The 57,671-nt window shown below is 37.5% G+C and carries 50 protein-coding genes (2 of these 50 cut by a window edge); 32 read left to right on the top strand and 18 right to left on the bottom strand.

Annotation, left to right across the window (positions count from 1 at the left end; translation table 11 throughout):
- The 6 genes from AC0L6O_RS09130 to AC0L6O_RS09105 all read left to right on the top strand — a co-directional run.
- A protein-coding gene (locus AC0L6O_RS09130; protein WP_473308008.1) for a hypothetical protein crosses the window boundary here: on the top strand, window positions 1-208 show its 3' portion. 119 nt of this gene lie to the left of the window's left edge; 208 of the gene's 327 nt are visible here — the last part of the coding sequence; its start codon lies off the left edge, out of view; its stop codon occupies window positions 206-208.
- Window positions 192-941 (top strand): phosphoglycerol geranylgeranyltransferase, encoded by a 750-nt coding sequence (locus AC0L6O_RS09125; protein WP_473308006.1) that lies wholly within the window; start codon window positions 192-194, stop codon window positions 939-941. The genes AC0L6O_RS09130 and AC0L6O_RS09125 overlap by 17 nt, the downstream gene beginning before the upstream one ends.
- A complete protein-coding gene (gene folK, locus AC0L6O_RS09120) occupies window positions 941-1,405 on the top strand; it encodes a 2-amino-4-hydroxy-6-hydroxymethyldihydropteridine diphosphokinase (RefSeq protein WP_473308005.1) in 465 nt (154 codons plus the stop codon). The genes AC0L6O_RS09125 and folK overlap by 1 nt, the downstream gene beginning before the upstream one ends.
- A complete protein-coding gene (locus AC0L6O_RS09115) occupies window positions 1,395-1,847 on the top strand; it encodes a GNAT family N-acetyltransferase (RefSeq protein ID WP_473308004.1) in 453 nt (150 codons plus the stop codon). The genes folK and AC0L6O_RS09115 overlap by 11 nt, the downstream gene beginning before the upstream one ends.
- A 9-nt stretch (window positions 1,848-1,856) precedes the next feature.
- A complete protein-coding gene (gene rlmF / locus AC0L6O_RS09110) occupies window positions 1,857-2,741 on the top strand; it encodes a 23S rRNA (adenine(1618)-N(6))-methyltransferase RlmF (protein WP_473308002.1) in 885 nt (294 codons plus the stop codon).
- A gap of 88 nt (window positions 2,742-2,829) precedes the next feature.
- Window positions 2,830-4,227: a short-chain fatty acid transporter gene (locus AC0L6O_RS09105; protein WP_473308000.1), complete on the top strand. Its 1,398-nt coding sequence runs from the start codon at window positions 2,830-2,832 to the stop codon at window positions 4,225-4,227.
- A 35-nt stretch (window positions 4,228-4,262) separates the two neighbouring features.
- Here AC0L6O_RS09105 and AC0L6O_RS09100 read toward each other — a convergent pair whose 3' ends face one another.
- The 9 genes from AC0L6O_RS09100 to AC0L6O_RS09060 form a co-directional block, all read right to left on the bottom strand.
- A complete protein-coding gene (locus AC0L6O_RS09100; protein WP_473307999.1) occupies window positions 4,263-5,906 on the bottom strand; it encodes an ABC-F family ATP-binding cassette domain-containing protein in 1,644 nt (547 codons plus the stop codon).
- A gap of 451 nt (window positions 5,907-6,357) precedes the next feature.
- Window positions 6,358-7,152, bottom strand: a complete 795-nt coding sequence (locus AC0L6O_RS09095; protein ID WP_473307997.1) for a thymidylate synthase — start codon at window positions 7,150-7,152, stop codon at window positions 6,358-6,360.
- Between the two features lie 124 nt (window positions 7,153-7,276).
- Window positions 7,277-7,702, bottom strand: a complete 426-nt coding sequence (locus AC0L6O_RS09090; RefSeq protein ID WP_473307996.1) for an OsmC family protein — start codon at window positions 7,700-7,702, stop codon at window positions 7,277-7,279.
- Window positions 7,703-7,802: 100 nt separating this feature from the next.
- The gene (locus AC0L6O_RS09085) at window positions 7,803-8,972 is read right to left on the bottom strand and encodes a trans-sulfuration enzyme family protein (RefSeq protein ID WP_473307994.1); all 1,170 of its coding nucleotides are present in this window, start codon (window positions 8,970-8,972) and stop codon (window positions 7,803-7,805) included.
- Between the two features lie 68 nt (window positions 8,973-9,040).
- Window positions 9,041-9,601 (bottom strand): 1-acyl-sn-glycerol-3-phosphate acyltransferase, encoded by a 561-nt coding sequence (locus tag AC0L6O_RS09080; RefSeq protein ID WP_473307992.1) that lies wholly within the window; start codon window positions 9,599-9,601, stop codon window positions 9,041-9,043.
- A 4-nt stretch (window positions 9,602-9,605) separates the two neighbouring features.
- A complete protein-coding gene (locus AC0L6O_RS09075; RefSeq protein ID WP_473307990.1) occupies window positions 9,606-10,778 on the bottom strand; it encodes a site-2 protease family protein in 1,173 nt (390 codons plus the stop codon).
- Window positions 10,778-11,398, bottom strand: coding sequence for an HAD family hydrolase (locus AC0L6O_RS09070; RefSeq protein WP_473307989.1), 621 nt, complete (start codon window positions 11,396-11,398; stop codon window positions 10,778-10,780). The genes AC0L6O_RS09075 and AC0L6O_RS09070 overlap by 1 nt, the downstream gene beginning before the upstream one ends.
- Before the next feature lie 2 nt (window positions 11,399-11,400).
- A complete protein-coding gene (locus tag AC0L6O_RS09065) occupies window positions 11,401-12,354 on the bottom strand; it encodes an acetyl-CoA carboxylase carboxyltransferase subunit alpha (RefSeq protein ID WP_473307988.1) in 954 nt (317 codons plus the stop codon).
- A gap of 95 nt (window positions 12,355-12,449) precedes the next feature.
- Window positions 12,450-13,874 carry an MBL fold metallo-hydrolase RNA specificity domain-containing protein gene (locus AC0L6O_RS09060; protein WP_473307986.1) on the bottom strand — a complete coding sequence of 475 codons (1,425 nt, stop codon included), beginning with the start codon at window positions 13,872-13,874 and terminating at the stop codon, window positions 12,450-12,452.
- A gap of 191 nt (window positions 13,875-14,065) precedes the next feature.
- Here AC0L6O_RS09060 and dacB point away from each other — a divergent pair, with 191 nt between their 5' ends.
- From dacB to ppgK, 3 genes are all read left to right on the top strand, one after another.
- On the top strand, window positions 14,066-15,502 hold the full coding sequence (gene dacB / locus AC0L6O_RS09055; protein WP_473307985.1) for a D-alanyl-D-alanine carboxypeptidase/D-alanyl-D-alanine endopeptidase: 1,437 nt from the start codon (window positions 14,066-14,068) through the stop codon (window positions 15,500-15,502).
- Between the two features lie 131 nt (window positions 15,503-15,633).
- On the top strand, window positions 15,634-18,930 hold the full coding sequence (locus AC0L6O_RS09050) for a proline dehydrogenase family protein (RefSeq protein ID WP_473307983.1): 3,297 nt from the start codon (window positions 15,634-15,636) through the stop codon (window positions 18,928-18,930).
- 50 nt (window positions 18,931-18,980) lie between these two features.
- A complete protein-coding gene (gene ppgK / locus AC0L6O_RS09045; protein ID WP_473307982.1) occupies window positions 18,981-19,730 on the top strand; it encodes a polyphosphate--glucose phosphotransferase in 750 nt (249 codons plus the stop codon).
- Here ppgK and AC0L6O_RS09040 read toward each other — a convergent pair.
- From AC0L6O_RS09040 to eno, 5 genes are all read right to left on the bottom strand, one after another.
- A complete protein-coding gene (locus AC0L6O_RS09040; protein ID WP_473307980.1) occupies window positions 19,717-20,232 on the bottom strand; it encodes a hypothetical protein in 516 nt (171 codons plus the stop codon). The two genes, ppgK and AC0L6O_RS09040, sit on opposite strands and share 14 nt — an antisense overlap.
- The gene (locus tag AC0L6O_RS09035; RefSeq protein ID WP_473307978.1) at window positions 20,233-20,748 is read right to left on the bottom strand and encodes a low molecular weight protein-tyrosine-phosphatase; all 516 of its coding nucleotides are present in this window, start codon (window positions 20,746-20,748) and stop codon (window positions 20,233-20,235) included.
- A gap of 64 nt (window positions 20,749-20,812) precedes the next feature.
- On the bottom strand, window positions 20,813-21,451 hold the full coding sequence (locus AC0L6O_RS09030; RefSeq protein ID WP_473307976.1) for a DoxX family protein: 639 nt from the start codon (window positions 21,449-21,451) through the stop codon (window positions 20,813-20,815).
- Between the two features lie 12 nt (window positions 21,452-21,463).
- On the bottom strand, window positions 21,464-21,787 hold the full coding sequence (locus AC0L6O_RS09025; RefSeq protein ID WP_473307975.1) for an FtsB family cell division protein: 324 nt from the start codon (window positions 21,785-21,787) through the stop codon (window positions 21,464-21,466).
- 273 nt (window positions 21,788-22,060) lie between these two features.
- The gene (eno, locus tag AC0L6O_RS09020; protein WP_473307973.1) at window positions 22,061-23,344 is read right to left on the bottom strand and encodes a phosphopyruvate hydratase; all 1,284 of its coding nucleotides are present in this window, start codon (window positions 23,342-23,344) and stop codon (window positions 22,061-22,063) included.
- A 158-nt stretch (window positions 23,345-23,502) separates the two neighbouring features.
- Between eno and AC0L6O_RS09015 the strand changes: the two genes are divergently transcribed.
- The 13 genes from AC0L6O_RS09015 (at window position 23,503) to AC0L6O_RS08955 (ending at window position 41,924) form a co-directional block, all read left to right on the top strand.
- Window positions 23,503-24,207 carry a rhodanese-like domain-containing protein gene (locus AC0L6O_RS09015; RefSeq protein ID WP_473307971.1) on the top strand — a complete coding sequence of 235 codons (705 nt, stop codon included), beginning with the start codon at window positions 23,503-23,505 and terminating at the stop codon, window positions 24,205-24,207.
- A gap of 50 nt (window positions 24,208-24,257) precedes the next feature.
- The gene (gene ruvA / locus AC0L6O_RS09010; protein ID WP_473307970.1) at window positions 24,258-24,851 is read left to right on the top strand and encodes a Holliday junction branch migration protein RuvA; all 594 of its coding nucleotides are present in this window, start codon (window positions 24,258-24,260) and stop codon (window positions 24,849-24,851) included.
- Window positions 24,852-24,939: 88 nt separating this feature from the next.
- Window positions 24,940-32,346, top strand: a complete 7,407-nt coding sequence (gene sov, locus AC0L6O_RS09005; RefSeq protein WP_473307968.1) for a T9SS outer membrane translocon Sov/SprA — start codon at window positions 24,940-24,942, stop codon at window positions 32,344-32,346.
- Window positions 32,347-32,708: 362 nt separating this feature from the next.
- Window positions 32,709-33,092, top strand: coding sequence for a glycine cleavage system protein GcvH (gene gcvH, locus AC0L6O_RS09000; protein WP_473307967.1), 384 nt, complete (start codon window positions 32,709-32,711; stop codon window positions 33,090-33,092).
- A 36-nt stretch (window positions 33,093-33,128) separates the two neighbouring features.
- Window positions 33,129-34,400 (top strand): dihydroorotase, encoded by a 1,272-nt coding sequence (locus AC0L6O_RS08995; RefSeq protein WP_473307965.1) that lies wholly within the window; start codon window positions 33,129-33,131, stop codon window positions 34,398-34,400.
- An 11-nt stretch (window positions 34,401-34,411) separates the two neighbouring features.
- Window positions 34,412-34,930 carry a DUF4199 domain-containing protein gene (locus tag AC0L6O_RS08990; RefSeq protein ID WP_473307964.1) on the top strand — a complete coding sequence of 173 codons (519 nt, stop codon included), beginning with the start codon at window positions 34,412-34,414 and terminating at the stop codon, window positions 34,928-34,930.
- Window positions 34,931-34,952: 22 nt separating this feature from the next.
- Window positions 34,953-35,465 carry a DUF4199 domain-containing protein gene (locus AC0L6O_RS08985; RefSeq protein WP_473307962.1) on the top strand — a complete coding sequence of 171 codons (513 nt, stop codon included), beginning with the start codon at window positions 34,953-34,955 and terminating at the stop codon, window positions 35,463-35,465.
- Window positions 35,466-35,468: 3 nt separating this feature from the next.
- Window positions 35,469-36,188 (top strand): gliding motility-associated ABC transporter permease subunit GldF, encoded by a 720-nt coding sequence (gene gldF, locus AC0L6O_RS08980; RefSeq protein ID WP_473307960.1) that lies wholly within the window; start codon window positions 35,469-35,471, stop codon window positions 36,186-36,188.
- The gene (locus AC0L6O_RS08975; RefSeq protein ID WP_473307958.1) at window positions 36,185-36,967 is read left to right on the top strand and encodes a PhzF family phenazine biosynthesis protein; all 783 of its coding nucleotides are present in this window, start codon (window positions 36,185-36,187) and stop codon (window positions 36,965-36,967) included. The genes gldF and AC0L6O_RS08975 overlap by 4 nt, the downstream gene beginning before the upstream one ends.
- Before the next feature lie 168 nt (window positions 36,968-37,135).
- Window positions 37,136-38,188, top strand: coding sequence for a tRNA preQ1(34) S-adenosylmethionine ribosyltransferase-isomerase QueA (gene queA / locus AC0L6O_RS08970; RefSeq protein ID WP_473308510.1), 1,053 nt, complete (start codon window positions 37,136-37,138; stop codon window positions 38,186-38,188).
- 62 nt (window positions 38,189-38,250) lie between these two features.
- Window positions 38,251-38,943, top strand: coding sequence for a 2-C-methyl-D-erythritol 4-phosphate cytidylyltransferase (locus tag AC0L6O_RS08965; RefSeq protein WP_473307956.1), 693 nt, complete (start codon window positions 38,251-38,253; stop codon window positions 38,941-38,943).
- Window positions 38,940-39,464 carry an inosine/xanthosine triphosphatase gene (yjjX, locus tag AC0L6O_RS08960; RefSeq protein ID WP_473307954.1) on the top strand — a complete coding sequence of 175 codons (525 nt, stop codon included), beginning with the start codon at window positions 38,940-38,942 and terminating at the stop codon, window positions 39,462-39,464. The genes AC0L6O_RS08965 and yjjX overlap by 4 nt, the downstream gene beginning before the upstream one ends.
- Before the next feature lie 81 nt (window positions 39,465-39,545).
- Window positions 39,546-41,924, top strand: coding sequence for an efflux RND transporter permease subunit (locus AC0L6O_RS08955; RefSeq protein WP_473307953.1), 2,379 nt, complete (start codon window positions 39,546-39,548; stop codon window positions 41,922-41,924).
- A 43-nt stretch (window positions 41,925-41,967) separates the two neighbouring features.
- On the opposite strand, the gene AC0L6O_RS08950 is transcribed toward AC0L6O_RS08955, so the two are convergent.
- Window positions 41,968-43,233 carry a type IX secretion system plug protein gene (locus AC0L6O_RS08950; RefSeq protein ID WP_473307951.1) on the bottom strand — a complete coding sequence of 422 codons (1,266 nt, stop codon included), beginning with the start codon at window positions 43,231-43,233 and terminating at the stop codon, window positions 41,968-41,970.
- Window positions 43,234-43,257: 24 nt separating this feature from the next.
- Between AC0L6O_RS08950 and AC0L6O_RS08945 the strand changes: the two genes are divergently transcribed.
- Window positions 43,258-44,409: a T9SS type A sorting domain-containing protein gene (locus AC0L6O_RS08945; protein ID WP_473307949.1), complete on the top strand. Its 1,152-nt coding sequence runs from the start codon at window positions 43,258-43,260 to the stop codon at window positions 44,407-44,409.
- Here the strand turns inward: AC0L6O_RS08945 and AC0L6O_RS08940 are convergent.
- From AC0L6O_RS08940 to AC0L6O_RS08930, 3 genes are all read right to left on the bottom strand, one after another.
- Window positions 44,406-46,310 (bottom strand): ABC-F family ATP-binding cassette domain-containing protein, encoded by a 1,905-nt coding sequence (locus AC0L6O_RS08940; RefSeq protein ID WP_473307948.1) that lies wholly within the window; start codon window positions 46,308-46,310, stop codon window positions 44,406-44,408. The two genes, AC0L6O_RS08945 and AC0L6O_RS08940, sit on opposite strands and share 4 nt — an antisense overlap.
- A gap of 92 nt (window positions 46,311-46,402) precedes the next feature.
- The gene (locus AC0L6O_RS08935; protein WP_473307946.1) at window positions 46,403-47,716 is read right to left on the bottom strand and encodes a SusD/RagB family nutrient-binding outer membrane lipoprotein; all 1,314 of its coding nucleotides are present in this window, start codon (window positions 47,714-47,716) and stop codon (window positions 46,403-46,405) included.
- Window positions 47,717-47,719: 3 nt separating this feature from the next.
- Window positions 47,720-50,977: a SusC/RagA family TonB-linked outer membrane protein gene (locus AC0L6O_RS08930; protein WP_473307945.1), complete on the bottom strand. Its 3,258-nt coding sequence runs from the start codon at window positions 50,975-50,977 to the stop codon at window positions 47,720-47,722.
- Window positions 50,978-51,179: 202 nt separating this feature from the next.
- Between AC0L6O_RS08930 and miaB the strand changes: the two genes are divergently transcribed.
- From miaB to AC0L6O_RS08885, 9 genes are all read left to right on the top strand, one after another.
- Entirely contained in the window at window positions 51,180-52,619 is a 1,440-nt protein-coding gene (miaB, locus tag AC0L6O_RS08925) for a tRNA (N6-isopentenyl adenosine(37)-C2)-methylthiotransferase MiaB (protein ID WP_473307944.1), read from the top strand.
- A 1-nt stretch (window position 52,620) separates the two neighbouring features.
- Window positions 52,621-53,937 (top strand): sigma 54-interacting transcriptional regulator, encoded by a 1,317-nt coding sequence (locus tag AC0L6O_RS08920; RefSeq protein WP_473307942.1) that lies wholly within the window; start codon window positions 52,621-52,623, stop codon window positions 53,935-53,937.
- Entirely contained in the window at window positions 53,927-54,460 is a 534-nt protein-coding gene (locus AC0L6O_RS08915) for an LptE family protein (protein ID WP_473307941.1), read from the top strand. Before AC0L6O_RS08920 ends, AC0L6O_RS08915 begins: the two co-directional genes overlap by 11 nt.
- Window positions 54,454-54,789 carry a hypothetical protein gene (locus tag AC0L6O_RS08910; protein ID WP_473307940.1) on the top strand — a complete coding sequence of 112 codons (336 nt, stop codon included), beginning with the start codon at window positions 54,454-54,456 and terminating at the stop codon, window positions 54,787-54,789. Before AC0L6O_RS08915 ends, AC0L6O_RS08910 begins: the two co-directional genes overlap by 7 nt.
- A gap of 103 nt (window positions 54,790-54,892) precedes the next feature.
- Window positions 54,893-55,249 carry a preprotein translocase subunit SecG gene (gene secG, locus AC0L6O_RS08905; protein WP_473307938.1) on the top strand — a complete coding sequence of 119 codons (357 nt, stop codon included), beginning with the start codon at window positions 54,893-54,895 and terminating at the stop codon, window positions 55,247-55,249.
- Window positions 55,250-55,334: 85 nt separating this feature from the next.
- Entirely contained in the window at window positions 55,335-55,487 is a 153-nt protein-coding gene (locus AC0L6O_RS08900) for a hypothetical protein (RefSeq protein WP_473307937.1), read from the top strand.
- A 15-nt stretch (window positions 55,488-55,502) separates the two neighbouring features.
- Entirely contained in the window at window positions 55,503-55,778 is a 276-nt protein-coding gene (locus AC0L6O_RS08895; RefSeq protein ID WP_341227475.1) for a co-chaperone GroES, read from the top strand.
- 106 nt (window positions 55,779-55,884) lie between these two features.
- Complete coding sequence (groL, locus tag AC0L6O_RS08890; RefSeq protein ID WP_473307935.1) at window positions 55,885-57,519, top strand: chaperonin GroEL; 1,635 nt, start codon at window positions 55,885-55,887, stop codon at window positions 57,517-57,519.
- Window positions 57,520-57,648: 129 nt separating this feature from the next.
- On the top strand, window positions 57,649-57,671 hold the 5' portion of the coding sequence (locus AC0L6O_RS08885; RefSeq protein WP_473307933.1) for a hypothetical protein. 793 nt of this gene lie beyond the right edge of the window; the window shows 23 of its 816 coding nt (coding positions 1-23); its start codon is at window positions 57,649-57,651; its stop codon lies beyond the right edge, outside the window.

Below are 57,671 nucleotides of genomic sequence, written 5' to 3'. Positions count from 1 at the left end.
AATTATAGTGGCTGGTTATTCGCTAATGAAACTTTTCACTGCTGATGAAGATGAAAGTGAGGACGTATCTTCTAACCTAGAAACACCTTCAATATTCACATCGGCTATAAAAGGTGCTGCTTCTTCCATATTATTGGCGGTAGCTAAAAGCAAACTAACAGATTATCTAGAAGGTTTAAACGAAGAAGAGAGTGAGCAAGATTCTTAATAACATAAAGGGTTTAAAGCACAAAGGTTTGGCTATTCTTATTGACCCAGATAAGGTCAATGAGGCTTCTCTAAACGAACTTATCATAAACGCCATTCGGGCTAACGTTGACCTCTTTCTAGTGGGTGGAAGTCTTATTAGTTCTGATAACATGGACATGGTACTTTCTAAATTAAACGACGTAGAAAATATCCCAAACGTACTTTTCCCAGGAAACAGCTTACATATAAATAATAAAGCGGACGGTATTTTATTGCTCTCTCTTTTGTCTGGAAGAAACCCTGATTTTTTAATTGGTCAGCATGTTTTGGCAGCTCCCGCTCTTAAAAGGTCTAATCTTGAAATTTTGCCAACGGCCTATTTATTGGTAGATGGCGGTAAACAGACAACAGCTTCTTATATTTCTAATACCACCCCTATTCCTAATGACAAAGCGGATATAGCAGTAGCCACGGCAATGGCAGGTGAAATGTTGGGTTTAAAATTGACCTATTTAGATGCTGGCAGCGGTGCTCAAAACCCTGTAAGTTTAGCAATGATAGAGGCCGTAAAGGCCAATATAGAAACTCCACTTATAGTGGGAGGTGGTATCAATTCTATTGAAAAGGCTAAAAATGCTTATCAAGCTGGTGCAGATATAATAGTGGTGGGAAATGCCACTGAAAAAGACCCAAATTTCATCATGGAATTAGGTGCCTTAAAAAAAGAACTTTCTAACCAAAAGACTGTTTGATGTATCAAGTATTCTTGGGCATCGGTTCTAATTTGGGAGATAGAGAAACTTCTATTTCAAACGCTATAGACAACATTGGAAAAAGTTTAGGCAAGGTTATTAAAGTAGCTCCTACCATTTCTACCAAAGCATGGGGTAAAACAGATTCGCCCGATTACCTTAATACGGTTGTTGAGATTCAAACCGACCTTCTTCCTCTTGAGTTAATTGAGAAAGTTTTAGCTTTAGAAGCAAGACTAGGACGTACTAGAACTGAAAAATGGGCAAGCCGCCTTATTGATATTGACATCCTATATTTCAATGACTGGCATTTCAATACGCCAAATTTGATAGTTCCCCACCCATATATTGCTGAAAGAACTTTTGTTTTAGAGCCTTTGGCCAATATCGCTCCAGACTTTGTGCATCCAATTCATCGTAAGACCAATTTAGAACTTCTTAATACATTGACTAATGGAAATTAGAAGAGCAAATAAGGAAGATATTAAGCCTATCATAGCTATGTGGGCTACTGACAAAAACTCTATTGGTTTAGAAAAACACGAGCCGGGATTATCACCAAACTATTTGGAAGCATTTAATGCTATTTCCGTAGATTCAAATCAATATTTGATGGTGATGGAAGATAATGGAGAACTGGTAGGAAGCTTACATCTCAGCATTATTCAATACCTCTTTAGACATGCTAGAAAAGTGGCTTTGCTAGAAGCCGTAATAGTTAAAGAAGAAAGAAGAGGTCAAGGAATAGGCGAGCAACTTATTCAATGGGCTGTGGCTAAATCAAAGGAAAGAGGAGCTTATTTAATAGAACTAACCTCTAATAAAAACAGAGACAAAGCCCATTCATTTTATAAAAAACTGGGTTTTGCCCAATCACACGAAGGCTTTAAGCTAAAATTGACGTAGATTAGAAACATGCCAAACAAAAAACCTGCTGTAAAATCTGAGTTACACCCCAGAAATAAGCACAACGAAGGATATAATTTCACCGTTTTAACAGAAGTTCTCCCTGAGTTAAAGGAGCATGTTTTTGTCAATAAATACGATACAGAAACCATAGACTTCTCAAACCCCAAAGCTGTAAAACTACTCAACAAGGCTTTGCTGAAAAGCCATTATTATGTTGACGACTGGGACATACCCGATGGCTACTTATGCCCTCCAGTACCCGGAAGAGCAGATTATATACATTACATAGCAGATTTAATTGGAGCTGATGATGAGAAGCAAATCAAATGTCTTGATATAGGAACAGGGGCAAATTGCATCTACCCTATTATTGGCGTAGCAGAATATAACTGGCGTTTTGTAGCAACAGATATTGACGAAGACGCTCTAGAAGTTGCCTTTAAGATTGTTAATAATAACGATGCACTAAGAGGGAGAATAGAACTTAGACGTCAGATAAATCCAAGGTTTATATTTAGAGAAGTTCTTGGTGTTGATGAGTACTTTGATGTAAGTATCTGCAACCCTCCATTTCATGCTTCTGAAAAAGAAGCTAGGCTAGGCAGTTTAAGAAAGACCAAAAACCTTGGCAACAAAAAGCCTTTACTCAACTTTGGCGGACAAAGCAACGAACTTTGGTGCGAAGGCGGAGAAAAAGCTTTCTTAACTAACATGATTTACGAAAGCAGACATTTCACCAGACAATGTGGTTGGTTCACGTCTTTGGTTTCTAAAAAAGACAATATCAGACCATTAAAAAAGCTTCTTACCAAGTTAGAAGCCAAAGAAATCAAGGTCATAGAAATGGCAACCGGCAATAAAATAAGTAGAATTTTAGCTTGGCGATATTGACAACATTGGTTCTTTTTCCATTTTAAGAATCATAAATTTGTACTTTAGTAGGTAATAGCCTTAAGAACAGAAAATTACCTACTGAAATATGATTTCAAAACTCGGAGAAAAGTTCACGGATATTTTCCGTAAGAACATGCCAGATGCTTTCGTTTTTGCACTGGTCTTAACCCTAATAACGTCAATCACCGCCTTTTTCTGGGTGGGAGCCACACCACTAAAAATCATTCAATCTTGGTATGATGGTTTCTGGTCCATGCTTGCCTTTGGTATGCAAATGGTCTTATTAATCATAACGGGCTACAGTATTGCTCTATCGCCTTTTTCATCTAGAGCTATAGATAAAGTGGCCAAGTACATCTCAACACCTAAGCAAGTTTACTTTATCACAGTTGTATTTGGTATGCTGGCTGGTCTAGTAAGTTGGGGCTGGGTGGTTATTGCAGCTTTACTGGGCAGAGAATTGGCTTTAAGGGTAAGAGGAGTAAATTATGCTTACCTAATTGCATGTGTTTACTTTTCTTCTATTTCTTGGGTATCAGGATTGTCTAGCTCCATCCCTTTACTTTTAAACACTGAAAAAAACTTTCTAATAGAAGCTGGAATACTGGATAATATACTACCAACATCCTTAACGCTAGGCTCTACTATTAACATGTGTATGATAGCACTGTTTGTACTTTTAGGGCCTTTTCTAATGCTTTGGCTCGCTCCAAAAAAAGAAAAAGGCATAGAGATAATTGACGAATTAGGGAAAGAAGAACAAACACTCAACAAAAGCATTTCGCAAGAAGCAGAAGACCTAAAATTGCCAGAAAAGTCATTTTCTGACTTCATGAACAATACCTCTATCTTTCAATATATCATTGTCTTCATGGGCTTCTCCTATGTTATTTATCATTTTTACACAAAAGGATTAGACCTTAACCTGAACATTATGATATTCTTCTTCATAATGCTCGGAATGCTATTGCATAAAACTCCAATGAGATATAGCATCTCCATGAAAAGGTCTTCCACCAATATCTCAAGTATTTTATATCAATACCCTTTTTATGCCGGCATAATGGGAATCATGACATATTCTGGACTAGGAGATGCTTTAGGACAGGCCATTGCAAATATTGCAACAGTAGATAACTACCCATTTTACGCTTATGTATTGGGCGGTATTGTCAATTTCGCTATTCCATCTGGTGGCGGTGAATTTGCCGTTATAGGGCCATCCATCATTGAGGCTGTCAATCAAATTGGGGCTGGCTTAGCTGAGGCTCAATTGACAGAAATGACTGCAAGGGCTTCTCTGTCTTTGGCCTATGGCGAAGCTTTAACTAATCTGCTTCAACCATTTTTCTTATTGATAGTGGTGCCTATTATGGGTGCAGGATTAAAGATTCAGGCCAGAGATGTCATGGGTTATTTAGCCATCCCTTTTCTAATTTACTTTGTTCTACAAATTCTAATGGTTCTTTACCTTCCTATTTAATTAGCGATTAAGTTTAAACAGTTTAGCTGACAATATTAAGATTGACTCTTACGCTCTATATCGCTCAGGTTTTCCATTTTCTTATTTCTTAAAAAGCCATTGATGTCTTCAAAATGTTCTTTGATGCGTTTGTTACCAAACTCAAACACCTTTGACGCAAGCCCGTCTAAGAAATCTCTATCGTGAGATATAAGAATTACCGTACCCTCAAAAGCTAAAAGTGCATCTTTTAAAATGTCTTTCGTTCTTAAATCAAGGTGGTTAGTAGGCTCATCGAGAATTAGAAGATTGACAGGTTCTAAAAGTAATTTTATCATCGCAAGTCTTGTTCGCTCTCCACCAGATAAAGCTTTTACTTTCTTATTCAAATCATCACCACTAAACAAAAACGCTCCTAAAAGGTCTTTGATTTTTGAACGAATCTCCCCTACCGCTACATTATCTACCGTATCAAAAACTGACAATTCTCCATCGAGCATAGAAGCTTGATTTTGAGCAAAATATCCAATTTGACAGTTATGCCCTACTTTAAGCTCACCTTCAAAATCAATTTCTCCCATAATGGCTTTCACCATGGTTGATTTCCCTTCCCCATTTTTACCAACAAAAGCCAATTTCTGACCTCTTTCGATTGTGATATTGGCATCCTTAAAAATCAGATTATCACCGTAAGACTTACTCACTTGGTCTGCTATAACAGGATAATTACCAGAACGTGGTGCCGTAGGAAATTTGATACTAATGCCAGAAGTGTCAATCTCATCAACCTCCACTATCTCCATTTTCTCCAGCATCTTGACCCTAGACTGCACCTGAAGCGTTTTTGAGTATGTTCCTTTAAACCGGTCTATAAAGCCTTGAATATCTGCAATCTCCTTTTGCTGGTCGCTAAACTGCTTTTGTTGCTGCTCTAGTCTTTCTTTTCTTAGCTGTAAGTAATGACTGTAGTTTACTTTATAATCGTAAATCTTGCCTTGCGTTACTTCAATAGTCCTGTTTGTGATATTATCTACAAAAGCCCTATCGTGAGAAATCACAATGACACCCTTTGCACTATTAATCAAAAAATCTTCTAGCCACTGAATAGACTCAATGTCCATGTGGTTAGTAGGCTCATCTAAAAGAATCAAATCTGGTTTTTGAAGGAGTATTTTAGCCAATTCAATTCGCATTCTCCATCCACCACTAAATTCACTAGTTGGTCTTGTAAAATCGCTTCTCAAGAAACCTAAGCCTTGAAGTGTCTTCTCCATTTCAGCGTCATAGTTAACCTCTTCTATAGAATAATACTTCTCGCTTACATCAGAAACCTTTTCAATGATGGCCATGTATTCGTCCGACTCATAATCTGTTCTGGTTTCTAGCTGCAAGTTCAGCTCGTCCATTTCCGTTTTGAGCTTCAGTACATCCGCAAATGCTTTTGATGTTTCCTCAAAAACAGTAGCAGTATCATCGGTAAGTAAATGCTGTGGTAAATAAGCAATAACAGCGTCGTTTGGGGTTGATATTTTACCTCTGGTAGGTTTATCTACGCCTGCTATTATTTTAAGAAGTGTTGATTTCCCTGCTCCATTCTTGCCCATTAGGGCTATTCGGTCAGTGTCATTGACATTAAAAGTCACATCACTAAATAGCGTTCTTCCGCTAAACTCCACTGCTACATTATCTACCGATATCATATTTTTTGCTTTTGAAGCCGCAAAGGTAGAGAGAGCTTTTGCATTATGATAGGGTCTGCTGATAAATATCGGGGATTGTTGTTTTTGGATTAGAAAACTTATTGCAATTAAAGTACTGCTATCGGGTGCTCACAAAAACTAAATTCTAATTCGTTGCTGTCCTGCCGGACGGGCAATCATTTTTGTTTCGGCAAAAACGATTCAAAAACCATGTAACCAAATAAACTTGTACAATTGGAATTCTTAATAGCTTGACTCCTCTGAAATAGACGTTGTAGTCAAGAATTACAATCGTACTTCAAACAGTATTTGATTGATAGGGCTTTAATCCTTTTAGCTCCGTAGGAGCGATATATTGGTAGCAAGGGATGAAATCCCTTGTAAAGAGACATAGATTTCCTTTCGTTTGGCGGGATTTTGGCCTTTTGCCAAAATCATGACAAACCATCCTTTAAACGGCCACCTTGCCTTTAATCAAAGGATATGGGTCGTAATCTTCTATTTTGATATCGTCGGCTTTGTAGTCAAAAATAGATTTAACCTCTGGGTTAAGCACCAGCTTAGGTAGTGCTTTTGGCGTTCTGGTTAATTGCTCATTAACCTGCTCAAAATGATTAGTATAAATATGCGTATCGCCACCAGTCCATACAAAATCGCCAACTTCTAATCCACATTCCTGAGCTACCATGTGTGTCAATAAAGCATACGAGGCTATATTAAAAGGTACGCCCAAAAAAACATCAGCACTACGTTGGTATAATTGACAAGACAGCTTACCATCAGCTACATAAAACTGAAAGAGAGCATGACAAGGCATTAGAGCCATTTCAGACAATTCTCCTACATTCCACGCAGAAACTATAATTCTTCTTGAGTCTGGTGACGTTTTAATTTGTTCAATAACCGTTTTTAGTTGGTCTATTGAGCCGCCATTTGGTGTAGGCCAAGAACGCCATTGCTTTCCATAAACAGGTCCTAAATCACCGTTTTCGTCAGCCCATTCATTCCAAATCCTTACTTTATTATCGTTAAGGTATTTGATATTGGTATCGCCATCAATAAACCAAAGCAATTCATGCACCACTGACGGAATGTGAATCTTTTTGGTGGTAACCAATGGAAATCCTTCCTGTAAATTAAAACGCATTTGATACCCAAAAACACTTTTTGTTCCCGTACCCGTACGGTCGGTTTTCATAGTACCTTCAGCAAGAATATGTTTAAGTAGGTTTTGGTATTGTATCATTTTTTATTGTTTGTTGGGTGCTCGATGCCCGCTGTCAGTTGTTTTTTTATTTAGTAAAAATATAGAATTAAAAATAATTTAAAACCTCGGCAACAACCATCACCAGACATCCGACATCAAATTCCTATCCTCTCACTATCTCAAAACTATGCGTAATCTCCGCAGAACTTTGAAACTGAGCGGTGGCAGAGCAGTATTTCTCCATTGACATAGAAATAGCTCTTTTCATCTTTTTAGCGTCAATCTGTCCTTTAACTTCAAAGTGTACATTGATACTTTTGAAAGGCGTCATTTGAGTTCCCTCTATCTTTTCTCTTTCACCAGAAATAATCACATTAAAGTCTTCAATAACTTGTTTTTGCTTCTGCAATATAATTACCACATCTATAGAAGCACAGCCACCTAAACCCATCAAAAGCAGCTCCATTGGTCTGCTACCAGCATTATGACCACCTACTTTTTCAGAGGCATCTATATGTACTAAACTATCTGAAGAGCCTTTTCCAGTTAAATGGAAGGCGTCGTCTACTCTTGTTAATTGTACTTTCATTATTTATCTTTTTTAGACATTAGACTCGAGATTTTTACACGACAGAATTGAGACTTGGGAAAAAAGTCTTTTGTCTTTAATCTTTTGTCTTAGAACTATCTTATTTAGAACCCAATATCGCCTGCTTAAAATCAGCTATCAAATCATCAACATCCTCCAAACCAACGGATATTCTCATCAAACCTTCTGTGATACCTAACTCATCTTTTATTTCCTGAGCTACTTTTGAATGCGTAGTGGTATTAGGATTAGTGATGGTAGTTCGGGTATCTCCTAAGTTTGAGGTTTTACTTGGTATAGTTAACAGCTTAGTAAAACGAATAATTCGTTCAAAGCCACCTTCTAAGTCTATAGTGACTAAAGCACCTCCACTTTTCATTTGTTTCTTAGCTAATGCAGATTGCGGATGTGAATCTAAAAAAGGATAATTGACCTTTGATACTCCCTCAAAACCTTGAAGTGATTCCGCAAGTTTCAATGCATTTTCACAATGCTTTTCTACTCTTAAATGTAACGTTTCCAAGCTTTTAGATAACACCCAAGCGTTAAATGGAGAAAGTGCAGGCCCAGTGTGACGACAGAAAAAAGTAACTTTCTCCATATGCTCTGGCGTTCCTACTATTATTCCACCCATTACTCTACCCTGCCCATCCATAAATTTGGTGGCAGAATGTACTATTAAATCAGCTCCAAACTTGGCTGGTTTCTGAATGACTGGTGTTGCAAAACAATTATCAATGTAATATATCAAATCGTGCTTTTTAGCCACTTTGCCTAGCATCTCTAAATCTACTAGGTCTAATCCCGGGTTAGATGGTGTCTCGCAATAAAGCATCTTGGTGTTTTCTTGCACAGCATTATTCCAATCCTCCTCCGTAGCGTTTACTTCCAAATAGGTATGTGTAATACCCCATTTAGGTAGTATTTGTGTAATGATTTGGTGAGCTGAGCCAAAAAGTGCCTTACTAGAAATAATATGGTCACCTGACTCTAAGTGAGCGGCAAACCCAGCGAAAACCGCTGCCATTCCTGAAGCTGTGGCAAAACCAACCTCTAAACCTTCCAGCATACAAACCTTATCAATAAACTCCTGAACCGAAGGGTTTGAGTATCTTGAGTAGATATTTCCTTCTACTTCATTGTTAAAAAGAGCCTTCCCATGTCCGGCATCTTCAAAAGTAAAACTTGACGTTAAAAACAAAGGTGTGGCGTGTTCACCATGCTGTGTTCTTTCCGTCTGTATCTTGATTGATTTGGTTATGTCTTTCATTACTTATTAGACTAAAGCCTCAAGCTTTTGCCCTCAAGACCTCCTTAAAATTGTACTGTTATTAATTATTAGGCAAATATCCCATTTTCATAATTTGTAAGCCAGTCTTTTTTAAGATTATGTATGGTCTTAAAAAATGGTACAAAATACTTTTGCATATCCTTTTCAAAATCGCCAGTCGGCATAAAAGGTTCGCCAACGATTACCTCTTTTTTCTTAAAATCAAAACCTACAGGAATTATAGGTATTTCACCACCTAAGGCCATGAAATAAAAGCCTGTTCTAAGTTTACTTACATTCTTGCGAGTCCCTTCAGGAGCTATCGCAAAAAGCATATCTTTAGTATTTTTGATAGTAACAGCATAGCTTTCTACCATATTTAGGTTTTCAGACCTTACCACTGGAGTGCCTCCGAGCCATTTAAAAAGAAAGCCTACGGGTGAATTGAATAATTCTGCTTTTCCTAGATAACCAATCTTACGTCGCATAGCACCTCTTGCCATTAGACCAATTGGAAAGTCAATCCATGTATTATGAGGGCATACCGCTAAAACTCCCTTTTTAAGGTCTTTAGGAATTTCGCCTACCAATTTCCATCCAAACAGAGCAAATAAGAATCTAGCTATCACTGATTTAATAAAATGGGTAAGGACTCAAGCATAGAACAAAAATAAGAAGACTTATCCATCCTAATACTACCCTTGTGGTATTCAAAGGCTTTTTATCTATCACCGGTGGGTGATAAATACCTAAAAACCTACCTATAAGCACTGAAAACGCTAAAAATCCAGAATAGCCCTCGGCGTTTGGAAATAAATATGAAACACAAAACTGTAGTAGAATAACCGATAGAGCTATAATCCAATTAGTCTGCATACTTTTAGTCACCCTGCTAAAGCATACATAAATAGCCAAAACATAAATCAAAAAGTTTAACAAAGCAGAGAAACCTTCTTTATAAAAAAGCTCTTGCAGTTCATTGACTTTGTAAAAGCCTAATCCTGCAAAAAACACAAAGCAGGTAAATAAAATGGGAGAAACTTTATTGAAATTCTTCTCTCCTATTAGCGAAAATAAAATATGTCCTCCGTCTAATTGCCCTATGGGCATCAAATTTAAAGCGGTAAAAAACAAGCCTAGAAAACCTGCCAAAATAAACGGATAATGAGCAAGTTCATTAGGGTGTGGCAATAGTTTTTGGTCTGCAAAAGTGTCTTTAACCCACTTGCTTAAAATACTGTCTCCTAACTTAAAAGAGCTTACCTCAATTAGCTGCGTACTGTCTATTTGACCGAAGGCGTCTTCCCCATAAATAGGTTGATAGGCATAATCAGCATAGTTTTCACCAAATTGCTCATACTCCGGGTGAATATCAAACACAAAATCTTTGTCAGGTAAATTGGCGTAGCCGTATGCTAAAAAACCAAAAGCAGCTACAAACCCGGCTAGCGGCCCTGCAATACCTATATCGAAGTAATTAACCTTAGTTTTTATCACTTCTTTGATACGTATTAAAGCTCCCATGGTTCCAAAAGAAATCCCTGGAATCCACATAGGAATATAATACGGTAAGGTCACTTTTACTTTACGCAATTTGGCCATAAAGTAATGACCAAACTCATGCACCGTAAGAAAGCCTAGAAAAGGGAAAGCATACCAAATGAAGCCCTTTTTCAAAAGCTCCCAATCAAAGCCCTCCATCACAACAGTTTTACCGGTAACCCACTCCATTCCTGCGAAAGTGGTTACGATTACTGTGACTAGAAATAATACGAGCTGAATTAAAAGCGTTTTATGCTTCTTCATTAAATTTTAAAATGGTTGATGACATCGTCGTTTTTGGGGTCCATCAAAATAGTTTGAAAGCCCATTTCTGCCGCCGAAGCTATATTGGAGGCATTGTCATCTATAAACAGAACATCCTCTGCTTTTTGTTCAATATCGTCTAAAACAGTTTGATATATTTCTTTATCTGGTTTCCAAAGACCCATTTCGTAAGAATAAAAAGCTTTGGTAAAAAGAGCTTTGACATTAGGAATGCCAAATTGGTCTCTAAAAATTTGGTCACATTTTTTGATATGTAAACTGTTGGTATTGCTTAGCAAATAAACAGGATACTTATCTTTCAACTCTAGAATTAGGCTTATTCTATAGGGCGGTAAGTCTTGCAAAAGAGCGTTCCAAGCGTTATCCACCTCTTTATCACTAAATGGATAACCGATGGTTTGACGCACTATTTCTCTAAACTCCTCATCCTCAAAAAGCCCTGTCTCATACCTCCTATTAAGCTGGCTCATTTCCAGTTTGTCTTTTACTCTCGCAACAGACTTACCGGAAATTTCAGAAAAAGCCTTTAAGGTAAGTTCAGGGTCAATGTTTATGATAACATTACCAAAATCAAATAGAACAGCCTTGTAATTCCCCATGCTTACTCAACCACTACTCCCATGGAGCAAAATTTATCAATTCTCTTATTAATTCTTTCTTCTGGCTTAAGCTTACTAAGCGTTTTAATTTCAGAAAGTATCGTTTTTTTAAGTGTTTTACCCATCGCCTCAAAATCAAGATGAGCACCTCCACGAGGTTCTTTCACTATTCCGTCTACCAAACCAAAACCTTGCATATCTTCAGCAGTCAGCTTTAAAGCATCAGCAGCTTGTTCTTTAAAATCCCAGCTTTTCCAAAGAATGGTAGAACAGTTTTCTGGTGAAATTACAGAGTACCATGAGTTTTCTAACATCAATACTCTATCACCAATTCCTATTCCTAAAGCACCTCCAGAAGCACCTTCACCTATTACTATACAGATTACCGGCACCTTAAGTGTCATCATCTCTTTCAGGTTTCTGGCAATAGCTTCTCCTTGACCACGCTCCTCGGCTTCTAAACCAGGGAATGCACCAGGGGTGTCAATTAATGTTACAATCGGAATATTAAACTTCTCTGCCATTTTCATCATTCTAAGAGCTTTTCTGTAGCCCTCAGGATTTGGCATCCCAAAGTTTCTGTATTGTCTTTCTTTAGTTTTACGACCTTTCTGCTGACCTATAATCATCACAGATTTGCCATCAATATTAGCCAATCCACTTACAATAGCCGGATCGTCTCTTACATTTCTATCTCCATGAAGCTCGTGAAACTCTTCACATAGCAACTCTATATAGTCTAAAGAATAAGGTCTATCTGGGTGACGTGAAAGCTGAACTCTTTGCCATCTTGTCAAATTACTGAAAGTGTCTTTTCTTAACTCCTCTATACTATTTGAAAGGTTTCTTACCGCCGAACTAACATCTACATTGTTTTCAGACGCCAAGGTTTTCATGTCTTCCAATTTAGATTCAAGCTCCGCTATTGGCTTTTCAAATTCTAATAATGTTCTCATTCTTTATTATAAGTTCACTTTATTTTCTAAACGCAATTTATGCATACAAAGGTTGCCTCAAAGACTTTTGGCAACATTTCAAATTCAAAATTAAATCAAATTTCAAAGACTTCCCCCTTTTCGGGAATTTCAATGTTTTTAAAACCTTCCGATTCTAGCACAGTTTTAAAATTTAGCATGGAATCTATTTCTCCATGAACCAGAAATACTTTCTTCAGCTTTTCTGGATTTTGTTGCTTCGCAAAATGCACTAAATCTTCTAAATCACCATGCCCACTAAACACATCCGTGCTTCTAATGTTGGCATTCACATCTTTTCTAGTTCCGCGAATAGTAATCTCCGAAATCTCTTTATTTCTAAGGCGGTAGCCAATAGTCCCTTCTGTAGCATAGCCTATAAATAGTACTGTAGCGTAAGGGTTTTCAATATTTTCGGCTATATGATGCTCTATTCGTCCACCTGTAATCATCCCTGAAGACGATATAATAATACAAGCTTCATTATGATAAGCAATACTCTGTGACTCTTGATTGGTTTTTAGATAATGTAAATTTTCAAAATCAAAAAGCGTATCGTCTAGGCTTTTTATTTCTCTAGCTTCATCATTCAAATACCTACTGTATTTTTCATGTATTTCTGTACTTTTTCTTGCTAACGGACTATCCGTAAACACTTTGATAGGTTCTATCTCATGTTTGTCGTAAAGCTTATTAAGGGTATAAAGTAGTGCCTGTGTTCTTCCCACACTAAAAGTTGGGATAATTAACCTTCCTGGCACATCAATACAGCATTCTTGAATAATCTCTTTCAGCCTTTTCTCGGCATCTTCATTATCTTCATGCTGCCTATCACCATAGGTAGTTTCACATACCAAATAATCGACCTCAGGAACTGGGAATGGGTCTGGCAATAATGGATAATTACGCCTTCCTACATCACCAGAAAAACAGATGGTCTCCATTTTTCCGTTATTTTCTACCTCAATCAATATATGAGCAGCTCCTAATAAATGACCTGCAGGCAAAAACGTAACCCAGCCTTTATCTTTAAACTTAAAACGGTTATTATAAGACAATGGAACAAAATTATCCATCGCATGATTAACCTGGCTAGAAAGATAATAAGGTCCTGATTTTATAGCTTTCCTCTTTTTTGAGTACTTCTTATTCTTCTCTATAGCCTTAAGCTTTCTTTGATAAAGTGAAGCCGCATCATAAAGTAAAATCTCAGAAAGCTCTAAGGTAGGTTCAGTACATAAAACCTGCCCTTCATAGCCTTCACGGTAAAGATTAGGAATTTGACCACTATGGTCTATATGAGCATGCGTAAGCATTACCAGATTTACCATACTAGCGTCAAAGGGAAATAAACCAAAAGAATCTTCATGTTCTTCTTCGGTCTTTTCTTTTCCGCTTAAATCAGTACCACAGTCTATAAGGATACGGTAGTCGTCGTCTAGTTCTAATAAAAAAGTACTTCCGGTGACTTGTCTGGCCGCTCCATAAAAGGAAAGTTTCATCAAATTATATATCGCTTGTTGAAGGATTGCAAGAAAGCAAAGGTATTGATTTAAGTTTTAGTAAATTATTTATTGCATCAAGTATTATAGACAGATATGCCCTAAAAGAGCGGATAAATTCTTTATTCTTAAGCAAAAGTGATACCTGACAAGTATATTTAGGCTTATTACAAAGCTTATCAAACTGATAAATGACATTTTTCGCATTAATTCTACTTCAATTTTCTGCCATCCAAAGCGAGCTTATTACCGACCTTAAAAGGTTTCAAGTGAGTGATGGAATAGAGCATGGTATAGTAGCGGCATCCATACACCGTGTTTCTGACAATAAACCTATACTTTCATTTAATGAAGACAAAGGCGTTAACTCCGCCAGCACATTAAAACTGATTACTACGGCCACTATCCTAAACAAACTTGGCTCTAGCTTCCGTTATAAAACCGACATCCTTTATTCCGGTGAGATTAGAAATAACATATTGACAGGTGACCTTATTATAGAAGGCAATGGCGACCCAAGTTTTGGCTCTGAAAGAGGCCGAAACCCTTATAATCAGATTTTAGATGATATTTATCAAACACTAAACACATTAGGCATAAAAGAAATTGACGGTAATATCATTATTGATGACAACACCGCCTTCGAATTTGATGCACCCGACTCTTGGATATGGGGCGACATGGGAAATTACTATGGAGCCATCCCACATAAATTCAATATTAATGAGAACTTCTTCAAAGTTTATTTTGACCCAGGGAATTCCATTGGAGCCAATACTACAGTAAGAAGCCTAATTCCATTTGACCCAGATTGGCAAATAATAAATTTGGTAAAAACGGGGCCGTCAAACAGCGGCGACCAAGTTTATATTTACAGCAACCCAAACTCAGAAGTACTTGTTTTGAAAGGCACTGTGCCTTTAGGAAAAAGGAATTTCCCTGTAAAGGGTTCTATCCCCAATCCTGCAAAACTTTTTAGAGTGGAGCTTATAAGAATGTTAAAAAAAAACGGAATTGAGGTGGCCGATAAACATTTGACACCTTTAGCTGTAGACCTACCCAGTCCGCAAACAGAAAAACATCTTATTAAAAGATTTCTTTCTCAAACTTTAGGCGAACTAAGCCAAGACTGCAATTTTTCTAGCATAAACCTTTATGCAGATGCGTTTCTTCACACCGCCTCTTTAGCTGATAATGGTTTTGAGAATTTCAATGACGCTTTAAAATCCTTGAAGTCTCACTGGCAAACACGTGTGCCAGACTTGGCAGGCTTTAACCCAAAAGATGGTAGTGGCCTCTCCCCTTCTGGCTACATTACAGCATCCAACATGACCAACATTCTGGCTGCCATGAGTAAAGAAACGTCTTATGAAGCCTTTCTAAATACTATTCCGGTTTTAGGAAGAGAGGGAAGCGTAAGATATAAAGACCGTCAAAAAAGAACTGGAGGAAGAGTTAAAGCAAAAAGTGGCTCCATAGAAAGCACCCGAGCTTTTGCAGGTTATTTCACAGACAAACAAGGGGTAGATTATGCCTTTATGATAGCAGTAAACCGATATGAGCCAGATGCATCTTCTCAAGTTCGTAGCTTTCTCGATAATTTTTTAGTCAAAATGGGTTCTAAGTAGAAAAATCTTCTCCAGAAATCAACATTTCTTCTATTCCCACAAGGGTTAAATCAAAAGAAATAATCTAGCTTTGCATTTTATTACAATTCATCAATAAAGCACCCTAAATTAGGTGCAAGCTGTTTCATAAAATGCTAACTAACAAAGAAATGCAAGAGGTTCTTCTTTTGGCAGAGGAACTTCAAAATGGCTCTACATCGACAGAGAAAAATGATTTTGCTGAAAGAATGGAGCCTATTATTAAGACTCCATCGTCAAAACATTTTCTTATTCGTTTGATGGATGTAGCCTTTAGGTCTAATAATAACAAACGAGTTTCAGACTATGTCTTAGGGCTTTTTAATGCAGGAAAAGACCATAAGGGGCTTTTCAATACATTTGAGCGTATTCTGGTTAAGCTTTATAGGAGCATTGGCCATTACTTCCCTTCTATTAGTATGCCTTTGATGCTGTCTCAAATTCAGCAAGTGACAAACTCCATTGTGTTCTTTGTAGGTAAAAGCAGATTTACTAAACATGCTGCTCAAAGAAAAAGTGAGGGTATACAGCTTAACGTCAATCTTATTGGCGAAGCTTTAATAGGAGAAAAAGAAGCAGCAGAAAGAATTCAGCAATACAAAAACTTACTTCGTCAAAACGATGTAGACTATATCTCTATAAAGATTTCTACTATCTATTCTCAAATCACCTCATTGGCGTATGAGCACTCTGTCGCTCTTTTGGTAGAAAAGCTTTCTACCATTTATGATGAGCTCTATTTAATTCATCAAGAAACCGGTGTATGGAAGTTTGTCAATTTAGATATGGAGGAATATCGTGACCTTCAAATGACGGTTGACACCTTTACAAGAACACTTTCTATAGAGAAATATAAAAACCTTAGAGCTGGTATTGTTTTACAAGCTTACCTTCCTGATACGTTTGATGAGTTAGTAAAACTTCAAAACTGGGCTACAGAAAGGGTGAAACAAGGAGGCTCGCCTATCAAAGTAAGATTGGTAAAAGGAGCCAACATGGAAATGGAAATGACCGAAGCTTCGCTAGAAGATTGGGAAGTGGCTCCATACACCCAGAAAGTACATACGGACGCCAATTTCAAAAAACTACTTCTTCAGGCTCTTTCTCTGGATAAGCTAAAGGCTTTAAACCTTGGTATTGCTTCGCACAATATCTTTGACCTAGCTTTTGGCCTTCATATTGTTCAAAAAAACAACCTTTACGATTATGTAGATTTTGAAATGCTAGAAGGCATGGCCAATGAAACTGTAAAGAGTTTAGCTTCGCAAAAAGCACATATTCTACTTTATACGCCTATTGTCAAAAAAGAGAACTATAACTCTGCCATGGCTTATTTGGTGAGAAGATTAGACGAAGGAACTCAGGATGGCAACTTTCTAAAAGAAGGTTTTGGCTTAGAAGTTAATTCTGACAAATGGAGTGAAATTAAAAGACAATTCTTAAGCTCTGTTGAACTAATAGAAACTGTGTCAACTGCTCCAAAGAGAAGTCAAAATAGAAACACAGAAACATTTACGCCACAAGATAGTTTTCATAACGTAGCCAACACCGACTGGACTTTACAGGTGAACAGAGACTGGATAGAGGGCGTTAGAACAAACTGGCATGAGAATCTGCCAAGTTTAATTCCTGTAGTGCCAAAGAGCGACAGTAACGATACTGTTCAGCTAGAAGGCTGGAACGGAATGCCGAACTGGTCATACCAAATGGCATCAGAAAATGATTACCATAATTTTCTAAAAACAGAAACCAACTGGCATAATGAATCTGTTCAGAAGAGGGCAGAAATGCTACGCAAAGTGGCGGTAGAAATAGAGAAAAACCGTGGATTACTAATCTCTGTAGCAATAGCCGAATTAGGAAAAACTACCGCGGAAGTAGATGTAGAGGTTTCTGAAGCTGTAGATTTTGCTAATTATTACGCTGAATCTATTTTGAAACTTTCTGATGAAATTGAAATCACTCACAAAGAAGGTGTCAATCTCATACTCTCTCCTTGGAATTTCCCTGTTGCTATTCCTATAGGTGGAGTTTTAGCATCTTTAGCGGCTGGCAAAAGAGCAATTCTTAAACCTTCCTCTAACGCTACAGCTACGGCCTATTTGACCAGTAAATGTTTATTTGATGCAGGTATCTCAACGGACTTTTTTGCCTTTCTTCCTACTGAGGAGAGCAACCTTGACCCTTTCCTAGCAAGTGGAAACACCTTTGACGCAGTCATACTTACAGGAAGCACTGATACTGCCCAGTTTCTCTTAAACCGAAACCCTACGCTTAACCTTTTTGCTGAAACTGGCGGAAAAAATAGCACCATAGTATCTGCATTGGCAGATAGAGAGCAAGCTATTAAAAATGTGGTTCAAAGTGCCTTTGGAAATGCAGGTCAAAAATGCTCTGCCACTTCTTTACTTATTTTAGAAGAGGAGATTTTTGAAGATGAACATTTCAAGACTCTTTTAAAAGATGCAGCCGAAAGTAAATTTCATGGCAACCCTTGGAATTTAGAAACTCAAGTTGGACCATTGGCTGTTCCAGTTCCAGAAAAAATTCTGCACGTTCTTGAAAACACCGCAGATGAAGATTGGTTGGTAAAGCCAGAAAGAAAAGGAAACTTCTTTTTAAGTCCTGGTATAAAATGGGGAATTACTACAGAAAGCTATGAATATCAAAATGAGCTTTTTGGGCCTATCCTATCTGTAATGAAGGCAAAGAACCTAGAAGAGGCTATTGACCTAGTAAATGGAGTGGACTACGGTTTAACTTCTGGACTAGAATCTTTAGACAAAAACGAGGTGGCTATCTGGAAAAGTAAGATAAAAGCAGGTAACCTTTATGTAAACAGACCTACCACGGGTGCTATAGTAGAAAGGCAGCCATTTGGTGGCATGAAGGCCTCTAACTTCGGTTTTGGAATGAAAGCAGGTGGACTAAACTATGTGCTACAATTTTTAACTCCTGCTAAGAAGGAAGCAACTTTGGCGGAAGCAGAGAAAAGTTATAAAAAATGGGCAACCGAGCTTTTCGAAAAGGAAATAGACTATGCCAAACTAAGAGGTCAGTATAATCTTAACAGTTATATGAAGCCAGAAAAGGTTCTCATATTGACTGATGAAAAAACTAGGGAACACGATTTAGAATTAGTCAAAACCGCATGTAAGGTGCTTGGTCTGAAAGTGGAAACTAAAGATCCTTATGACCTTTCTGAAGATGAAATAAATCACGATACGGTTATTCGTTCTTTAGCTACAGAAAACATGGACCAACTAAGATTATTATGTCATGAAAAATCTGTTCAGATTTATGAAGGAACGCCTAGTCCGAATGGAAGAATTGAACTTTTGAACTACCTGACAGAGCAAAATTTCTCGTTTAATTTTCACAGATATGGTAATTTATTGGGCGAAGCTTAATAATGAATCGTCAAAAATGATAAATTGCACAAAAAACAACAAAGTCACGTATGGAGTTATTTGGAATTGATGTAGGAGGTTCGGGAATTAAAGGTGCACCTGTAAATGTAGAAACAGGTGAATTAATGGCAGAAAGATTTAGAGTAGAAACTCCCAGACCAGCACTTCCAGGAACTATGGCCTTGGCTGTTAAAGAGGTACTTGACCACTTTAATTGGAAGGGTCCAGTTGGTGTAGGTTTTCCTACTATTGTGGCAAATGGACAATGTAAATCACAAAGTAACCTTCATAAAGACTGGGTAAACGTACACATTGACAAGCTTTTTAAAGAAGTTTGTGGAAATGATTTCAAAGTAATCAATGACGCTGATGCAGCCGGATTAGCCGAAATGCATTATGGTTCAGGAAAAGGAAAAGATGGCCTAGTGGTAACTGTTACGCTAGGTACAGGCATAGGCTCAGGTGTCTTTTATAATGGACAACTGATTCCTAACTTTGAACTAGGTCATTTACGATATAAGAAGAATACGCCGGTAGAAAAATATGCCGCGGATTCTGTAAGAAAAAATAAAAACCTCAGTAACGATGAGTGGGCAGAACGTTTAAACTACTTTTTCAAATATGTAAAAAGAGTTTGTTCGCCTGACTTAATTATAGTAGGTGGTGGGGCCAGTAAAAAATGGGATAAATTATATCCTCATTTCTCTGACGACATAAACTTAGTAGTGGCCGAAACCAGAAACGAAGCTGGTATTATAGGTGCTGCTATGGCCTCCATTGGGATGGCTAAAGACGCTTAAGAAGCTTAGAACTCCTGCTTCTTATGGCAGGAGATTCTTCTCCATATTTTAACATTAGTTCTTCTAACACTAATTTAAACTCTTGCTTTAACTCTGGGTACTTTTGGACTAATCTATTACAAGCATACATGGCATGTGCCTTAATCCCTATGCTAGATTTATCTTGAAGGTAATTTAAGCACACATCATATACCTCACCTTCTATACTTTCAGGGAAGCCATAATCTCCCCAATGTCGGCAAATAGATCGAACCACGGCATCGTGAAGGTTTTCTTCCTTTAATTTTTCAAGAAAGTCTTTTTGATAAATCTCCACCATTTCTGGTGTTTCATCGGTAATGAAATGTAAAACCCAAGCCGCTTTTTGACTTAAAATAGAATTGGTAGAAAAGAAACAGTCTGCCCATTCTTGACACTTTTGAGTATCATAGTCGATATAAGCCACAATTCGCTCACATGTCGCCTTTGACCTATCTCGCAGTAATGTTTCTTTAATCTTCATCTACTCTTCCTCATCTGATGGTTCTACTATATTATGAAGGTCCATTAAATGCTCTAAAAGGGCTTCATTACTTCGCCAAAGAATCTTATAAACTTCCTGAAAAGCTTCATGAGACTCATAATAAGGATCTGGCACTTCCTGCACACCTCTTACTTCTGGGTCAAAGTCTCTAATCAAAAAGAGCTTCTCCGCTGGCGGCGGCATATTTTTGGCTTTATGATACATGTTATGTACGAATTCAAAGTTAGCCTCATCCATCACCGCAATATGGTCAAAGCCATCAAAGTCTTCTTCCGAAAGTTTACGACCAATATGGTTTGTCACCAAGTCATTCTCTTCTAAAACCTCTAAACTTCTCCTATCTGGACTTTTACCTATATGATAACCCGCTGTTCCTGCAGAATCGACTTCAAAAGAATCTGAAAGCCCTCTCCTTCTCACTATTTCTCTGAAAGATGCTTCCCCTAAAGGTGACCTACAGATATTCCCCAAACATACAAAAAGTACTTTTACCATAATTGAAATTTAAAACGTTTAAAATGTAGTGCGGAAAGCCGTCAATACGATGTTAAAAGAGCATTTAAAAAAATAAAGAATTAACATATTCTATGGTCGCTCTAAATTGTTCCAAAGTTTTACTTGGCTCAAGAAGCAAGCTTGTCAAAATTCGCGGAATAACTCCTACTATTTCAAGAAATATAGCACATAATGGAAGTATTAAATAGGCCCAAACAGGAAATCTAAACTTGGGCTTCACATTTTGCGATAATTCTCTCACAATAATTTTTATCCTTTCTTTGTAATGCCATAATATGAGTAAATCTAAAACTATATAAAATGACAGCCTCCAAGCAAAAGCATTGGCCATATTGGCGGGCATAAAGGTCAAGTCAATTACTAGAATATTGATAACAATAGGAAGAAACAAAAAGGCTCCCAAAAGTGTGGTTCTATTAAAAACTAAAAGAGCACCACATATTATCTGTGAAATTCCAATAAAAGTTTTGAAAGGTTCGTGATCGAAGAGATACCAACTTAATTGGAACAATGAGATATCTTTTATTGAACTAGATAGCTCCGATTCTGTAATTCCAAATTGATTTCCAGTTAACTTGGAGTAGCCGTAGTTTAAAAAAGTAAATCCTAATAAACAACGAGCAATTAGAACTAAATAGTCCAAATATTGCTCTTTAGAAACCCGCTTGATTAAACCTATCATAAGCAATTAAATTCACTCCACTTCTTCCATCAGTTCTCCATCTCCATCTACTAGTACGAAAACAGTTTCGCCTTCTTTCTTCATCAGATACTTTTCTCGACCAAATTTTTCAAGGGCATCCAAATTATTCAAAATACCTTTTTCCTTAGCTTTAACCTTGACCAGTTCATCATTGTAATACTCAATTTGGCTTTCGTAGCTCTTTAATTTTTGCCAATATTTGAATTGTGTGATTAGGTTGGCACCGTCAAAAAAGGTTAGCCAAACAAACAAAAAGCCGAAGCTATACACGTAGAAACTATTCTTTTTAAAGAATTCTGGTAATTGAAAATTCATTGCACGTATTTTTTATTAGGAAATCAAATTTACGTAAAGAATTACAAATGCGTAAAACCACCTTATTTAATTTAAAGTCAATCTCACTCTCCAATGAAATCAAAGATATATTTCTCCTGATAATCTATGTTAAAGCTCTTTAGAAATTGAAGGTATTCCACTTTGAAAGTTTTATTTGAATGATGTTCGTCTTGGTTTTGGGCACAAAAAAAAACCATCTGATTTCTCAGATGGCTTTTCTATCAATTTGAATTTGTAATTCGTTTACACGAATTATCCTCTAAATTTCAAACCTGGGAAATTAGCAGAAGCTCCTAATTCCTCTTCAATTCTTAATAATTGGTTGTATTTCGCCATTCTATCAGAACGAGAAGCAGAACCAGTTTTGATTTGACCTGTATTAAGAGCTACAGCTAAATCAGCAATTGTAGAATCTTCAGTTTCACCAGAACGGTGAGACATTACAGATGTATATTGGTTTTTATGAGCCAAGTTTACAGTGTCAATAGTCTCTGTTAAAGAACCAATTTGGTTAACTTTAATCAAGATAGAGTTGGCAATGCTTTGCTCAATTCCAGTAGAAAGACGCTTCACGTTTGTTACGAACAAATCGTCACCTACTAATTGAATTTTCTTTCCAGAAAGTCTAGTATGCTCAGCCCATCCTGCCCAGTCATCTTCGTCCATTCCGTCTTCAATAGAAACGATTGGGTATTTATCAGCCCAACTATCCCAATAAGCCGCCATTTCTTCAGAAGTCAATTTCTGACCAGAAGATTTTTTAAACTCATAAAGACCTGTTTCTTTGTTATAAAACTCAGAAGAAGCAGCATCCATAGCAATGAATACATCTTCACCTGGCTTATATCCAGCTTTTTCAATGGCAGTAAGGATAGTTTCAATCGCCTCTTCGTTAGAACCGATATTTGGAGCAAATCCTCCTTCGTCTCCTACGTTAGTAGAAAATCCTTTTGCACTTAAAACTTTCTTAAGGTTGTGAAATACTTCAACTCCCATTCTTAAAGACTCAGAGAAAGTATCTGCCTTTGCTGGCATTACCATAAACTCTTGAAAGTCGATAGAGTTATCAGCATGAGAACCACCATTAATGATGTTCATCATTGGTACTGGTAATGTATTAGCATTAACACCACCTAAATATCTATATAACGGCAAGTCTGCTTCTTGAGCTGCTGCTTTAGCTACTGCCAAAGAAACACCCAAAATAGCATTTGCACCTAATTTTCCTTTGTTGGCAGTACCATCAAGGTCAATCATCGTTTGGTCAATTAAATTTTGCTCCAAAACGTTCATACCTAAAACAGACTCCGCTATCACTGTATTTACATTTTCGATAGCTTTCAAAACACCTTTACCTACGTACGTGTTTTTGTCGTTATCTCTTAGCTCTACAGCCTCATGAACACCTGTACTCGCTCCAGAAGGAACAGCAGCACGGCCCACATATCCATTAACAGTTCTTACGTCTACCTCTACAGTAGGATTTCCTCTAGAATCCAAAATCTGTCTGGCATGTACTCTTGCAATTTGACTCATTCTTATTATTTTACTTTAACAAATACAACTTTATATTGGAAAGCTTCTACTTAATAGCGGCATTTCCTTAAATCTGCACAAAGTAAATAAATAATTATTAATGCACATTACATAATAAGAATTGAGGAGCTTTGTTGTTAATTATTTAATACTGTCAAATGAAATATTCCATTATTATACTTCTGCTGAGTTTAAACAGTTTTGGTCAAGACCTAACTGGCTTAAATCCTTCCATTTTTCAAAAAGCTTTTAAAGAGAGTCCTGCGGCTTCGCTCATAGATCTTCGTTCAGAAGACCTATTCCATAGAGGTCATATTAAAAAGGCTCAAAACTTAGACTATGGACGTGTAGATTTTGATGAGCTGATGACAGCTCAATTTGATAAAAAACAAGCCTTATTCCTTTATTCCTCCACCACCATTGATGCTAAAAATGCTTCTATCTTCTTAAAGGATTTAGGTTTTCAGGAGGTTTACTATTTATCAGGTGGTTTTTCTAACTGGACCGCTTCTAGCAAACCTTATGTCTCTTCAAGGCCAGATACCAAGCCTATAGCAGCTTTCACTTTAGATAACCTTATGCAGGTCATAAATACCGATGACAAGGTTTTTATATTTTTAAGTGCTCCATGGTGCAGTCATTGTAAAGTTATGGAGCCCATTATTAGAAAAAATACAGGTAATAAAAGTGGGATTAAACTACTTAAAATTGACGCTAGTAAAGAACTCGCCATAACCGAGCATTTTAAAGCCACGGAAACCCCAACCTTCATTTATTTTAACAAAGGCAAACAGGTTTGGAGGTATTCTGGTGAAATAGAAGAAAATGAACTTCAAAAGGTCTTGTTCAAGTCAGGGAGATAATTGACCTTACATTTTCATTATATTTGTCGTTCATATATTAACTGCTTTAAATGATTGCTTTTCTTAACGGTCGCTTGGCACACAAAGACCCCACACATGTTTTAATCGATGTTGGAGGTGTTGGTTATTTTGTCAAAATCTCTTTACAGACCTATTCGTCTTTAAAAGAAACGGATGAATTAGTAAAACTTCATACACTTTTAATAGTAAGAGAAGATTCTCAAACGCTTTTTGGTTTTTCTAAACATGCAGAAAAAGAGCTTTTCGAGCATTTAATTTCAGTTTCTGGTATAGGACCAAGCATAGCCATTGTAATGTTATCCTCTTTATCATCCGAAGAAATAGTGCAGGCCATAGTTTCTGAAGATGTTAAAACTATTCAAGGTGTGAAGGGGATTGGTGCTAAAACCGCTCAAAGAGCCATTATAGAACTAAAAGACAAATTGAAAAAGGAGCTAGTTGCTACGGGTGTAAACCCAACAGTCTTTGCTTCTCAGAACTTAACTTTAAGAGGTGAAGCTCTAACTGCACTTGTTACATTGGGAATTCCAAAAAGTGCCGCGGAGAAAAATATTGACACTATTTTACGTAGAACCGGGGGTGATGTTTCGCTCGAAGAATTGATAAAACTTGCCCTTAGATAAAAAAGCAAGGCAAAAGTCCCATTTGAAAAGAATAATGGCAGGATTTTAGTCGTTTAAACACCAAACATAGCAGGCTGACCATTTCTGTATGCTCAAAAACTATACTTCTTTAATAAAATTTATTTTCATACCTCTAGTAATACTGGCTTTAGGAAGTTCTGCTTTTTCTCAGCAGATAAACCGAAGCCCGGCTGCCGCAGACACTAGTATATACAAAACAGGAACTAAACCTGCTTTTAGGTGGAAAGACAGTTATCTAGACAGATTTAACTTTGACCTTCCTAAGTCACCCTTATTAAATCTATATCCTAAGGCTGTTCAAACTTCGGTTATTTATGAGCCTGAGAGCGATAAAATAAACGTTGACGAAAAAATAGGAGAAGATATAACTTCCAAAATACCAACCTCCATGAGCTTTAATGAATACTCTAGTATTCAGAATGCCATGGTGAGAAAAAGTATTTTGCGTGACTATGAAAGACTTCAAGATGGGAATAGTAATACGAGTGGACGTGGCTTATCCCCTCTTTTGAAAAAATCACCTTTGGTAGATAAGCTATTTGGAGGAAAAGTACCTGAATTTAAACCTAACGGTTTTATATCAATTGATTTAAGAGCTGGGAGCCAATTTTTAAATAACCCTGAAACTCCTCTTTACCTACGAAAAAGACCAATTTTTGATTTTGACCAGCAGATTTCTATCAACTTTAATAACAATGCCAACGAGGGCGAGAATGACCTTCAAGGAGGGCAAGGTGGTTTTGGTGGAAACAACCAAGGCGGTGGATTAAGTGAACTAAAGAAACTAACGCAAGGTGCAAATGCCCTGGAAAACAGAAACCCGTATCGAGAGAAGATGGGTATTTTAGGGAATTTTGACACTAAGTCAGCCTTTAACTTTGAAAATCAGTTTAAACTTAATTTCAAATCTGACCCAGAAGATATTCTTCAATCGCTAGAAGCAGGTAATGTAAGTTTCCCTGTCAATAGCCAATTAATTCCTGGCGTAGAAAACCTCTTTGGAGTAAAAGCAGGACTACGATTTGGTAAGCTAAACGTATCTACTGTGGTAGCACAACAGCGTTCTCGTACCGAATCTATTACTATTAGTGGTGGGGCTCAAAACAGGCCTTTTGAAATCAGAAGTGATGAATATGATGAAAACCGTCACTTTTTCCTATCTCATTACTTTAGAGACCTGTATGAGGCTAGTTTAAAATCCTTACCAATGGTAACTTCTAGGATTTTAATTACCCGAGTAGAAGTTTACGTAACTAACAGAACTAACTCTGTAAACAGTAATAGAAACTTGGTAGGTGTTACTGACTTAGGAGAGCCTAAACCTTACAATTCTGTGGCTGCTGTTTCTAACGGTGAAGGAAAGCCAGCATCTAATGATGCCAATTCATTAAACGCTCTAATAAAAGATGCTGATTACCGTCAAATAGACAATACCAATACCGCCTTAGAGGGAAGAAGCCTTAAAAAAGGAGAAGATTTTGAAATACTAAGAGGTGCCAAAAGACTTACCGATAGAGAGTTCGACTTCAACCCTCAGCTAGGTTACGTATCTCTTTTAACTCCTTTAAGAAACGACGAAATCTTAGCAGTTTCTTATGAATATACTTTAGATGGTCAAAGCTATAAGGTAGGAGAATTAACAGAAGATTATTCCATAAGAACGGAAGATGAAGTCATCTTGATGAAACTTCTTAAATCCTCTACCATCAGGAATAAGCTGGACCATCCAATGTGGGACTTGATGATGAAAAACGTGTATTCTTTGTCACAAGGACAGATTGACCGTGAAGGTTTTGAACTTAGGATTGTTTATAAAGATGACAAAACGGGCATGGACACCCCTAGTTTACATGAAACCAAGATAAAGGACAAGCCGCTAATAGCTGTTTTTGGTTTAGATAAACTGAATTACAATAATGACCAACAGTTTGATGGTAACTTTGACTATGTAGAAGGCGTCACTATTAACGAAAACAGAGGTACAATAATCTTCCCGGTGCTAGAGCCTTTCGGTTCGTTTTTAGATACTCAAATAGAGGATATTACGCTAAAGCAAAAATATGTTTTCAGTGAATTATATGACCAAACAATATCTGATGCTCAACAAGTTAACTCAAAAAATAAGTTTTATATTTCCGGTTCTGTTCAAAGTAAAAGCTCTGAGATACCGCTTCCGCTTGGAGCTTCTGGAGCTTCTGTAAGAGTTTACTCTGGTGGTACAGAATTACAGCAAGGAACAGATTATATGGTCGATTCTCAAATTGGGAGAATCAGGATAGTAAATCCAAGCATTTTAGCTTCAGGTAGGTCTATCAGAATTGATTACGAACGTCCCGATTTATTTCAAGCTCAAATTAGAAGACTTTTTGGCTTAAGATTAGATTATTCTGTCAATCGTTCTTTAAGATTAGGTGCTACCATGATGGACCTAAAAGAAAATACACCAGGTTTTCTAACTAGAACATCTATTGGAAACGAACCCGTTAATAATACACTTTGGGGTTTTGATGTAAACTTTAAAAGAGAAGGAAATGGCTTCACAAGGTTGCTGGACAAACTACCATTAATACAAACTAAAGAACCCTCTTCTATTATTCTTAGTGCTGAATTTGCTCAGCTAATTCCTGGCGTAAACAATAAGAAAATTGATGGCAATGCAATGATTGATGATTTTGAAGCTGCCAGAAACATCAATGATTTAACACGCCAACCTAGAAAATGGAGACTGGGATCTACACCTGATAAGTTTAAAGACCTTACTGTGCCTACTTACGGTTATAACTATAAGCGAGCAAAGATGTCGGTGTATACCATTGACCAGTCTACTTTTATAACCTCTGGGTTTGGTGGTGGAAATGGCTTAGTCCCTGAAGAAATCACAACAGCAGCTCAAAGCAATTTATATGAACGCTCTTTTCAAATACAAGATATTTTCCCTGGTCGCTCTAGAGCTGTTTTAGGTCAAAACCTGCCAACAGCTATTTTGGACGTTTCATACTTTCCTGAAGAAAGAGGAATGTATAATTACAATCCTAACCTAACCCCTGACGGGCTACTTGAAAAGCCTGAAGAAAACTTTGGAGCTATTTCACGAGGTATCACTTTTGATGCTGATTTTGATAATTCTAATGTGGAGTACTTAGAATTTTGGCTTTTAAATCCTTTCCAAGACTCTGTAAGAGATGGTAGAAAGCCAAATGGAAATGTTAACCAGACTGGTGGAGTTTTAAGCATACAGTTGGGCGACATTTCTGAAGATGTAATACCTGATAGTCGATTCAACTTTGAAAACGGAATCCCAACATTCTCTGAAACTGCTTCTCAACCAGATATTACCAATTGGGGTAAAGCACCTACCATCCAGTTTTTAACAGACGCCTTTGATAATTCTACTTCTGAAGAAAATAGTTTACGAAAACAAGATGTTGGCCTTGATGGACTGAGTAATGAAGAAGAAAGAAACTTTGAACATATCAAAGAATACCTTGACAAGGTCAAAGGTACAGTTACAAATCAAGAAGCCTTAAATGAAATTATAAACGACCCATCTGGTGATGATTTTAAGTTTTTCTTAGACAATGGTTATGGTACAGACCAGTTTATAGTAGAGCGTTTTAAAAATTACCTAGGTATGGAGAATAACTCTCCTGCCATTAACCAAACCGACGTGGTTACACCCGCCTCTTCTGCTGTAGCAGACAAAGAAGACCTTAACCAAGATAACACCATTAGTGATGTAGAAAGCTATTGGAACTATGATATCCCACTTGCCGACGATGGCTTGTCTGTGGGTAGTGGCTACATCATTGACAAAGTTTCTTCTGGAAATGCTGATTGGTATTTATTTAGAGTTCCATTGAGAGATTCCACCAAAGCTAAAGCCGTGGGTCGCATTACAGGCTTTAAGTCTATAAGGTTTATGCGAATGGTCATGTCTGAATGGAAAGAGCCAGTAGTCTTGCGTTTTGCGGCATTGCAGTTAGTTTCTAACTCTTACCGTGCTTACACTGAAGATTTAAATAACAACTCTTTTGTAAATATTCCTGAGCCAAACAGTAACACTACAGGGTTCAAAGTGAGTACAGTTTCAATAGAAGAAAATGGCTGTACTGAAGATGGAGACTGTAATATTAAAGATGGTCAAACGCCCTACGTGGTTCCTCCAGGTTTCCAAAGAGATAGAGATTTCTCTCAACAAAGTTTCCGTCAGTTTAATGAGCAGTCTGTAAGTTTGGCTGTAGAAGCATTAGAACCAGGAGATAAAAGAGCTATCTTTAAAAACACCAATTTAGACCTTAACATGTACAAGCGAGTTCAGATGTTTGTACATGCTGAAAACGACCAAAACCAAGATAACTACGCTGGAGCTTTCATGAGATTGGGTACAGATAGTAAGAACAATTACTATGAAGTAGAAATTGAAAATCTAAAAGCAACAACATTAGGCGACAACACACCTGAAGATGTTTGGCCTGTTGAGAATGAATTTGATATCCCTCTTGACGAATTTAGAAATTTAAAAATAAACCGAAACTCAAAATTAGGTTCTGACCTAAATGTGGCCCTAGATAAACCCTATTGGGAATATGTAACGGTAAAGAGTATCCCAACCGATGCTGGAGAAATAATCGAAAGAATTTATAAAATTACTGTTGTCGGGAACCCCGATTTAAGTAACATCTTAGTAACTATGTTAGGGCTTAGTAACCCTAATGGCACACAACCTGCCAAGTTCACCGTTTGGATGAATGAATTAAGAGCTAACGGTTTTGATGATACAAAAGGAGAAGCCGCTGTTTTAGCTGCAGACATAAAACTAGCTGATTTAGGAACCGTTTCAGTAAGTGGAAATATTAGAACCTTTGGCTTTGGTGGCGTACAAGATAGAATATCTAGCCGCTCACAGGAAACTTCACAAGGTTTTGGAATTGCTTCAACTTTAGAACTTGATAAATTTTTCCCTCAGAGCTGGGGTTTAAGCATACCTCTTTTCATGAATTATGATATTCAGGAAGTGGTTCCACATTTTGACCCACTAGACCCAGATATAGTTTTAGAAAACGCCTTGGCTCAATTTGATACGGAAGCTGAAAAAAGGCGTTACAAAGATTTAGTAATTGACCGAAATGTAAACAAGGGTTTTAACCTAGCTAATGTTAGAAAAGTCAAAACTAACCCTAATGCTAAAAATAACATTTACGACATTGAGAACTTCTCGGTATCCTATGCTCAAAGTAGTATAAGTAGAAGTAATATTCTTATTGACGAATATTTAGCAGAGCAAAAAACCGGAGCCTTAACCTATCAGTTTCAACCTAGAACCACTCTTTGGGAGCCATTCAAGGATAAAGAAGGCCTTACTAAGCCTAAATATACTTGGATAAAAGATCTAAACTTCTCTCCTATTCCTAACCTAATAGCATTCCGTTCAGACTTTAATAGAAGTTTCACTAAAACTGCGTATAGAAGTGCCGAGCAGACAGAAAACCCAGGTGAAGATTTAGACCCTTTAGACCCAAACTACATAAAGTACTTTTTGACCAACAGGTATTATGATTTACAATGGGATTTGACCAAATCGATTTCCATGACTTATAATGCGAGGATGAATTCCATTATTGATGAAGAATATGGGGATGCTCAAGAAAGTATTTGGCAAGGAATTTTCAATTCTGGCAGAGCAAAGAATTATACACAAGGCCTACAGTTGACCTATAAACTCCCGCTTGATAAATTCTTCTTCTTGGACTGGATAAATGCCAACAGCAGGTTCAATACCGATTACAATTATAGAGCAAACTCTTATGATTATGAAACGGGTCAAAGTTTACTGGATAGCGATGAGCAATCATTCGGAAACTTTATAGAGAACGGAAGGGAACTAGCTATCCAAGGAAGAATAGATCTAGTAAAACTGTATAACAAACTTAAATATCTGAAGTTTGCGAATTCGCCAAATCAACCAAAAGAGCGATTCACAAGAGCACCAGGAGATGACGAAGAAATAGTTTTGCCTACCTCTGATTTCCTAAAAACTTTCACTCGACTGTTAATGACAGTTCGTGGTATTAATTTCAATTACTCCATAGTAGAGACTACTATTTTACCAGGATTCTTGCCAGAAGTTAACTTCATGGGTCTTTCTAAAGACGGTGCAGTCCCTGGATTACCCTTTGCTCTTTTAGGAAGTCAAAAAAGAGATATTCATAGAACCGCAGGTGCGGAAGATTGGCTTTCACGCAGTGCCATAAGAAACGACCCTTTCACTCAAACTCGTCAAAAGAAGTTTGACTTTAGCACGAATCTAGAACCTTTCAAAGGTTTTAGAATGCAAATAAGAGGAAACTATAGTAAAGGAGATTCTTACCAAGAAATATATAGACCAGCAGACGGAGGAGGTGATTTTGAAGCAATGAACCCTTTCAGAAATGGTACTTTCAGTATGTCTTTTTGGTCTTTCAGGACTGGCTTTTACAAAATGAGTAAGGACCCTGAAAATAATTACGAATACAAAGTTTTTGATAGGATGATAGCCTACCGAGACCAAGTTAAAGCAAAACTCGATGTCATAAACCCTTTAGGTAATGGAGAAGAAAGCGGATATGACATCAACTCTCAAGACGTACTCATTCCCGCCTTCTTTGCTGCATATAGCGATAATAGAACAGATGCTGTCGATAGACTTTTTAATAAGGTCACAAAAAAAGGTCAAGACACTTTTAATCCTTTTTTACAATTCCCAATGCCTAACTGGCGAATAGATTATAACGGCTTAGAGAAACTGCCATTGTTTAATAAACTTTTCAATAACATTACATTAAGTCATAGTTATACTTCTACTTATAGCGTAGGAAGCTTTACTAGTTCATTATTATATAATGAATACGAGACCATAGGTTTAGGCAATAATGAATACTCTTTAGGAAACCAATTAAGCCTATACCAAAATTTCTCTCCTATATTTATCATGAGTAGTATCACTATGGAAGAGCGTTTTTCTCCTTTGATAGGTGTGCAGTTTACTACCAAAGCAAACATTAGTGGTAGAATAGATTACAACCGTGAAAGAAGAGCTGCCCTAAATCTAGCCAACGCTCAGGTGGCAGAGTATAACTCAAACGACGTAGTTTTTGGTATTGGTTTTAAGAAAAACAATGTCAAGCTACCATTCAGAGGACGTGACGGCAACAATATTATTCTTACCAATGATTTGAACTTCCGTTTTGATGTGACTATTAGAGACGTAACATCACTTCAAAGGAGATTAGGTGAAGACGAAGCTGGCGGTGACGCTGTTCCTATTCAAGGAAACTACAATTTGCAGATAAAACCACAGGTACAATATCAGTTCAACAAGAAACTTAGCATGGGTTTCTATTTCGAACGATTTGTCAACAAACCTTTCACTTCCCTTTCTTACGAAACCAGAAGAACTGTAGGTGGATTGAATATGAAATTTAACCTAGCTGATTGATAAGTATTTTTTTGTCACAATTTTGGTTTAATGACCAAAATCCCACCATATAAAAGGTTAGGTCAATTATATCATCTCCCACGGCTTTCACCCGCAGCTACCTATATTTTTATTTTGCCCCTAAGGGGCATGTAGCTTTTTAAAAAAAATAGCATGTTCCGTGCGGGCACATTGGTAAAAATGCAAACTCCCCACAACCCGTTTTGGCGTTTTTTTGCCTTTGCAAAAAACATGACAAAACATCTTTGTCAAACATCCATTACACGAGCCTCCCAATCCTTAAGATTTAAACTCTAAAACTCTTTTGCTCAAAACAGGAATTGACGTAAATTGCGACTCAATATTTATATCAACAGAATTATATGGAATTCCCATCGGAACTGAAATACACGAAAGACCACGAATGGATTAAGTTGGAAGAAGGCAACATCGCAAAAATCGGTATCACTGAATTTGCTCAAGGAGAACTTGGCGATATAGTTTTTGTGGAAGTTGAGACTGTTGGCGACGAACTGGCTGCAGAAGAAGTATTTGGAACTATTGAAGCTGTCAAAACAGTTTCTGATTTGTTTTTACCAGCAGATGGAAAAATAATAGAATTCAATGAGTCACTAGAAGACGAGCCAGAAAAGATAAATGAAGACCCTTATGAAGAAGGTTGGATTATCAAAATGGAATTAAAAGATGTTTCTGATTTGGACAGTTTACTGGACAGCGAAACGTATAAAAATTTAATTGGTCAATAAATCATTTAGCCCTTAAGGGCTTTTTTTTTGATTAGTATGAAGGTTTTAATAAAGAAAGCCAAAGTAATAGCTCCAAATTCTGCTTACCATTTAAAGGTAGTTGATATTCTTATTGACAAAGGTGTCATCAAAGAAATTGGCAATATCAGCACAACAGTCAGTAAAACCATTGAAGCCAAAGGCTTACATGTTTCTGTAGGTTTTATGGATATGCGAGCTTTCAGTATGGAACCAGGCTTTGAGTCTATGGAAAGTCTGGAAAGCCTTTCAGCGGCAGCTGCTAAAGGTGGCTTTACTGAAGTGGCTATTATGCCAAACACCACTCCAATCATTCAAAGCAAGGAGTCTATAAAGTACTTTCAGCATTTTTCAGAAAGAAGCCTGACTAGCCTGCTACCTACAGCAGCCGTAACCAAAGACACCGCGGGAGAAGATTTTACAGAAATGTGGGATTTATTGGCCGCAGGCGTAACAGCATTTACAGATGGCTCTAAACCACTCTGGAATTCTGACATTCTTTACAAAACACTGCAATACCTATATCCAAAGAAAGCTCTATTAATGAACAGAGCAGAGGAGCCTACCTTAGCAGCTTTTGGTCAAATGCATGAAGGTATCACCAGCACCATGATGGGTACAAAGGGAATTCCTTCTGAGGCAGAAGAACTAATGGTGATGAGAGATTTAAAACTCTTAGAATACGCCAACTTAGCACATGATAATTCGCTGCTTCATTTCTCCTGTATATCTACCGCTGCGGCCGTAAAACTTATTAGACGTGCCAAACAAAAAGGCTTACCCGTAAGCTGTGATATAGCTGCACATCAATTAGCTTTTACAGATGAAGATGTAGCAGGTTTTGATACCAACTTAAAAGTTAGCCCGCCGTTCCGGTCAAAAAAAGACATCAAGGCACTTCAAAAAGGACTGGCAGACGGCACCATTGACGCCATAGTTTCTGACCACCATCCACTAGACGAAGAACATAAGAATATGGAGTTTGACCTTGCCAGTTTTGGTGTAATAGGTTTGCAAACCGCTTTTGCGGCAGCCCTTACTCATAGCGACCAAGATTTAGAAACCATCATAGCCTCCTTCACGGAAAACCCAAGGAAGCTATTGAATAAAACGCAACCAAAAATAGCAGAAGGAGAATTAGCTAATTTGACCGTTTTTAATCCTGAAGAAAAAACAACCTTTGAGTTGAAAGACATTATTTCAAAATCGAAGAATTCGCCTTTTATTGGGAAAGAATTAAAGGGTAAAATATACGCTACCTTCCATAAAGGCTTCTCTGAAATCTTTTAAAACCAAAGCACTTGAATAAAAAAGTATACCTTTTCAGTTTGATTTTTGGCGTATCTGCCGGAATTCTCTGTTTCTTATTTTTCTTAATGCTTTATGCAGGAGAGGTAAACCCTCTTCAAAATAGAAGGCCTGATATTGTAATTAATGTTCTAATCATTTTCTTGGCCATTTGGTTTTACAAAAGCAGAAATAGCGGTTTCATTCACTTCTACGAAGGTTTTACCATTGGTTTTTTGACTAATATTATAGCTGCTCTAGTTACTGGATTAGCCATTTACTGTTTTATAAAATGGGTAGACCCTACGCCTTTTGAAAGCTGGATTTCTGGAGGTAAAGAATTTTTAATTGGTCGTAAAGAAGAGCTAAGCAAATTTTTAAACGAAGAAAGTTATAAATTGCAATTAGAATCTTTTGATAAAGCTAAGCCTTATCAAGTTATTCTAGACGACTTGATGTTTAAACAGTTTGCTATAGTAGCTATCATGCTTATATCTATGGCACTAAGAAAACAAAGAGACGCCGTATCTTAAACCCTTTAAAACCTTTTCAGACATGGAACAACAACCTTCTTCTGCTAGAATTGCCCTTAAATGGGGTGTAATTTGTGCTCTAGCCACCATCATTTTAAGTACTATTATCAATGTTACAGGCCTGTGGAAAAGCACTGGTGCTTCTTTACTTTCTGTAATCCCATTAGTAATCTTCCTGGTTTTGGCCATGAAAGAATACAGAGAAGCCAATGGCGAATTTATGACTTATGGTGAAGGCCTAAGTGTTGGTATGCTTACAGGAGCTATATCAGCCTTAATTAGCTCATTATGGGGCATGCTTTATACCACAGTAATAGATAGTACGTTTTTAGAACAAGTAAAAGACTTCCAAATAGAAAAAATGGAAGAGTCAGGTCTTGGTGAAGAACAAATAGACCAAGCTATGCAAATGACAGAAAAGTTTAGTGGCGGCGGCATGATGTTTATCATGGGCGTATTAGGCTCTATCTTTTTTGCTTTCTTAATTTCGCTAGTAGTGGCAGCCATCATGAAAAAAAACAAACCAGTTTTTTAATTTATGTTTTCAATATTTAGAAAGGAGCTCAATGGCTATTTAAATTCGCTTATCGCGTATATAGTCATTGTGCTTTTTTTAATTTTCACAGGACTAATTCTCTGGGTTTTCCCAGATTCTAACATACTAGACTATGGCTACGCCGAAATGGGTTCATTCTTTAGTTTGACGCCATTTATCTTAGCCATTTTAGTCCCAGCTATTACCATGCGTACTTTTTCAGAAGAGTACAAAACTGGTACCATAGAATTTTTAATGACCAAGCCACTAAGTAGGTTAGATATAGTACTAGGGAAATTTCTAGCGGCATGGGTTTTAATCATACTTGCTATTCTTCCTACACTCGTTTACTATTTTTCTATATCTAATTTAGGTATTCCACAGGGCAATATTGACACGGGAGCTGTGATGGGCTCATATTTCGGTTTGATACTCTTAGCGGGCGTTTTTACTGCTATTGGCCTAGCCATTTCCTCATTTACAGAGAATCAAGTAATTGCCTTTATCATTGGAGCTTTTATTTGCTACTTTTTCTATGATGGCATTCATCAATTATCGCAATTGTTAAAAGGAACTACACAATACTTTGTAGACTTCATAAGCTTACAGTTTCATTATTCATCTTTAGGCAGAGGCCTTATTGACTCTAGAAATGTAATATACCTTTGCTCTTTAGGTGCTTTGATGATTTATATTACCACATTCAACCTAAGAAGAAAATGACACTAGATATCTATCAAGTAGACGCTTTCACTTCAAATCTATTTGGTGGTAATCCCGCTGCCATTATCCCGCTTGAGTCTTGGCTTTCAGATGCTATTATGCAGCAGATAGCTCAAGAAAATAATCTTTCTGAAACAGCCTACTTTGTCAAAGAAGGGGAACATTTCCATATCAGATGGTTTACTCCTGTGGTAGAAGTGGCATTATGTGGGCATGCTACCTTAGCAACTGCTCATGTTATTTACGAGCACCTTGATTTTAAAGAAGACCAAATAAAATTCATGTCTAAAAGTGGAGAGCTGTTGGTCAAAAAGAAGGATGGCTTTTTAGAAATGGACTTTCCATCCACTCCAGTAATTGACACCGACGTTCCTCTAGGATTTTTAGAGGGTTTTAATATTAAACCCACAGAAACACTTAAAGCGGGCGAAGATTTCTTCCTCCTTTTTGATTCTGAAGAGAAAATAAAGGGCTTAGAACCTAATTTTGCACTTTTAAAGAAGATAAAGTCCAGAGGTATTATTTGCACCGCACCGGGTACTAAAGCCGACTTTGTAAGCAGATTTTTTGCCCCAGCAGCAGGTATTGACGAAGACCCAGTTACTGGTTCTGCCCATACTTCCTTGATACCTTTTTGGGCTAAAAAACTAAATAAGAACAGTTTATATGCTGAGCAAATTTCTAAAAGAAAGGGAGAGCTACACTGCCAACTAATGGGCAATAGAGTTCTGATGGCTGGGAAGGCTGTATCTTACCTTCAGGGCAAAATAAAAATCTAATCCACTTTTTCAAACTTTTTTCTTCAATATTCGATTAAATATAGCCTTTTCCTTGACAACGGCTATCCCCATATCGTACCTTTGCACGCTGATTATTAAAACAGTAGTACCTCTGGCAATCCAGATTAAACTTAATATATAAGAATGACAATGTCCAATGTAACGCGAATGAAACTTTCGCAATTCAAATTTGATCTTCCTCAAAACCTTATTGCGATGCATCCCGGCGAAGAAAGAGATGGAGCAAAAATGATGGTAGTTCATAGGGACAGTGGTAAAATAGAGCACAAAATGTTTAAGGACATTGTTGACTATTTTGGCGAAGGAGATGTCATGGTAACTAATAATACCAAGGTTTTCCCAGCAAGACTATACGGTTCTAAAGAAAAAACTGGTGCCAAGATTGAGGTTTTCCTTCTTCGTGAGCTTAACAGAGAAATGAGACTTTGGGATGTTTTGGTAGACCCTGCCAGAAAAATCAGAGTTGGTAATAAATTATATTTTGGTGAAAGTGATTTAGTAGCCGAAGTTATTGATAACACTACTTCTAGAGGTCGTACTATTCGTTTCTTATTTGACGGCGATCATGAAGAAATGATGCAAACCATCCATGAATTAGGCGAAACACCAATTCCTAAGGAAGTTATTAACAGAGACGTTACAGAATTAGACAGAGAGCGTTTCCAAACTATTTTTGCAGAAGAAGAAGGTGCTATATCTGCTCCTACTGCTGGAATGCACTTTACTAAAAACGTAATGCGTAGAATGGAAATTGAAGGTGTAACCTTCTCTCCTATCACATTGCACATTGGTATTGGAACATTTAGAGGGGTAGACGTAGAAGATTTAACTAAACACAAAACAGATTCTGAAAACTTCGCTATTCCACAAAAGACTTGTGATATAGTAAATGAAGCTTTAGATAATAACAAGAGAATATGTGCTGTAGGAAGCACAGCTCTTAAGAGTTTAGAATCTTCAGTGTCTGCTAAAGACAGGCTAAACCCAATAGACAATGGCTGGACTGATAAATTCATCTTTCCACCGTTTGATTTTAAAATAGGGAATGCTTTATTGACCAACTTCCACTTGCCTCAGTCTATAGTACTTATGTCTGCCTGTGCTTTTGGTGGATATGATTTAGTAACTAAGGCTTACCAAGAAGCCATAAAAGAAGAATACAAATTCTTCACTTATGGTGATGTAATGTTGATCATTTAAGAAGATTTTCTTTTTATATTTGATAGCCTGCTTTTTACGAGCAGGCTATTTTTTTACATAAAATGAGCAAATCTATATTTTCGGTTATTGTAGCGGGCGGTTCTGGCAGCAGAATGAAGAGCGTTATTGCCAAACAATTTCTCCCTTTGTTTGACAAACCTATATTATCTCACACCATTGAGAAGTTCCTTCAAATACCTGATAATAATATCATTGTGGTATTACCAGAAAGTGATATGTTTTTTTGGGAAGACATTATCCAAAGCAATGATACTTTGCTAGCTGCTGTAAATACAGGTCAAATTAAAAGCGTAGTGGGTGGAGCTACTAGATTCCAATCGGTCAATAACGGTTTAAACGCTATCGCCGAAACAGAAGGTTTAGTGGCCATTCACGATGGTGTTAGACCGCTAATCTCTGTAGAAAAAATCAAAGATTCTTTCGCTCAAGCTCAAACCTCCGACTCCTCCATTTTAGCCGTAGCCGTCAAAGACTCTGTAAGAGCAGTTAAGCCAAATGGAGATAGTAAAATAATAGACCGAAGTGCCTTACAATTAATTCAAACACCGCAAACTTTTAATCTCAAACTGATTAAAGATGCTTATGCTTTAGGTGAGTTGGCACATTTTACGGATGATGCCTCCGTTTTTGAACAAGCCGGACATAAAGTCAACTTAATGGAAGGCGAATATAAAAACATCAAAATAACCACGCCTGAAGACCTAGCCGTAGCAGAAGCCCTTTTAAATAAATGAAAGTAGTAGTAGCCTCTAAAAATCCTGTTAAAATATCAGCCGCAAGAAAAGGTTTTGAATTGAATTTCCCGGGTGTGAACATTAATTTAGAAGGCGTCTCCGTTCCCTCTGGTGTGCCAGACCAGCCGATGGGTTCTCAAGAAACCTATGACGGGGCCTATAATAGAGCCGTAGCTGCCAGAAAGCTAAACCCTGAAGCAGATTACTGGATTGGCCTAGAAGGTGGCAACATAGCCCACGGGGAGGAAATGGAAGTGATGGCTTGGATAGTTATTTTATCTAAAGACAAACTGGGTAAAGGCAGAACCGCTGGATTCTTTCTTCCTCAAAAGACAATTGACCTCGTAAAACAAGGCTACGAATTAGGCAAAGCAGACGAACTGGTTCACGGCATTCAAAACAGTAAGCAGAAAATGGGTAGCTCAGGTTTACTCACCGACAACCTAATTGACCGTGAGTCCTTTTATGTACCTGCCGTTATTTTTGCCCTAATCCCCTTCAAAAAGGTTGATTTGTATTGATATAAGAGGTCTTTAATAGCCAAACTATCATTTTTTCGTACCTTTGCAGCCGTTTTAGAAACCTAATCACGGACTGTTTGCATGTCTTCAAAAAAGAGATTTCCTTTTCTTCAAAACTTTTGGGAAAAAGTAGCTGATATAATTCTAAAAAACAGAATTGCTTGGCTGGTGGTAATCAGTATCATCACTGGCTTTATGGTCTACATGGCCACCCAATTGCAGCTCTCCTATGAGCTTCCCAAAATACTCCCTCAAACGGACGAGCATTACCAACGTTACGAGGCCTTTAAGGACCGTTATGGCGAAGATGGGAATGTGATGGTGATTGCCATTAAAACCGACGATATCTATAGTTTAGATACTTACAATGCATGGTATGATTTAGGTAAAGACCTAAAAAAAATAGATGGTATTAAGAATGTAGCTTCTATTTGTAACCTTTTTGAAATTAGGCCAGACGAGGTAGAAAAGAAATTTAACTTCATAAAAATATCGCCAGAGAAACCTAGTTCTCAGGCAGAGGTGGACTCGATAAAAACCAAGATTAATAAATATCCTTTTTACAAAGGCTTCTTATTCAACGAGGACGGCACCTCCCATTTAATGGCCGTAACATTTGACCAAGAAAAGATGAACTCTAAAAGCAGAATGTCTATCACAGGAGGTGTGGCAGAGCTAGCGGAGGCTTTTGGTCAAAGTACTGGCATAAAACCACATTTCTCTGGAATGCCTTTTGTGAGAACTAATTTCATGTCAAAAGTGAGTTTAGAGGTTGCAAAATTTATGATTTTGGCATTTCTGATTACCGCCATCATTCTGTTCCTGTTTTTTAGGTCTTTCCGTGTTGTGTTTTTTGCACTTCTTGTTATTGCTATTTCGGTGCTTTGGTCGGTTGGTCTAATACAGATATTTGGTTATAAAATCACCCTTCTTACAGGACTGGTTCCTTCTATTATTGTGGTTATTGGTATTCCCAATTCTATCTTCTTGATAAATAAATATCAAGAGGAATACCTCAAGTGCAAGAATCAAATTACCGCACTAAAAATATCGATAGCGAAGATTGGTAAAACCACTTTCATTGCCAACCTGACTACATTTATTGGCTTTTTTGTGTTCTACTTTACTGGTAGTCCTTTGCTTTTAGAATTTGGTTTAGTGGCTTCTATAGCTGTTATGGCCACTTGGGCTTTATCTTTAATTCTTATTCCAATCATTTTCTCTTACAACCCAAAGCCTAAAGCAAAGCACGTAAGACACTTGGAAAACAAGAACATCTCTAAGTTTTTAGAGAAGGTTGATTTCATAGTACATAACAGAAGAACTAAGCTTTATTGGATTATTAGCATTCTTGTGCTTTTATCGGTGTTTGGGATGACCAAAATCAAAAGCATTGGCCACTTGGTGGATGATTTACCTGCTAACGACCCAGTATTTACTGACTTAAAATTTATTGAAGAAAATTTTAAGGGAATAGTCCCGATAGAAGTTAGCATAGACACCAAAACCGAAAACGGTGCTTTAGACCCTGAAGTACTTACTAAAATCCGCTTAGTGCAGCGTGAGTTTGCTAAATACCCTGAACTGACCAAACCTATTTCAGTGGTAGAGGCTATCAAATTTGTATATCAAGGATACCGTGGTGGTGATGAAAAGTATTTCCGACTTCCTGGTGCCTTAGAATTAAACAAACTGGCAGCTTACGCGGGCATGGCTGATGGAAATGAGAAGCTGATGAGTTCTTTCATGGATAGTACCAGAAGATATACCAGAATTAGCTATCAAAGTGGCGATGTAGGTACGGTAAGAATGGGAGAAATGATTGCAAATCTTCAAGCCAAAACAGACACTATCTTCAATTATGATTCAGAGTTTGAAGAATGGCTGCCTGAAGAAGAACAAATTGACGCGAAACTTACAGGAAACGGTGTGGTATTCACCAAAGGAAACGATTACCTGTTAAGCAATCTTAGAGATAGCACCATCTTGGCTATTATTTTGGTGAGTTTAGTAATGGCTACGCAGTTTTTAAATGCTCGAACTGTCCTTATTTCTACCATTCCCAGTATTATCCCTTTGGTAATTACGGCAGGTGTGATGGGCTTTTTTGGCATTCCATTAAAACCCACCACTATCCTAATATTTAGTATTGCTTTTGGTATAGCCTCCGATGGTACCATCTATTTCTTAACGAAATACAAGGAGGAAATAGAAAGCGGAAAAACCATCTCAGAAGCGGTAAGCGAAACTATCAAGCTTTCAGGAATAAGCATGGTTTACACCGCCATCATACTTTTCTTTGGCTTTGGCATTTATGTAGTTTCAGGTTTTAAAGGCACAGTGTTCTTAGGTCTTTTAGTATCAATGACCCTTCTAATTGGAATGATATCTAATTTGATATTGCTGCCTTCGTTTTTGATGACTTTAGATAAGCGTCAAAACAAAAAATTACCGAGCTAAGAAAACAAGAAACTCCATTTTAGAAGAATAGGTTTACAAACGCCTATTCTTCTATTACAGTATATCCTACCAATTGTTCCGATTTTGCCCCTGGTGGTTTGTGGTAAACAAAGATTTCATAACTGTTTTTTGTATTCGAGAAGTTTCCTTCAAAAGCTGAGAAATCAGCTTTCCCAGATTGGTCTACCAAGGCAAACTGAAAATCATACATGCCTTGTTTTAACAAAAAGGTAGTTTCATATGCTCCTATTTCAGGATTGTAAAACAACTCTCCCGAGTTATTACAATCAAACTGATTAAAACCGCCTAATAAACATACTTTATCTCTTGTGCCTAACTGCTCCATGTTAAACGCTGCATGCACATGCATATAGTCGGCATTTATTGAAGGCTCAGCTCCATCCAAAGTTTCCACCACAAACCTTCCATTTAAATCTACAGCTTCAAGATAGGTTAGTTTTGCTCTACTCCGCTGAGGTATCAACCAAACATTATCTTCATAGCCTTGCTGAATTTCGGCAATGTTACCGCCTTTATTAAAATTGCTTCGTAAGTCAACATACCGAAATTCATTTCCCGCGGGGAATATGTTTTCATTATTGAAAAAACGATACGCCAGAGTTCGTGTTCCTGCATTAACCGAAGTTGCCTTAAAATTTGTTCTGGTAGTTTCCCCTCTATAATTCTGTCTTATGAAAATTTGAAAGTCGTTTCTTGGGTTACTAACTTGATAGTTTCCATAATTTAACTCAAAGTTAATCTGCTCGTGAGATTGCCATAAAGCGGGGTCTTGAGCAGTTTGAATGTTTGCAGAAATTCCAACTTTAGGATTAACCACCGAAAACTGTAAACTAGCTAAAGGTGAATCTGAAAGGTAATCTTCATACAGTAACAACGTATAATTTCCCGATATCTTCAGCTCTGGCAAAATAAAACCATAGTGAAAATATGGAATCTTAGTATTTTGAGAAATTTGGTAATCATTGATAATAAAGTCATTAAAATCGTTTAAAAACTCTAAATCGCTTAATCTAGAGACTGACCAATCTAAATTGCAGTGTTGGATTTTAACATGAAACTGCCTGTAAGAGCCACTTAAATCATCAAACTCTAAGACCATTCTGTCGTTATTATTGAGGTTTAAAACTCTTGAGCTTAAACCGGGCATTTGGCCACCATTTCCAAAGGCATATAACTGAACCGTTTTTATATCGGTATCATAAACCTTATTATCTGTAGGCTCGTATGTTTGGCTAATAGTTTCAAAACATATAATTTTGAGAAATAGCAGTGTGATTACTTTTTTCATATTGCTTTTAAAACCCCTTTATTTATGAAAAAGTGCTTTATACTGTTTTTTCTTTATTATTTGACAACTTTTGATGTTTCCGCTCAGCTTGATTGGAGCAGTGATACTCCCTCATATCCAGATGCGGCCACGAGCCACACATATACAAATGTAAGTGCTCTTTCTCCCGCTCGATCTGTTTCAGTTTCTGTTTCGAACGGTTCGACGATGGCCTTTTCTAGCAATTACCCAAGGGTTGTTAGCACAAATTTAAGTTGGGGAGTAAATGCTAGTAGTAATTCTACATCGACTAGTACTTCAACTTATACAATCACTTTTTCTCATCCGGCTTGTGGGTTACAATTTGACTTGAATGATATAGATTTAAGCGGTTCCACTGCTCCGTATGATTTTGTAGATGAAGTTGAAATTACTGCAATAAATAGTTCCTCTACTCCAATCTCCAACCCAAGTATTTCCTCAGCAACAGAAAACTCTGTTTCAGGCAACGTAATTACGGGAACAGCTTCAGGTTCACCAGTTAATACGGTAACTTTTGGAGGAAGTTCCGCCAGTGATTGTGTTAAAACCCTCACACTCACATTTAGAACTGGGGCTAATGTTAAATCTAACCCGAATGCTCAAGTAATAGCCATTGGGCCCATGACGAGTGCCTCTGGAAGCGGTGCTCCTTTCGCTGTTAATTACACTTCTTTCACTGGTAAGCTAAAAATTAACGCCATCAACCTAAACTGGCAAACTTCCACAGAAACCAACAACCAAGGTTTTGAAGTACAAAAAAGCAGAAATGCTATAAACTTTGAAACCATTGCTAGAATTGATGGGGCAGGAAATTCTCAAGACCCTAATAACTACGACTTTGTTGACGCCAGACCATTTGAAGGGTCAAATTACTACCGCTTAAAGCAAACAGATTTTGACGGTACAGCAGACTATTCAAAAATCATACAGGTTTATTATGAAACTGATGGCAGTTACGTTAATATATACCCTAATCCATTAGCCGCGGGTGAGACTTTGAACATTCAAAAGAGCGAATCATTAGAGCTAAATGCTATTAAAAACACTATGGGCCAAAGCTTTCAAACTTCTTCTCAGTTAAAAGAAGGTTTGTATTTCTTACAATTTACAAGTTCAAAAGGAGAGAACATTACAAAGAAGCTGGTGGTTAATTAATCCTCCAGCTCTAACATTTTAGCTTCCCAACTTTCATTAGTCTGTTTAAGGTTAAATTTAACCTTATCATACTTCTTATTTTCTTGAGCCAATTTTTCTGGATTGCTAAAGACTTCTTCTGTGGCAAGGTTTGCCTCTATTTTCTTCTTTTGCTCTTCTAGACTCTCAATTTTTTCTTCCAGAGCTTCCACTTCTTTTTCTATTTTCTTGATATCGTCTTTTGACTTATCTCTGTGAGAACTCTTTTTCTTTGATAATTCAGACTTTATCTCTGTAGCTGTTGGCTCCGAAACTAAGCCGTTAGCCTCTCTTTCAGCTATCCATCTGTTATACTCAGCTAAAGTTCCTGGGTATACCTTTATTTCATTCTCGTCAATGTACCAAATCTTATTGGCCACCTGAGAAACAAAGTGCCTATCGTGAGAAACTACCACATAAGTACCTTCGTATTGACCTAAGGCCTGCACTAAAATATTGACAGACTGCATGTCAAGGTGGTTGGTAGGCTCATCTAATAAAAGGAAGTTGGCTTCAGATATTAATACTTTTGCCAAAGCTACCCTAGATTTCTCTCCTCCAGAAAGCACTTTGATTTTCTTAAAAACATCTTCACCACTGAATAGGAAACAACCTAAAACAGACCTTAACTCTGTTTCTGATTTTGATGGGTCAGCATATTTAAGCTCCTCTAACATGCTTTCATTAATATGAAGCGACTCTAATTGATGCTGTGCATAAAAAGAGAAATTCACATTATGACCAAGAATTCTCTTGCCTTCATGATTTTCAGTACCTGCTATAATTCTTAGAAGCGTAGACTTCCCTTTTCCGTTGGCACCAATCAAGGCAATCTTATCGCCTCTTTCTATATGTGCTGTAGTATTTTTGAGAATAACCTTATCGCCATATGCTTTAGAAATATCATCTAAACGCATGACATGCCTTCCTGGCTGTGTACCAAACTTGAATCTAAAATGTACTTTGGCGTCATCACTTAGTACTTCGTCTATCACATCCATTCTTGCCAAAGCTTTCACTCTTGACTGTACTTGTCTAGACTTGGTGGCTTTTGCCTTAAAACGCTCAATAAAACGCTCTGTCTGTCTTATTTCAGCTTGTTGGTTTTCATAAGCACCTTTCTGAATTTCATTCCTCAGCTCTTTTTCTTCTAAAAAGAAAGAATAATTACCTGGATAATGAACCAGCTTTGCTTGCGAAACCTCCACCGTAGTGGTGGTCACATTATCTAAAAATGCTCTATCGTGAGAAACCACAATTACCGCATTTTCATAATTTAATATATACTTTTCAATCCACTCAATAGTAGGTAAATCCAAGTGGTTGGTAGGCTCATCTAAAAGAAGTACCGAAGGTTTTTGTAATAAAAGCTTTGCTAACATTACACGCATTCTCCACCCTCCAGAAAACTCTTTAAGTGGTTTATTTAAATCGGCTGTTTTAAAGCCTAGCCCCTCCAGAATAGCTTCTGCTCTGGCATGAATGGTATATCCACCAAGAATATCAAACTCTTCCTGTAAATCGCCCAATTTCTCTACGAGTTGGTCAGAATAATTGACCTCCATTTCATGCAGTACTTCGTCAATCTTACTTTGAAGCTCTAACTCTCTTTCAAAACCCTGCATAGCCACCAGTAAGATAGATTCTTCTGATTCATATGACAATAAATCCTGATTCAAAAAACCAAAAGTGACATCCCCAGCTTTTGAAATACTGCCACCATCTGGCTGGTACTCCCCCACTATAAGTTTTAATAATGTAGACTTACCTTTTCCGTTCAGCCCAATCAAACCTATTTTGTCCTTAGGTTTAACTTGTAAACTTGCTTCTTCAAAGATGGCACGTCCTCCGAAATAAAAAGAGAGATTGTGAATGGTTAACATTCGCTAATATATTTTTTGAAATGAGGGTGCAAAAGTAGGTATACAGAGCTGTAATAAAAAGCTCTGTATTTCTTTAACCGCTAATAAGCCTGTTACTCGTTAACTTTTGTAGGAATATAAAGGCCAATAACCCCTGGGAAACTTTTATTGGTATTGATTTCAACCTCTGGATATAAAAAACGCTGAGGTATGTTAGGAGCCGTACTGCTTTTTACCGGCACTCCCACCAAATTATTGGTTCTTCTGAGGTCGTTATAGACCTGTGGAGAACCCACCATGGTAATGTACTTTTCTTCTAAAATAACCCTCAATAAGGTATTTCCTCCAATAGATATCTCTGGAAAATCTGCATTATATTTTACAGCCAATTGACGCCTTACTGCGTTGAATGCTTCTTTTGCTCCTTCTTCGTTTCCTAATCTGTATTCGGCTTCCGCCAAAATCAATTGGTTTTCATACCAATCTACAATTGGATAAGATGCATCTTTTGCAAAATATCCGCCCTCATTATAATTCAACTCGTTTCCTGAGAAATAATGAGCCGTTCTAGCTTCCTCTCCAGGGGTATACAAAAGGCGGTCAACAGAAATATCTGAAAGGTTTATTAGCTTTCTTAAATAAGACCTAGTAGCTGTCAAATACCCTCCACGCTGCTCTATACCAAATTGATAATAAAGATTTTCCTGTCCTGAAATATCGGAATGAAACGACAGTAAACTTCTTTGATTACCAGAAATCCCAAGTTTGGCTTCATCACGTGCGGCTGCATAGTTTTTTGTAATCAAATAATATCTTGCTTTTAATGTATGAGCTACTTCTGCCCATGTAGCATTATTTTCCACAAAAATAGGGCTGCCATATAAATCACTCACTTTGGCATTGCCTACATTCTCAATTCCTAAGGAAAGTAAATTTTGAGCAGCTTCAAAAACAGCCAATTGGTCATCAAAAGCTGGGTCTGGAAAATCTACTGGCAAAGCACTTTGAGAAAAAGGTACATCGCCAAATAATGCCGCCAAATCAGCACCCATCACAGCTTCCACTATTTGAGCTACGCCTAACAAACGATTATTACCTGCGGCAATCGCTTTTTCCTGAACAATTCTAGTTTGGGCTATTCCTCCAGCATAGTTATTATTCCAGATTCCGTCAAAGTCAGATGATTTGACATCATACACATTGTAATTAATAAATTGATTACTGAAGCCTGTGTATTGGTCAGAAAAGATACCTGCCATTCTAGAAGCTTCTCCCTCCGTAATGAGTACCCAAGTAAGGTTAGCTTGCCCAATGATAGACTCTCCAGGTGCGTCTGTAAAGTTATTTGGGTCCACATTCAAACCTTCCGAATACTTTTCACAGGAAAAAACAAATAAACTAAGTGCTATAATTATTAATTTCTTCATCTCTTAAATTCCTAATTTTAATGATATAATGTACGAACCCGTTCCAGGGTTGGTAAAGTATTCTAAACCTCTTCCTTTTGAGCTACCTGTTAAGTTCACCTCTGGGTCAACGTACTGCAGTGGAGACCATATAAATAGGTTTCTACCAGATAAGGACAATGACGCTCTGCTCAATTTTGCTTTTGAAATCAAATTTTGCGGTAAATCATAAGCCAAGGTAACTTCCCTTAGTTTTGTCCAGCTTCCGTCCACAATAAATGGCTCCGACACCGTACCAAAACCACCACCTACACCTGTGTACCACTCCGAATCAAGAAGTACATTCCCTGCTCCAAAATCAGTCACATTACCTCTTACTAAAGTTCCGGCTGCCACTATTCTGCCATCTACTGTTCTCATGTCAGTTTCTGTAAAAAACTCATTAGCCGTTTCTGGATGCACTCCAAAATATTTTAAGATGCTTTCTGTACCTGCCCAAATGTCATTTCCTTGAAATGTTTCAAATTGAAAAGACAAGCTCAACCCTTTCCAGCTGATATTTGAACCTAAACCACCTTTCCATTTAGGATTTGGGTCACCTATTACTCCTTCTTCCTCCGCTACTTCTGGAAATCCATTAGCGTTAAGAACAATATTCCCTCTATCATCTCTTGCCCACTTACCTCCCCATAGAGCTGCAAAAGGTTCTCCTTCTACCACTCGAGACGATGTTCCTGTAAAACCGTTTAGCGTTACAGATTTTACACCACTAAGCGATTCTACCATATTTTTATTGGTAGAGAAATTGGCATCTATTCGCCATTCAATGTCTTTAAACTTAGCAATTCTAAAGCCCATATCCACTTCTAAACCTTTATTGGAGATTACTGCCGCATTATCCCACACACTGGTAAAACCTGTAGATGGAGCTAAATCAACTGCCAAAAGAGCTTTATCGGTCTTTCTATTATAATATGTTACTCCCAGTGAAACTTTGTCATTGAAAAAACGAACATCAGTTCCTAACTCATACTCTCTTACTCTTTCTGGTGTTAAGCCAGGGTTTCCTGAATTTGAACTACGTCCAAATGGATTTCCGTAAACTGCGGCCGACAAGGCATCACCCCAAGAACTTCCTCTGTCAAAAGCAGCATAAGAAGTTTGGTTGGCATAAGAAATAGGTTCAATTCCCACTTCACCGTATGAAGCTCGCACCTTACCAAAGGTTACCAAATTCCTATTAAACTGTTCAGTAAATACCCAACCAAGCGAAGCACTAGGATAAAACACTGGTTTTGTTAATGTAGATGGCAACTCGTATCGACCTGTTAATTCAAAATAAAATTGATTCTTAAATTCAGAGTTTAGTACTGCATAAACACCTGATTTTCTTTGACGAAGTCTGGTTAAACTTGGTGTTTCGTTGGCAGCTTCTGCATTACCAAAAGTTCTTAAATCTCCTACAAAAGGATTAGTGAAGATGGTTGAGTTACCTCCTAAGCTTGTGTAAAAACCATCTTCAAACTGCACACCAGTAATCCAAGAGAAGTTTAAATCTGAATTAATAAGATGTGTTCCGTTCAGGAAAGCATTGACAGAGGTATTTCTTTCGGTGGTTTCGCTTCTACCATAAGAACCTGCAAAAAGGTCTCCCGAAGAGTTTACAGGAAACCATGAATCCCTTGTTTGGTTATAATAATCAAAACCATATCTGGCGGTGAAATTAATTCCTTTCATAATATTCCAATTAAACTCTGGATTAAAAAGGAAACGATGTAATTCACTAGGGTTCTCTTGCTGATTAACTACCCAACCTGGATTTGGATAAAATGGAGCTCCCTCTCCCAAGTAAGTTAAGTTTCTATCATTGCCAATATAAGAACGATGAGCATTTTGCGTAGCCACATTATCATTGTCATAATAAGTTCCTATGTAGTCACGGTTGTCAAAATCTGCTGGTGTTCTTAAGTAACCTAGATAAAAACCATTCAAATTAGACCCTTGCTGAATTCTGTTAGAGGTAGAGTGCGTCACACTACTATTCACTCTAACTTTAATTTTATCCGTCAGTTTAGTTTCATTATTTAACCTAGCCGTAGTTCTGGTATAATCAGAATTGGCTTTTAATATTCCTTTTTGGTCCCAATTTGAAAAACTCATAAAAGTGGAACCCGAGTTTGTATTAAAGTTTAAGCTTACAGACTTATTCCATGTAAAACCTGTTTGAAAAACTTGGTCTCTGTTTGAGTCCAAATACGTATTTGTTGAGTTCTTGGTAAGAATAGGGAAATAAACATTGCCGTCTGCCGCTTCAAAACGCTTGTTCCCTACCCTCACATCATCATCTCCTCCTATACGGTCTGCTATTCTATCTCCCCAAGAAAGTCTTGACGTAGGATTCCATATATACGTGTAAGCATCCCTTGCTCTTCCTGTTTCATGTAGTAGCGGATTACCTTGTCCAAATTTATCTTGACGCTCAAACTCTCTATTGATGACATCAAAACTTGTCATATTAGTAAAGTCTACTGTAACTTTCTTCCCTCTAGGGTTTCCTCTTTTAGTTTGAATCACTATTACTCCATTGGCAGCTCCAGTGCCCCAAACTGCGGCAGCCGCAGCACCTTTCAATACTGTTACATTAGCGATATCATCTGGGTTGATATCATTTAACCTTGACTGACCTACTACGCCATCAATGCCTCCTCCAGAACTACTGTTTGAAATAGGAACACCATCAAGAATAATTAAAGGAGAAGAGCTCCCCGAAATAGTGTTTTGTCCTCTTATTTGAATATAAGCTCCGGCTCCTGGGTCTCCTGAGTTTCTCACAATGGTAAGGCCTGATGTTTTTCCTGAAAGACCCTGAATCACTCCAGACTCACCAGAACGTTTAATAGCAGCGGCATCTATTAAGGTAGATGAACTAAGGTCATCATCTTTTTTTCTTTCTAAACCCAAAGCTGTTAAAACCACTACTTCATTTAATTGATTAGCCTGCTCCATCAGAACTACATCAATGACACTTTGATTTCCTATCAAAACCTCCTTTCTCTCCATGCCTATGAAAGAGAAAACTAAGCTCTGACCTTTACTAGCCATTATCTTATACTTTCCTTCAGCGTCAGTCTGTGTTCCAGTTTGTGTACCCTGAAGCTGCACTGTAACTCCAGGTAAGCCAAAGTCGTCGCCTTCGCCTTGAACCGTCCCGGAAATCTGTGTTTGACCATACAAATGGCAAAACGGTAGAATCAAAAAGCTGAGTAAAAGTTTGTAATTCATAGTTTCTTGTTAAGTAATCGTCCTTAAAAGTACGTAGCTGCATTAAAAAAAGCTGTATCCTAACTACCATTTTTTGAAATTTGATTTTTTTGATATGCTCCATGCTATCCTTTTTAACCTTTCATACAATAATTGGGTTGTATAGACTGACATTCTGTCAGCCATTTGTATCTTTGCATTTGAATTTGGAAAAGAAGGATAAATGGAAGATTTAAAAGGAAAAGCGAAGGTGCTCTCTGAGGAAGAAAAAGCTGGTTTAGAACAAGCTAAATTTTCTGTGGATGAGGAAACTGTAGGGACTAAAAAGCTCTTTATTGAAAGCTATGGCTGTGCCATGAACTTTGCAGATAGCGAAGTGGTAACCTCCATATTAAGAGATGAAGGCTATACCACTACTTCAAAAGAATACGAAGCGTCATTAATATTATTAAACACCTGCTCCATTAGAGATAATGCTGAGCAAAAAGTCAGAAAAAGACTTGCCCTTATTAATGCTAGAAATAGAGGACGTAAAGGAGTAAAAGTGGGTGTTTTAGGCTGTATGGCCGAAAGATTAAAAACGCAATTACTAGAAGAAGAAAAAATAGTAGATATGGTGGTAGGCCCAGATGCCTACCGAGATTTACCAAATCTTATTAATGAAGTAGAAGGTGGTCAAAAAGCTGTCAATGTTTTCTTATCCAGAGAAGAAACCTATGCAGACATCACTCCAGTAAGACTTGGCTCTAATGGCGTAACGGCTTTTGTATCCATCATGAGAGGTTGTGATAATATGTGCAGCTTTTGTGTAGTTCCTTATACTAGAGGAAGAGAAAGAAGCCGAAGTGCCAGCACTATCATAGCAGAAGCTCAAGACCTTTTTGACAAAGGTTATCGTGAAGTAACACTTTTAGGTCAAAATGTGGATTCCTATAAATGGAAAAATGAATCTGGCGAAATAGAAACTAATTTTGCTCAGCTTTTAGCTTTAGTAGCCGATATTGACCCATTACTTAGAGTAAGATTCTCTACATCGCACCCAAAGGATATTACAGACGAGGTTTTATACACTATTAAAAAGTATGAAAACGTATGTAACTATATCCATTTACCTGCTCAAAGTGGTAGTAACAGGATTTTAAAACTCATGAACCGTACCTACACAAGAGAATGGTACATCAACAGAATTGACAAAATCCGTGAAATTTTGGGTACCGAATGTGGTATTTCTCATGATATGATTGCTGGTTTCTGTACAGAAACAGAAGAAGACCATCAAGACACGCTTAGCCTAATGGATTATGTAAAATATGACTACGGTTATATGTACTATTACTCTGAGAGGCCTGGTACCCCTGCGGCCAAAAAGTTTGAAGATGATGTTACCCTTGAAGTAAAGAAAAGAAGACTGGACGATATCATTCAAAAACAACGTGTCCATGCTCTAGAAAGAAACAATCTTTCATTAGGTACTACACAGAAAATATTGATTGAAGGTGTAAGTAAGCGTTCAGATGACTTTTTACAAGGTCGTACGGACGACAACAAAATGGTTATTATTCCTAAAGATAATTTCAAAAAAGGTGATTATGTACACGTAAAAATTACCGAGTGTACATCTGCCACTTTAAAGGGCATTGCCTTAACTGAAGAACTAGTTTAATATGACAAATAGCAATACCCCAGAAATACAAGCTGTCAAAAACAGATTTGGCATTATAGGTAATGCTCCATCGCTTAACTACGCTCTTAACATTGCTGTTCAGGTAGCTCCTACCGACTTAACAGTTTTAATAAGTGGCGAAAGTGGAAGTGGGAAAGAGTCTTTTTCAAAAATAATTCATGGCTTAAGCCCCAGAAAACACGGACCATTCATAGCTATTAACTGCGGAGCTATTCCAGAAGGAACTATAGACTCAGAGCTTTTTGGGCATACCAAAGGGGCTTTTACAGGAGCTTTAGATGACAGGAAAGGTTATTTTGAAACTACAGATTCAGGAACCATATTTCTGGATGAAATAGGTGAAATGCCCATAGGTACACAATCAAGGCTTTTGAGAGTACTTGAGAATGGAGAGTTTATTCAAGTAGGGTCTTCAAAAGTTAAGAAAACCAATGTTCGTGTAGTAGCTGCCACCAATGTTAACCTCATGGAGGCTGTGGAAAGAGGGAAATTTAGAGAAGACCTTTATTATAGACTTAATACTGTGCCTATTTCTGTCCCTCCGTTACGTGATAGAGGTTTTGACATGGAGTTGCTCTTTATAAAGTTCACTTCTGACTTTGCCGAAAAAAATCATAGCGAGCCTGTAGAATTGACAGAAGCGGCTAGAAAGGTGCTTACATCTTTCCGTTTCCCTGGCAATATTCGTCAATTAAAAAACATTGCAGAGCAAATAACACTTTTAGAACCTTCCCGTATTATCAATGCTGAGGCATTAGAAAAGTACATCCCAAAAAATCAAACGAGTCGATTACCAGCTTTAATAAGGCAGTTTGGAGGGCAAGAAGGTAGTGATATATCTGAAAGAGAAATACTTTACAAAGTACTTTTTGACATGCGTAAAGACGTAACCGAGCTAAAAAAACTAGTACTTGGTATGTTAAAAGGTGGACATGTGAGTGATGAATTTGTGCATGAAAACGCAGGGCTTTTTCAAGAATTACAAAGTGAAGGCACAGGCCTTGCCACTGTTTCTACTGAAATAGAAGAAGAAAGTCCTTACCCTTTATATACTAAAGAGGACGATAAAACCGTAGTGACTATTGACAACCTGCAAGGGAAGCGTGACAATATTGAAGACATTACGCACGAAATGGAAGAAGAGTCGCTTTCGCTAGAAAAAAATGAGAATGAAATGATTCTGAAAGCATTGCGTAAAAACAACTTCAAGAGAAAATATGCCGCTATGGACTTAGGTATATCTGAGAGAACACTATATCGTAAAATAAAACAGTATGATATTGAAGATGAAAAATAGTATTACTAAAGCATCAAACTTGCCATTAGTCAAAGTTTGTATTCTGCTATTCTTCTCGTTTTGTTTTCAAAGTTGTGGTATTTACTCTTTCACAGGTACATCTTTATCTCCTGACTTAGAGACTATTACTATTCAAAACTTTGGCGTAGCCACTGCCGGTGGGCCTCAAAACTTGGCCATAGATTTTAACGAAGCTCTAAAAGAGTATTACCAACGAAATACTAACCTTAAGTTAGTTCCGAATGATGGTGACCTATTTTTGGCAGGTTCTATCATTACTTATGAAATGACACCTGTAGCTACTAGTGCCACTGACCAAGCGGCTTCAAACAGGCTTACCGTTACAGTAGAGGTGACTTTCCAAAATACCCAAAACGAAGACGATAGCTTTGACAAAGAATTTTCTTTTTACCAAGACTTTCCGCAGGAGCAATCGCTTACCGATGTAGAAGGGCGTCTTGTTCCTACTATTATTGACCAGTTAGTTCTTAATATTTTTAACGACACAGCTGCACAATGGTAAATAGTAATGATATAGAACTACTTCTCAAACTATGTAAGGAACCTAATAAAGCTACACCACTTGATTTTGAAAAATTGGCAGAGCTATTAGATAGATTCCCTGACTTTGACCTCCTGAGAAAGGCCTTTATTTTGGTTGGTGAACAATTCGGTGCAAGTGGAGAAAACTTTGAAAAAGAACGAGCTATCTGGAATAGTAAAAGGATATTTTATGAACCAGAAGCAGTAAAAGTAAAATCTGTTAGGCAAGAAGAGATAGATAATTACAGCCTAGAAGAAAAAATCAAGCTCTTTCTAGAGCATTATAAAGCGGTATACTCCCCTTCTTAAATCATTTCAGATAAGTTATGGCTCAGGTGTAATGCTTTTGTAAGAAAAAAGTATTTATTTTGCAGCCAGTTTTAGAAAAACGAGAATTATAATTTTAGAATAGATGATAAATACAATCTTAATTTTGATGGTCATTGCAGCTTTGTTGCTGATAGTGGTAATTTTAGTTCAAAACCCAAAAGGTGGTGGATTATCAAGCGAGTTTGGTGGCGGTGCTACCTCTCAAATGTTTGGTGTTCAAAAAACCGGTGATATCTTAGAAAAACTTACTTGGGGTTTCTTCACATTTATAATTGTGGGTTCTCTCTTTACAGGTTTGTATTTACAAAACGCTCAAACCGCTACGGGTAATAGTGCTCTTGATGTAGAAAGTTCGCAAGCTGCTCCGGCCGCTCCTACTTTACCAAGCACTACGCCTGCTCCAGGTTTAACAGCTCCAATAGAAGCTCCGGCTGAATAGTCAAACAAAAATATTTTCTGAATAGCTCAAGCCATGCTTGGGCTATTTTTTTTGTCATATACCGTATAAAATATGACATTATAGCATGAATCTATGTCCTCATAAAGAAGGCTGTCAGGTCTATATCAAGAAAGAAAGTACGCAACCTGAAAAAATGGCAGGAAAGTATACCTTTGTCACCCTTTGGCAGATAGTTTGTTCATCTGTTGATGTGTTTATAACCGATAAAACAATTTAAAACTTAATAAAAACTATGTCAGTAAACGTGAAACCCTTAGCGGACAGAGTATTAGTAGAAGCTTCGGCTGCTGAAGAAAAAACAGCATTCGGAATCATCATACCTGATACTGCAAAAGAAAAACCTCAAAAAGGAGTTGTAGTGGCTGTAGGCCCAGGAAAAAAAGATGAACCAGTTACTGTAAAAGTTGGTGACAATGTACTTTACGGAAAATATTCTGGCACAGAGCTTAGTGTAGAAGGAAAAGAGTATTTGATCATGCGTGAGTCAGATATTTTCGCAATAGTATAAGGTTTAGACACCGTTATAACCTGACCCAAAGGAAAGGAATGAAAAGTCGACCTAGCTTATAGGCTAGGAAACTAAATTATTCAAAACATAAAATTTTAAAGAAATCATGGCAAAACAAATTCACTTCGATACCGAAGCTAGAGATAGAATGAAAAAGGGAATTGACACCCTTGCCAATGCTGTCAAAGTAACATTAGGACCTAAAGGAAGAAATGTTATCATAGATAAAAAATTCGGTTCTCCTGCTATCACTAAAGATGGTGTTACAGTAGCAAAAGAAATTGAGCTTAAAGATGTTATTGAAAACATGGGAGCTCAGTTAGTTAAAGAAGTTGCTTCTAAAACTGCAGACCAAGCTGGTGACGGTACTACTACTGCCACTGTATTGGCTCAAGCTATTTACACTATTGGTGCTAAAAACGTAGCAGCAGGTGCTAACCCAATGGATCTTAAAAGAGGTATTGACAAAGCAGTTACTGCTATCGTAGCTAGTTTGGCTAAGCAGTCAAATGCTATCTCTACTTCTAAAGAGGTTACTCAAGTAGCTTCTATTTCTGCAAACAACGACGCTGAAATCGGTCAAATGATTTCTGATGCGATGGAAAAAGTAGGAAAAGAAGGTGTAATTACTGTAGAAGAAGCTCGTGGAACTGAAACTGAAGTAAAAACAGTAGAAGGAATGCAGTTTGACAGAGGTTACCTTTCTCCATACTTTGTAACTAATGCAGAGAAAATGGATGCAGAAATGGAAAACCCATTCATCCTTATTTCTGAGAAGAAGGTTTCTTCAATGAAAGAACTTCTTCCAGTTTTAGAGGCGGTTGCTCAAACTTCTCGTCCTTTAATGATTATTGCAGAAGATGTTGACGGTGAAGCTCTTGCTACACTTGTAGTTAACAAAATCCGTGGTTCATTGAAAATCTGTGCGGTTAAAGCTCCAGGTTTTGGTGACAGAAGAAAAGCAATGTTAGAAGACATCGCTGTTTTAACTGGCGGAACTGTAATCTCTGAAGAAAGAGGATTCAAATTAGAAAATGCTGACATCACTTTATTGGGTCAAGCAGAAAAAATCATCGTAGACAAAGACAATACAACTATTGTTAACGGAAGTGGTGATAAAGAAGCTATTGCTGGAAGAGTTAATCAAATCAAAGCTCAGATTGAAACTACTACATCTGACTACGATAGAGAAAAACTTCAAGAGCGTTTAGCTAAGTTATCTGGTGGTGTTGCCATTATTTATATTGGTGCAGCTACTGAGGTAGAAATGAAAGAAAAGAAAGATAGAGTAGATGATGCTCTTCACGCTACCCGTGCGGCAGTAGAAGAAGGTATTGTAGCTGGTGGTGGGGTTGCCCTTATCAGAGCTCAAGCTGCTCTTGAAGGTCTTGAAGGTGCTAATGCTGACGAGAAAACAGGTATTGCTATCATCAGACAAGCTATTGAGTCTCCATTAAGAACTATCGTTGCTAACTGTGGCGGAGAAGGTTCTGTAGTGGTTATGGAAGTTAAAAACGGCAAAGGAGCTTATGGCTACAATGCTCGTGAAGACAAATACGAAGATTTAATTAAGGCGGGTATTATTGACCCAACTAAAGTAACTCGTTTGGCTCTTGAGAACGCTGCTTCTATATCAGGTTTATTATTGACTACAGAAGCTGTAGTTTCTGATATTCCAGAAGAGAAAGGTGGAGATCATGGTCACATGCCTCCAGGTGGAGGAATGGGTGGAATGATGTAATTCATTCTCACTTTAAGACTTATAAAAAGAGGGGTTGGCCAGCATTGGTCAACCTCTTTTTTATTTTTGGATACTTTAGCACAATATTTGCATGCATCTTTCAAGATGAAAATGGATCACTTGCTTAAAATGTACAAACTCGTATTATTCTT

Source organism: Arcticibacterium sp. GJ41-1, assembly GCF_055808875.1.
The sequence above is the reverse complement of the archived record's forward strand: the minus strand, read 5'-3'. Positions and strand labels throughout refer to the sequence as shown.

Coding starts and splice junctions, on each gene's coding strand:
- AC0L6O_RS09015 (WP_473307971.1), top strand. CDS start 23,503: ATGAAATATTCCATTATTATACTTCTGCTGAGTTTAAACAGTTTTGGT.
- ppgK (WP_473307982.1), top strand. CDS start 18,981: ATGGAGTTATTTGGAATTGATGTAGGAGGTTCGGGAATTAAAGGTGCA.
- AC0L6O_RS09105 (WP_473308000.1), top strand. CDS start 2,830: ATGATTTCAAAACTCGGAGAAAAGTTCACGGATATTTTCCGTAAGAAC.
- AC0L6O_RS09040 (WP_473307980.1), bottom strand. CDS start 20,232: ATGAAGATTAAAGAAACATTACTGCGAGATAGGTCAAAGGCGACATGT.
- AC0L6O_RS09030 (WP_473307976.1), bottom strand. CDS start 21,451: ATGATAGGTTTAATCAAGCGGGTTTCTAAAGAGCAATATTTGGACTAT.
- AC0L6O_RS08900 (WP_473307937.1), top strand. CDS start 55,335: ATGAATCTATGTCCTCATAAAGAAGGCTGTCAGGTCTATATCAAGAAA.
- AC0L6O_RS08915 (WP_473307941.1), top strand. CDS start 53,927: ATGAAAAATAGTATTACTAAAGCATCAAACTTGCCATTAGTCAAAGTT.
- AC0L6O_RS09115 (WP_473308004.1), top strand. CDS start 1,395: ATGGAAATTAGAAGAGCAAATAAGGAAGATATTAAGCCTATCATAGCT.
- AC0L6O_RS08920 (WP_473307942.1), top strand. CDS start 52,621: ATGACAAATAGCAATACCCCAGAAATACAAGCTGTCAAAAACAGATTT.
- AC0L6O_RS08895 (WP_341227475.1), top strand. CDS start 55,503: ATGTCAGTAAACGTGAAACCCTTAGCGGACAGAGTATTAGTAGAAGCT.
- yjjX (WP_473307954.1), top strand. CDS start 38,940: ATGAAAGTAGTAGTAGCCTCTAAAAATCCTGTTAAAATATCAGCCGCA.
- AC0L6O_RS09100 (WP_473307999.1), bottom strand. CDS start 5,906: ATGATATCGGTAGATAATGTAGCAGTGGAGTTTAGCGGAAGAACGCTA.
- AC0L6O_RS09035 (WP_473307978.1), bottom strand. CDS start 20,748: ATGGTAAAAGTACTTTTTGTATGTTTGGGGAATATCTGTAGGTCACCT.
- AC0L6O_RS09070 (WP_473307989.1), bottom strand. CDS start 11,398: ATGGGGAATTACAAGGCTGTTCTATTTGATTTTGGTAATGTTATCATA.
- AC0L6O_RS09050 (WP_473307983.1), top strand. CDS start 15,634: ATGCTAACTAACAAAGAAATGCAAGAGGTTCTTCTTTTGGCAGAGGAA.
- rlmF (WP_473308002.1), top strand. CDS start 1,857: ATGCCAAACAAAAAACCTGCTGTAAAATCTGAGTTACACCCCAGAAAT.
- AC0L6O_RS09085 (WP_473307994.1), bottom strand. CDS start 8,972: ATGAAAGACATAACCAAATCAATCAAGATACAGACGGAAAGAACACAG.
- AC0L6O_RS09095 (WP_473307997.1), bottom strand. CDS start 7,152: ATGATACAATACCAAAACCTACTTAAACATATTCTTGCTGAAGGTACT.
- AC0L6O_RS09090 (WP_473307996.1), bottom strand. CDS start 7,702: ATGAAAGTACAATTAACAAGAGTAGACGACGCCTTCCATTTAACTGGA.
- AC0L6O_RS08975 (WP_473307958.1), top strand. CDS start 36,185: ATGACACTAGATATCTATCAAGTAGACGCTTTCACTTCAAATCTATTT.
- ruvA (WP_473307970.1), top strand. CDS start 24,258: ATGATTGCTTTTCTTAACGGTCGCTTGGCACACAAAGACCCCACACAT.
- gldF (WP_473307960.1), top strand. CDS start 35,469: ATGTTTTCAATATTTAGAAAGGAGCTCAATGGCTATTTAAATTCGCTT.
- AC0L6O_RS08910 (WP_473307940.1), top strand. CDS start 54,454: ATGGTAAATAGTAATGATATAGAACTACTTCTCAAACTATGTAAGGAA.
- AC0L6O_RS08945 (WP_473307949.1), top strand. CDS start 43,258: ATGAAAAAGTGCTTTATACTGTTTTTTCTTTATTATTTGACAACTTTT.
- folK (WP_473308005.1), top strand. CDS start 941: ATGTATCAAGTATTCTTGGGCATCGGTTCTAATTTGGGAGATAGAGAA.
- AC0L6O_RS08935 (WP_473307946.1), bottom strand. CDS start 47,716: ATGAAGAAATTAATAATTATAGCACTTAGTTTATTTGTTTTTTCCTGT.
- AC0L6O_RS09060 (WP_473307986.1), bottom strand. CDS start 13,874: ATGAAACTTTCCTTTTATGGAGCGGCCAGACAAGTCACCGGAAGTACT.
- AC0L6O_RS08930 (WP_473307945.1), bottom strand. CDS start 50,977: ATGAATTACAAACTTTTACTCAGCTTTTTGATTCTACCGTTTTGCCAT.
- dacB (WP_473307985.1), top strand. CDS start 14,066: ATGACATTTTTCGCATTAATTCTACTTCAATTTTCTGCCATCCAAAGC.
- gcvH (WP_473307967.1), top strand. CDS start 32,709: ATGGAATTCCCATCGGAACTGAAATACACGAAAGACCACGAATGGATT.
- AC0L6O_RS08940 (WP_473307948.1), bottom strand. CDS start 46,310: ATGTTAACCATTCACAATCTCTCTTTTTATTTCGGAGGACGTGCCATC.
- groL (WP_473307935.1), top strand. CDS start 55,885: ATGGCAAAACAAATTCACTTCGATACCGAAGCTAGAGATAGAATGAAA.
- AC0L6O_RS08965 (WP_473307956.1), top strand. CDS start 38,251: ATGAGCAAATCTATATTTTCGGTTATTGTAGCGGGCGGTTCTGGCAGC.
- AC0L6O_RS09025 (WP_473307975.1), bottom strand. CDS start 21,787: ATGAATTTTCAATTACCAGAATTCTTTAAAAAGAATAGTTTCTACGTG.
- AC0L6O_RS08985 (WP_473307962.1), top strand. CDS start 34,953: ATGGAACAACAACCTTCTTCTGCTAGAATTGCCCTTAAATGGGGTGTA.
- secG (WP_473307938.1), top strand. CDS start 54,893: ATGATAAATACAATCTTAATTTTGATGGTCATTGCAGCTTTGTTGCTG.
- AC0L6O_RS08955 (WP_473307953.1), top strand. CDS start 39,546: ATGTCTTCAAAAAAGAGATTTCCTTTTCTTCAAAACTTTTGGGAAAAA.
- AC0L6O_RS08995 (WP_473307965.1), top strand. CDS start 33,129: ATGAAGGTTTTAATAAAGAAAGCCAAAGTAATAGCTCCAAATTCTGCT.
- eno (WP_473307973.1), bottom strand. CDS start 23,344: ATGAGTCAAATTGCAAGAGTACATGCCAGACAGATTTTGGATTCTAGA.
- miaB (WP_473307944.1), top strand. CDS start 51,180: ATGGAAGATTTAAAAGGAAAAGCGAAGGTGCTCTCTGAGGAAGAAAAA.
- sov (WP_473307968.1), top strand. CDS start 24,940: ATGCTCAAAAACTATACTTCTTTAATAAAATTTATTTTCATACCTCTA.
- AC0L6O_RS09075 (WP_473307990.1), bottom strand. CDS start 10,778: ATGAAGAAGCATAAAACGCTTTTAATTCAGCTCGTATTATTTCTAGTC.
- queA (WP_473308510.1), top strand. CDS start 37,136: ATGAAACTTTCGCAATTCAAATTTGATCTTCCTCAAAACCTTATTGCG.
- AC0L6O_RS08950 (WP_473307951.1), bottom strand. CDS start 43,233: ATGAAAAAAGTAATCACACTGCTATTTCTCAAAATTATATGTTTTGAA.
- AC0L6O_RS09065 (WP_473307988.1), bottom strand. CDS start 12,354: ATGAGAACATTATTAGAATTTGAAAAGCCAATAGCGGAGCTTGAATCT.